This window comes from Selenomonas sp. FC4001, assembly GCF_000701565.1.
In the GTDB taxonomy this organism is placed as follows: domain Bacteria; phylum Bacillota; class Negativicutes; order Selenomonadales; family Selenomonadaceae; genus Selenomonas_A; species Selenomonas_A ruminantium_B.
Genome location: NZ_JNJF01000004.1, coordinates 170,155 through 227,825 on the forward strand (window position 1 = coordinate 170,155; position 57,671 = coordinate 227,825).

Below are 57,671 nucleotides of genomic sequence, written 5' to 3' on the forward strand. Positions count from 1 at the left end.
GGAAGCTGCTGCGCCGCTGCCCTTTGACGGCACGAGCCGTCCCTGGTACAAGCTGGCCAAAGAGCAGGGCAAGACCACATTCACCGATGTTTACGCCGACAGCTTCAATGGCAAGCTGCGCATTGCCTGCACGATGCCCTATAAGGTGCAGGGCAACTTTGCCGGTGTTGTGGCCATGTCCACCTATCTGAACAATATCAGCAATCTCGTCTTAAATGCCCAGGCACAGACCTGCTTTGTCATTGATGATGACGGGCGCATGATTTTTTACAAAGACGATACGGGGATGCTCCGGCAGATAAATCCGGAAACGGACCTGCGCCAATCGGCCGACAAGGAACTGGCAGCAGCGATAAGCGTCATGACGCAGGGGGACAAGGGCGTCCGCGCTGTAAACATCGCCGATAAAACCTATTATCTGGCCTTTGCGCCAGTACCGCAGACCGGCTGGAGCTTTGCCGCGGCTTTGGACAGTGCCGAAGTCCTCAAAACCGAAGAAGCGGCCCGGCAGGATGTACTGGCCATTGCTCAGAAAAACGTGGACAGCATGGACGCTTATATGACCAAGGTCATCTTAGCTATGGCAGCGGTGATTCTGCTGATTATCGCGGCTGTGACCTGGCAGGGACGGCGCATGGGTGACCGCTTTGTTCATCCCATTCTTGACTTGTCAGACGGTGTGCGCGAGATTGCCAGCGGCAACCTCGACAAGAAACTGGATATTAAAACCGGTGACGAAATCGAGCATCTGTCCATCTGCTTCAACGCCATGACCGATGAACTGCAGAGCTATATGAAGAATCTGACCAAGGTCACGGCGGAGAAGGAGCGCATTGCCACAGAGCTCAACGTAGCCACCAATATTCAGGAAAGCATGCTGCCAAATATCTTCCCGCCATTCCCGGAGCGGCTTGATTTTGACATTTACGCCACCATGCATGCCGCCAAAGAAGTCGGCGGCGATTTCTACGATTTCTACATGCTCGATGAAAACCATGTGGTCATCACCATTGCCGATGTTTCCGGCAAAGGTGTACCGGCCGCTCTCTTTATGGTGATTTCCAAGACCATCCTCAAGAACTTTGCCCTGACCATGACGGGGGAAAGCGATTTGGCCGCAGTGGTATCCTGTACCAATGACCAGCTTTGCCAGAACAACGACGCCATGATGTTTGTGACGGCCTTTGTCGGCATGCTTGATGTTGTCACAGGCAAATTTGTCTATGTGAATGCCGGACACAATCCGCCGCTTGTCTACCGTCATAAGGAGAAGAAATTTGCCTATATGGATGTAAAGCGGAACTTCGTGATGGGAGGCATGGAGGAATTGGATTATGTCGGTCAGGAACTGACCTTAGAGCCAGGAGATAAACTGTTCCTCTACACGGACGGGGTAACGGAAGCCCTGAGTGAAGACGAGGAACTCTACGGGGAAGAACGCCTGCTGAAGTGCCTGAACGAAATGCAGGCAGATGATATGCCCTTAAAAGAGATTCAACAACATGTGCAGCAAGATTTACAGAAACACGTAGGAGAGGCTGAACAGTCAGACGATATCACCATGCTGGCGCTCTCCTATAGCGGTCAACCGGAAAGGGGCGAAATAATGGAAGCAGATACAGCCAGGGAAATTATAGTGGGAGCCCAGGTGGAGAATCTTACACAGATCAATGAATTTGTCGAAGAACAGCTCGCTTCGCTGGAACCATCGCCGAAAGAACAGTTGCAGCTGGAACTGGCTGTGGAGGAAATCTTTGTCAACATCGCCAGCTATGCCTATGAAGGCAAGCACGGCCAGGCTGTTATTCAGGCCAAAGTGACAAATTCTCCCAAGAGCATTGAACTAATCTTTCAGGATGAAGGCATTCCCTATAATCCGCTGGACCGGGATGACCCGGACCCGGAGATGCTGCTGGAGGACAGAAAGATTGGCGGCTGGGGCATTTTCCTGGTGAAAAAGAATGTGGATGAAGTAACATATGCCTATGAGAACGGAAAAAACGTTCTAACAATACGAAAAAATATATCCTAGCAGGAAATAAGCATACATAACGCGAAATATTAAAAATAGTAACTGCTATAAGCAAGCGAAGGGAGACTTCTCTATGGAAATCAAAAAAGAACAAAATGGCCCGGTGCTGAAAATTTCCCTGTCCGGACGCCTGGATGCCGTTACGGCTCCGGATTTGGACAAGGTCGTACAAAATGAACTGGCTGGTGTTACGGAATTGACGCTGGACTTTACAGATTTGGTATATGTGGCTTCCGCCGGCCTCAGAGTATTGCTGCTGGCCCAGAAGCGCATGAAGAAACAGGGCTTCATGAAGCTCACCCATGTCAATAAGGACGTCAAGGATGTATTGGAAATGACCGGCTTCATCGATTTCCTTACGATTGAAGACTAAGGGGTGGTTCTATGAAAACCAGCAAAATAAAGGTGAACAGCCGCGGCTATGGCATGGAATACGCGCTGGATGAAGTGGAAGATTTCAGCCGCCTCATGGGCTTTGACGAGCGCAGCGCCCGGCGTGCCCGGCTGCTGGCTGAAGAAACCATGAGCATGGTGCGGGCCATCGTGGATGAGTTTTCCGCAAGTTTTTGGATGGAAAGTACGCCGGAATGCAACTGTGAACTGCATCTTCAGGCGGAAGCCCCCATGGATTACGACAAGAAACAGGAGCTCATCTCCGCTTCGACCCAGCAGCGCAATGAAGCCTCTGTCGGCATCATGGGAAAAATCAAGGACTTCATCGAGGACAGCATGTACAATATGCGGGATGGTGCCTCGGTAGCCGTTGGTGACTCTCAGGCCATGGGCATGGGTGGCGTGGTCATCGCCGATATTTACATGTGGTCCCTGCAGCAGTACCGTCAGGACGTACAGGAACAAAAAGAAAAAGGCGACGACGAAGCCATTGATGACCTGCTCGACGAATTGGAAAAATCCATCGTGGCCAATATTGCGGATGATGTAAAAGTTTCCGTAAAAGGCAACAGCATCGAAATGATTATCCGCAAGAATTTCCTGCTGAATCGCGACGGGCAGTAAGCGAAAAATGAATAATGTTCATATTTTCTATTGACATACCCAAATGAATGGGGTATGATTATTTCATCAATAAAGCTGAATATGAACTCATCCAGAGCAGTGGAGGGATAGGCCCAATGAAGCTGCGGCAACCATCGCAAAAGCGAAACGGTGCCAATTCCTTTAGGCAAAGCCTATAAGATGAGAGTGAAGATGAAAGGCTCTCATTTTTGAGAGTCTTTTCTTTTTGCCCAATGGAAAACGAGACAATTCAGTATGTTAGTTGTTAAGCAACAAGGAGGCAAAAACATGAGTAAAAAACGTATGCTGTTCACGTCGGAATCAGTGACCGAAGGTCATCCGGATAAGATGGCTGACCAGATTTCTGACAGCATTCTCGATGCAATTATCGCCCAGGACCCGCAGAGCCGTGTTGCCTGCGAAACGCTCGTAACCACGGGTCAGGTCCATGTGGTCGGTGAAATCTCCACCAACTGTTATGTGGATATCCCGAAAATTATCAGAAGCACTGTCGAAGAAATCGGCTATACCGATGCTTCTTATGGTTTTGACTGCAAGACCTGCGGCATTCTCGTATCTCTGGATGAACAGTCCCCGGATATCGCGCAGGGTGTAGATAAGGCTCTCGAAGCCCGTGATGGCAAGATGGATGATGCTGAGGCTGTAGGTGCCGGTGACCAGGGCATGATGTTTGGTTACGCCACCAACGAAACCCCGGAATTCATGCCGCTGCCCATCGCGCTGGCTCAGCGTCTGGCCCGCCGCCTGACGGAAGTGCGCAAGAACGGCACCCTGGGCTATCTGCGCCCGGACGGCAAGACGCAGGTAACCATCGTCTATGAAGATGGCAAACCGGTGGCTGTAGACACCATCGTTATCTCCACCCAGCATGATGAAGATGTGACGCTCGAACAGATTCGCAAGGACCTCATTGAGCATGTAATCAAGCCGGTCGTACCTGCTGACCTGCTGAAGGAAGAAACCCGCATCTTCGTGAACCCCACGGGCAAGTTCGTTATCGGCGGCCCGCAGGGTGACTCCGGTCTTACGGGCCGCAAGATTATCGTAGACACCTACGGCGGCTGGGCTCGTCATGGCGGCGGCGCTTTCTCCGGCAAAGACCCCACGAAGGTAGACCGCAGTGCCGCTTACGCTGCCCGTTATGTAGCCAAGAATATCGTAGCTGCAGGTCTTGCTGACCGCTGCGAAATCCAGCTGGCTTACGCTATCGGCGTAGCTTATCCGGTATCCGTCATGGTGGATACCTTCGGCACCAACAAGGTAGACGAAGAAAAGATTGAAGAGCTCGTTTCTAAGCACTTCGACCTGCGTCCGGCCGGCATCATCAAGATGCTCGACCTGCGCCGTCCCATTTACAAGCAGACGGCTGCTTACGGCCATTTCGGCCGCACCGATGTGGACCTGCCTTGGGAACACACGGACAAGGCAGACGTGCTCAAAAAAGAAGCCGGTCTGTAATTTTATAGTTTGCTCCATAAGCCTTTCCTGCGGGAAGGGCTTATTTTTTCGTCCTTAAAGGAAGGATAAGTAGAAAAAATGTCTAATCATAATACAATGAGATAAAAATTTGCTCAAATTATGAGAGGAGCTGATTGCTATGCTGGTTTGGATTGAGCGCTTGGGACGTGTGGGAGAAGATGAGCTGTTTGGCTTTGGCTTGTCCCCGGAGTCCGTTCGTGGGGAAATCTTGCTCGACCCATTGGGGAATACCAGAATACGCAAGGAAAATCCTGCAATGTCAGAAAGCCAGACTCTGGTGGTTAAGAACGGACTCGACGAGTGGATTCGCGACCTGGGCTTATGCCAGTTGTCCTGCATTTCTGCCCCCCAGTTCCTGACCGGAGAAGAAGAGGAAAACGTGCGCAGATGGCGGCCCAGGGAACTGGATTTACGTCCGCTGAACCTGCCTTTGCATGATGAAGACCTGCCGGAAATCATCGAAGATGACTGGATGGGGGCTTTGGAATGGGGCTAAGTCTTGATTGACAATAATGCTATAATTATCTTGAGATAATTAAAACAAATGGTTGGAGGTTTTTGCATGATATATCCCTTGTTACTCGAAGCACCTTTGAAGGACTATCTCTGGGGCGGCACCCGCCTGAAAGAAGAATATGGCAAGAATACGGACTTAGATAAAGTCGCGGAAAGCTGGGAACTTTCCTGCCATGAAGCAGGTCTCAGTGTCATTGCCAGTGGCCCGGACAAAGGCAAGACTCTAAAAGAATGGCTGGAGGAACAGGGAGACGCCGTGCTGGGCAAACGAGCGGCAGCCTTTGATTACTTTCCCTTATTGATTAAACTCATCGATGCCAAAGGAGATTTGTCGGTACAGGTTCACCCGGACAACGAATACGCTTTGCGGGTGGAAGGGGAGTACGGCAAGACGGAAATGTGGTACATCGTGGACTGCGAGCCCGGTGCCAGCCTGCTTTATGGCTTCAAGGAGAAAATCAGTCAGGAAGAATTTCAGCGGCGCATTGAGGATAACACGCTGCTCGAAGTCTGCAACAAAGTGCCGGTGCATAAGGGAGATGTGTTCTTTATCGATTCCGGTACCCTGCATGCCATCGGCGCAGGCATTTTAATCTGCGAGATTCAGCAAAACTCCAACACCACCTACCGCATTTATGATTATGGCCGGGTAGGCGCTGACGGCAAGCCCCGGGAGCTTCATGTGGAGAAGGCTTTGGCCGTAACCAAATTGGAGCCTCCGACGCGGGGAACCAAGCCACTGGCAGACATAGACATCTTCCCCCATATGGAAGTAAAACTGCTGGCAGACTGCGAATACTTCAAGGTCTATCACGCCAATCTGCATGGCGAAAGCTTCCTGCATGCCGGGGATGATTCCTTCCAGAGCTTAACGGTGCTCGAAGGCGCATTAAAATTATCCTGCGGGAAGGAAACCCTGACGCTGGCCAAGGGCAATACGGTATTCGTACCGGCAGGCACGGGCAGTTATCAGGTGACTGGTCAGGCAGAATTCATATTAAGCAAGCTGTAAAAATAAGCTGACCGGTCAAATGTCAAATTTGACTTGTCAGCTTTTATGCATTGTAAACTTGTAAACTAAGGCCGGATATTGTAAAATAGGGGAGTAATTTGTAAATTTTTGATGAGGATATGAGCTATATGAGTACAACTACTTATACCAAGAGGATTATCCCCTGTCTGGACGTTAAGGACGGCCGTGTGGTAAAGGGGACCAACTTCGTTGGCCTGCGTGATGCCGGCGACCCGGTAGAACTGGCAGCCCGTTACGATAAGGAGCGGGCCGACGAGCTGGTGTTTTTGGACATCACCGCCTCAAGTGACAAGCGGGATACCATCGTACACGTTGCCCAGGACTGTGCCAGTCAGGTTTTTATCCCCTTTACAGTCGGTGGCGGCATCCGCACCATTGAGGACATGCGCCGGATGCTCAAAGCCGGAGCCGACAAGGTTTCCGTAAACACAGCCGCCATCAAGAATCCGGAGCTTATCCGGGAGGGGGCGGAAAAATTCGGCCGGCAGTGCATTGTGCTGGCCGTGGATGCCCGCCGCAGCGGCGAGGACAAATGGGAAGTCTACGTCAATGGCGGCCGCACGCCGACAGGCCTTGACTGTCTGGAATGGATAACGAAAGCTGTTGACCTTGGGGCCGGTGAGATTCTGCTCACCAGTATGGATGCTGACGGCACCAAAGACGGCTACGATATAGCCCTGACCCGCGCTGTGTCCGAAGCGGTAAATGTCCCGGTTATCGCTTCCGGCGGTGCAGGGAAACTCGAGCACTTTTATGACGTGCTGACGGAAGGGAAGGCCGATGCGGTACTGGCCGCTTCCGTCTTCCATTACGGTGAATTCACCGTGCGGCAGGTCAAAGAATATCTAAAATCACGGGGCGTGGAGGTAAGATTCTGATGAATGAAGTTGACATTTCCATGATTAAATTTGACGACAATGGCCTTGTACCGGCAGTGGTGCAGGAAGAAAACGGCCAAGTGCTGATGCTGGCCTATATGAATGCAGAGTCCCTGCAGAAGACCATTGAGACGGGCTATACCTGGTTCTACAGCCGCAGCCGCAAACGTCTTTGGAATAAGGGCGAAGAATCCGGCAACAAGCAGAAGGTGCGGGAAATCTCCTATGACTGCGACGGAGACACCCTGCTGATTAAGGTGCATCAGACGGGCGTTGCCTGCCATACGGGAACCTATACCTGCTTCAGCGGCCGCAAACTGGTGGAGGAGAAGGAAAAGAGTCTGGCGCTTGTTGAACCGGAACCGGAGACCTCACTGGCTACGGTTTTGAATGACCTTTACAATGTCATTCAGGAACGCCAGCTGAACCCTGTGGAAGGTTCCTATACCAACTATCTCTTTGAGAAGGGCCAGGACAAGATTCTCAAAAAGGTGGGCGAGGAAGCTGTGGAAACGGTTATTGCCTCCAAGAACAACAAGAGCGAGGAAGTGCTCTACGAAATGGGCGACCTCTGGTATCACTGTCTGGTGCTGCTGGCCTATCACAAACTGACGCCGGACCAGCTGCTCGATGAACTCATGAGCCGCCGCAAGGGAGGCAATTATCATAAATTTACTGGCAAAACCGGCGTAAGACCGGATTTATAAGCTCAATTTTGCCTTTATTAAGGACATTTTTCTGCTTTAGGACAGGGAAATGTCCTTTTTTCGTTGCATTATAGCCTTTTGAATGATAAAATAGTAAGGAATGAATTGTTCGGACTTTGATTGCGCAGACGCAATGAAATATAAGAATTAATGTTTTAATGCAAGAAGACAACTGAATTATGGAGGTGTAATTTTTGGCAAAAGCACAAAAACTACAGATTATTCCCTTGGGCGGACTGGGGGAAATCGGCAAGAACATGACGGTGGTTCGTGTAGAGGACGAGATTCTGGTAATCGATTCCGGCCTCATGTTCCCCGAAGAAGATATGCTGGGGGTTGACCTGGTTATTCCCGATATCAGCTATCTTTTGGAGAATCGCGATATGATTAAGGCGATTGTCCTGACCCATGGCCACGAGGACCATATTGGTGCTCTGCCCTATGTGCTCAAGCAGCTCAACGTGCCGGTCTATGGCACCCGTCTGACGCTGGGTATCTTAGAGGGCCGTCTCAAGGAAAACGGGGTGGATTCCAGCAATCTGCATTCGGTAATGCAAGGGGACATTATCAATGTGGGCTGCTTTAGCGTTGGCTTTATCCGTGTAAACCATTCCATTCCCGATGCGGTGGGTCTTTCCATCAAGACGCCGGTGGGCATGATTGTTCACACCGGTGACTTCAAGCTGGACTACACGCCCATCGATGGGAAAATGACGGATTTCCGCCGGTTCTCGGAACTGGGGAACAAGGGTGTTCTCCTGATGATGGCGGACTCCACCAATGCAGAACGGGCTGGCCATACCCCCAGCGAAAGCACCGTAGGGGCATCTTTTGACAAGGCCTTCCACGGCGCACGCAGCCGCATTATCGTGGCAACCTTTTCTTCCAATGTTCACCGCATCCAGCAGGTCATCGATACTGCAGTGCGCTATAAGCGCCGAGTAGCTATCCTGGGACGCAGCATGGTGAATGTTGTGACCATCTCTCTGGAGCTTGGCTATATCACCGCTCCGGAAGGAACTATAATCGATATTGATGAAATCAATAACTATCGTCCCGAACAAATCGTTATCGTCACCACGGGCAGCCAGGGTGAGCCCATGTCGGCTCTGACCCGCATGGCTATGTCTGACCATCGCAAGGTCACCATCGTTCCCGATGACACTGTTATCATTTCGGCAACGCCGATACCGGGCAATGAAAAACTCGTTTCCAAGACCATTGACAATCTTATGCGCCTGGGGGCAAATGTCGTATATGGCCGGGATAAGGAAGTTCATGTATCCGGTCACGCCAGCCGCGAAGAATTGAAGCTCATGCATAATCTCGTGCGTCCGAAGTTCTTCATCCCGGTTCATGGCGAATATCATCATTTGGTACAGCATGCCAAACTGGCGCAGGAACTCGGTATGGCCAAAGACCATATCTTCCTGGGCGAGAACGGCTATGTATTTGAATTTACCAAGGACAAAGGTCAGGTAGCCGGCAAGGTTACCGCCGGCATGGTTATGGTTGATGGCCTTGGCGTAGGCGACGTGGGCAATATCGTGCTCCGTGACCGTCGCCAGCTGTCTCAGGACGGCATCCTGATTATCGTCGTGGCCATGGATAGAGCCTCCAACACCGTAGTAGGGGGCCCGGATATCGTATCCCGCGGTTTCGTCTATGTACGGGAGTCTGAGGCACTGATGGACGAAGCCAGAGCCCGCGTTGAGCAGGCATTGGAACGCTGCGAAGAAGAAGGCGTTAAGGAATGGGCAGCCATCAAGGCGAACGTCCGTGACGCTCTGGGCCGTTATCTCTTTGAAAAGACCCGCCGCCGTCCGATGATTCTGCCAATCATTCAGGAAGTATAATAGCGAACCCAAAAGCAGCCTGAAAAGGCTGCTTTTTTTTGTGACAAATGCAATATATTTACGACAAAACAAGAGAAATTTCTGTTATTTAGTTGACGAGCCTTTATTTATCGGCTATAATACGACTTGTTACTGCGAATTCTTTGCGAGGCAAGCCCATGGGCGCAGAGTCGCTTAGAGTTCGTGTAAGGGCTGATGAAAAATCGGGAGATTTTTCATTTTGCTTAGCACATCGAAAGGGGATTACTACTATGGCAAAAGAAGTTATTAGCAAGACCATCCTGGTTGACAAAGTTGCAGAGGCTGCTGGCGTATCCAAGAAAGATACGAAAGCTGTTATCGACGCACTGCTGGAAACGGTGAAGGACAGCGTTAAGGCTGATGCGGAAATCCGCCTGATTGGCTTCGGTACCTTCAAGAAGGCTCATCGCAATGCACGTTCCGGCCGCAACCCGCAGACGGGCGAAACGATTGAAATCAAGGCTAGCGACAGCCTCGCTTTCAAATCCAGCGTTAAATACTAATTTGACGGTTAGAGAGGACAGCTCTTTTCGGGAGTTGTCCTCTCTTTTTATTTTCTTTTGCAGGATTTATATTACTTTCAGAGAATATAGAAAATAGCAAATGAAATGGAGGGACTGTCGATGAAGAACTACAAGAGTACCAATATCCGCAATATTGCTGTAACTGGACATGGTAAAACAGGCAAGACCAGTCTTTTGGATGCATGTTTGTTCAACACGGGTGTAGTGAAGCGTCTGGGCAGTGTGGAAGACGGCACCAGCGCACTGGACTACGACCCGGAGGAAAGCAAACGCAAGATGACCATTGGTGCAAAACTCGTGGCTTGCGAGTGGCGTGATTTCAAACTGAACTTCATCGACACGCCGGGATATCCCGACTTCGTGGGTGATGTGAAGGGGGCCATGGCAGCTGCAGACAGTGCGCTGATTGTAATTTCCGCTTCTTCGGGTATCAAGTCCGGCACGGAAAATGCCTTTATCTATGCAGAAGAATACGAACTGCCCCGCGCCTTCCTGATCAACAAGATGGACCGGGAACACGCAGACTTTGACGGCGTGGTGGAGGAACTGCGGGTGCGCTTCGGCGACGGCGTAGTGCCCGTACAGATTCCCATCGGTAAGGAAGCCGCCTTCCAGGGCGTGGTTGACCTCCTGTCCCTGCACATGAAGATTGTGACCCACGACAATGAAGTGGTGAAGGATGAGGTTCCCGAATACATCCAAGGGGAAGTAGAAGCCGCCCGCCAGAAACTCATTGAAGCAGTAGCAGAGTTCAACAATGAACTGCTCGAAAAATACATCGAAGGCGAAGAAATCACGGAAGTGGAAGTAGCCGCCGCCATGATTGAAGGCATTCAGGCCGGCAAGATTTATCCCGTGTTCTGTGCCTCGGCCAAACAGAATATCGGCATCCGCCAGCTCATGAACGATATGGTGGAATACATGCCCACACCGTATTTCAAGGTTTCCATTGGCACCGACCCCGCCACGGGCGAAATCAAGGAGCGCCGCACGGAAGATGCCTTCTCGGCACAGGTATTCAAGACTACCGTGGACCCCTTTGTAGGCCGCCAGAGCTTTATCCGGGTGCTGTCCGGAGAGATGAAAGGCGATGCCAATTACTTCCATGTGAACAAGAACGGCGAAGAACGCATTGGCACATTGTTCACCATGCAGGGCAAGCAGCAGGCGAATCTGAATCAGGTCGCGGCCGGCGATATCGTGATAACCACGAAACTCCAGCAGGTGCGCACCGGCGATACTCTCTGTGACAAGAGCAATCCCATCCAGTATGAAGGCATCGCCTATCCCGAACCCATGCTGGAAATGGCTGTTACCTCCAAGAAAAAGGGCGAGGAGGACAAAGTCTTTGGCGCTCTGGCCAAACAGCAGGATGAAGACCCGACCCTTGTAGTACAGAAGAAACCGGAGACACGCGAAACGGTGGTCAAAGGCATTGGCGAAGTCCATTTGGAAATTCTGGCTGAACAGCTGCAGCGCAAGTTCGGTGCGGAAATGATGCTCTCCGAGCCCAAAGTAGCTTACCGTGAAACCATCCGCAAGAGTGTACAGGTGCAGGGCCGTCATAAGAAACAAAGCGGCGGCCATGGCCAGTTCGGTGATGTCTGGCTGGAAATCAGCCCGCAGCCAGCTGGTGAGGGCAATGTCTTCACCGAAACCATCTTCGGCGGCAGCGTGCCCCGCCAGTATATCCCTGCCGTAGAAAAGGGCACAGAAGAAGCTCTGGCTGCCGGTGTAATGGCAGGCTACCCGGTGGTGGATGTAAAGGTCAACCTCTACGATGGTTCCTATCACTCCGTAGACTCCTCGGAAGCGGCATTCAAGACCGCGGCAGGCATTGCCATCCGCAAGGGTGTAATGGATGCTTCGCCGATTCTGCTCGAACCCATTGATACCATCCGCGTGATTACGCCGGAATACTACATGGGTGATGTCATGGGCAAGCTCAACAGCAAGCGGGCTCATATCTTGGGCGTTGACAGCAAAGGCAAGGATATGAGCGAGATATCCGCCCTTATTCCTGAAGCAGAGCTTTACCGCTTTGCCACGGATTTGCGCAGCCTGACCCAGGGCCGGGGTTCCTACTCCTTGGAATTTACCCGCTATGAGCCGGTACCGGAGAGGGAAGCCGTAAAGATTGTCGAAGCACGCAGCAAGAAGGCTGAATAAGTTTAGCGGCCCCCTGCAGATTCTTTGCCTGAATTTGCAGGGGGCTTGACGATTATGGTGAAAGGATGAGATTATGGATAAGCAGGAAAAATCTTTTGCACTTCCCATTTCCCGCCGGGATTTTATGAAGATGACAGGGATGGCGGCAGCAGGCCTTGTTATGGGCAGCAGCATTCCCGCTGAAGCCAAAGGAGCAGCAACGATGAATTTGGGCCAGGAAAAACTGCCGGTGCTCTATGAGGCAGATGTCTGTGTGGCAGGCGGCGGCCCTGCCGGTACCGCTGCGGCCATTAACGCGGCCCGCAATGGTGCCAAGACCGTGCTCATCGAGCGGGGGACTGCCTTAGGGGGGCTTGCCGTACTGGGCTGTGTCTATCCCTTCATGGATACCCATGCGCCGGACAGCGATACCCCCTATGTGGCAGAAATCAAAAAACGCCTGCGCCAGCATGGCATTGAACCTTTCGACGGTGTCACCCAGCAGACCTGGCATAATCCTGAAACATTGGCGCTTATCTATGATGAGATGTGTGCGGAAGCCGGGGTGAATATTCTCTATCAGACGGTGTTGGTGGATACGGTGAAAGAGGGAGCGAAGATAACGGCCCTGATTGTCCAGACCATAGCCGGCCTGGCAGCCATCAAGGCCAAGGTCTTTGTGGATGCTACAGGCGATGCCTATCTGGCGCGCTCGGCAGGTGTGCCCTACGAGCGCGGCTATGAAAAGACAGGGAACAACCAGCCCTTGTCCTTCCGCTTTGAGATGGGCGGCATTGATGTAAAGCGCCTCTATCAGCATGTGGCCATTGAGCTCAAGGAGGACTGGTGCAAATCCAAGCCCCCGTACTTTGAGATTGCCGAGGCCATGCACCGCAAACAGCGCTATAAGCTGGAAGAGCTGATGGCCAAGGGTGTTGAAAGCGGTGAGCTCACCCAGGAAGAAGCGGAATACATGCAGGCCCATACCATTATCGGCAAGAACGGCGTCATGAGCATGAACTGCCCGGAAATTCCCGTGCGTTTTTCTGCAACCGACCCCATATCCTACAGCAAGGCCGTTACCTTTGGCCGCCGGATGATGCACAATATTGCCAGCTATCTGATTCGCCACCTGCCGGGCTTTGAAAACGCCTTTATCAGCCGTGAGGCTGCCATGCTTGGAGCCAGAGAATCCTGGCGCATCCGGGGCAAGCATTATCTGGTTGAGGATGACTACCACAACCAGAGCCGCTTCCCCGATGCAGTATGCCGCACAGCCTGGTTTATCGATGCCCACGGGGAGAAGGTTTCGGAAAAACTGCCCAAGGGGGGATTCTATGAGATTCCCTACCGCTCACTGGTGACCAATGAGATTCCCAATCTTCTGGTGGCGGGCCGCTGCATCAGTGCCAGCTTCATCCTGCAGGCCTCCATGCGCATCCAGCCCACCTGTATGAGTATCGGCGAAGCCGCAGGCATTGCTGCTGCCTGGGGCGTGAAGCATAAGACCAATGTAAACGAAGTGCGCTGGGAGGATATCCCGGCGGAAAAACGCAGCTATGTAAGCAAGAAAAAAGACTAGGAGGAAAAAAGTTGAAGTTAAAAATGCAAGGCATGGTTCTCGTGATGTTTGCTGTGCTGTTTGCCTTGTCCAATCGTGTTAGTTTTGCCGCCGGGAAGATTTTATTCATTCCCCATGATGACCGGCCGATTTCTTACCATCAGACGGTGGATGTACTGCGGCAGGCAGGTTATGAAATGCTGCTGCCACCCAAGGAGCTCTTGAGCAATGCCACCAATATGGGGCATCCTGATGAGCTCTGGCAGTGGCTGCAGAATAACGCCGCGGCCGCCGATTCTGCCGTCATTGCCTCGGACTCCATGCTTTATGGGGGATTGATTCCCTCCCGCAAGCATGAGGTGCCGGAGGAAAACCTCATGCAGCGCGTCGAAAAATTTGCCGAGCTACGCCAAAACAATCCCCAGCTGCATATCTATGTGTTCGATTCCCTGATGCGGACGCCGATAATGGGCAACGAAGGCAATATTGAAGAACCGGCTTATTACGGAACGTACGGCTGGGATTTCTTCCATTTTTCCCGCCTGACGGACAAGCAGGAGACGCAAGGGCTCTCCAAGGCCGAGGAAAAACAGCTGGCTGCTTTCCGCGATGCCATTCCCGCAGAATACATGCAGGACTGGAAACAGCGGCGGGCCAAAAATCTGACCGCCACCAAAAGACTGATGGATTACACCAAAAACGGTGTTATCGACTATCTGATTCTGGGACGGGATGACAATGCCCCCTTGAGCCAAACCCATCGGGAGAATCGGGAAATCCTAGCCTATGCCAAGGCAAACAATCTGCCTAAGACAAAGTTCCTGTCCATGCCGGGCATTGATGAATTTAATGTGCTGCTCCTGTCCCGGGCAGTCAACGATATGCGTTTTGAAATGCCCTTCGTTTATGTGGACTACAACCAGGGCAAGGGTGGCGATACGGTGCCGTCCTTCTCCGACGAAAAGATTTCCGCCTCCGTGGATGCAGCCATTGCCATTGCCGGAGGACTGAAAGTCCCCAATCCGGCCCGGGCAGATTTTGTGCTGCTGGTAAATACCGACCAAAAGGGCAAAACCATGGATACCCATAACCGCTACCCGGATGGCGGTAAATTTCAGCCCCAGCTGAAGCCTGACGAAAGTACCAAAGACTTTGTCAGACTTGTCAGCGATTACGTGGCCAAGGGCTATCCTGTAGGTGTAGCGGATATCCGATATGCCAACGGGGCCGATAATGCCCTGATGGAACAGCTGCGAAAAAAGAACCTGCTCTATAAGCTGCAGGCTTATTCCGGCTGGAATACCGCCACCAATTCCACGGGCTTTGCGCTGGGCACAGGCATGCTGGCACCCAAAATGACGAAGCAGGGGAAGGCGCAGCTGCTCACCACCCGCTATCTGGATGACTGGGCCTATCAGGCCAATGTCCGCACCATTGTGGGCAGTGAGCTGGTTCAAAAATTCGGCAACGCCATGTACTACCTAAGCCTGCAGGATAAATTAGGCTACGCCGAGCAGCGGAACACGGAACTCATGCAGGACTTTGCCGCCAAGAATCTGCCGCAGAATTATCTTGCCCCGGGATTTACCATAAAAAATCCCTGGCTGCGGATGTTTGAATGTGATATTGTGTGGAATAAGACATTGCAGAAATAAATACCTGCCACTTCAAAATCATGGATGATTTGCCCAAAATAAGGATTGTTTCCTCTTACTATTAAGCCTATAATCAGAGATGTCGAATGAAACAAGTAAAACTTTTTGTAGGGGGATTCAAGATGAAATTAAAGAAGATGGCAGCTGCGATTTGCTTATCCATGCTGACTTTGTCCAGTGTCGTACAGGCAGAACGGCCCGCTAGTTTTCAGGACAACTATCAATTAAAAGAAATGGTGGTACTCAGCCGCCATAATATCCGCTCGCCGCTGTCCGGCAACGGTTCGGCGTTGGGAAATCTGACACCCCATGCGTGGTTCAAATGGACCTCCGGCCCCAGCGAGTTATCCCTGCGGGGCGGTCAGCTTGAAACCATGATGGGGCAGTATTTCCGCCAGCGTCTCGTAAAGGATGGCCTCATGACGGAAAACTATCTGCCCAAAGATGGGGAAATGCGTTTCTATGCCAACTCCATGCAGCGCACCATTGCGACGGCGCAGTATTTTTCCAGCGGCATGCTGCCGGTAGCTAACGTAACGATTGAACATAAGTTCGCGCCCAGCAAGATGGACCCGGTGTTCAATCCCCAGCTGACCTTCGTCAGCGATGCGTTCCGCAGCCAGGCCATGAAAGAAATCAGCGCCATGGGCGGGGCCAAGGGACTGCAGGGCATTAACGATAAGCTCAGCAGCCAGTACCGCACGTTGGAAAAGACTTTGGACTTGAAAGATTCGCCCATGGCCAAGAAAAATGGCTTCACCAAATTCCGCAATGATGATTTGCAGATTATGCTCGAAGTCAACAAGGAGCCGGCCATGAAGGGCTCTTTGAAACTGGCCAACTCTGCCAGCGATGCCTTTATCCTGCAGTATTATGAAGAAGCTGACACCACCAAGGCTGGCTTTGGCCATAAACTCAGCCAAAAGGAGTGGGAACACGTTGCCAGCGTAAAGGATGTTTATGGGGATGTACTGTTTACGGCTCCGAGCGTAGCCGTAAATGTGGCACATCCGCTGCTCCAGGAAATGAACAAGGAACTGGCACAGCCGGGCCGCAAATTCACGTTCCTCTGCGGCCACGATTCCAATATTGCCAGCGTACTGGCAGCACTGGATGTGGAAGAGTACAGCCTGCCCAACAGCATTGAGAAAAAGACGCCCATTGGCTCCAAGCTCGTTATCGAAAAATTTGCCGGTAAAGACGGCAAGGAATATGCAGCCATGAGCCTCGTATACCAGAATACGAAACAGCTGCGTGACAGAACGGAACTGACGCTTGCTAACCCGCCGGAAGTTTTCCCCTTGCAGCTGAAAGGGCTCAAAGCCAATGGCGATGGCCTGTACTTATTGAAGGATGTTCAGCAGCGTTTCCAGCAGGCTATTGCTGCGTATGACAAATTGCCTCAGGATAAAGCCGTACAGAAGGCAGCTTGATTTGCTTTTTTGTCCTATTTATGCTATCATAATGGACAGAGATTTGTCTTTGAGGCGGGGGGCAGTTCCCCACCGGCGGTATAGCCCGCAAGCCCTTATTTCTTCTAGGGCACGATTCGGTGAAATTCCGAAGCCGACCGTATAGTCGGGATGAGAAAAGGCATGTTATTTGCATGCATTGACAGCCACCGCGAAGGAAATCTTCGCGGTGGTTTTTGGTTTTCTTATCATCTAAGTCTCATTCACAAACCTTAGTTTTTAGTAATTGAGGTGAGGAATTTGCAAGATGAAGATTTTATGCGGGTGGCGCTAAATCTCGCCCGCAATGCCACGGGCCGCACTTCACCCAACCCCTTAGTCGGGGCCGTGATTGTGCGGGAAGGGCGCATCGTCGGTGCCGGCTGGCACCGCAAGGCAGGCACTCCCCACGCGGAAATCCACGCCCTGAATATGGCAGGGGATTTAGCTAGTGGCGCAACACTCTATGTGACCTTGGAGCCCTGTTCACATCATGGACGCACCGGCCCTTGTGCCGAGGCGGTGGTCAAGGCGGGCATCAAGCGCTGTGTCATCGCCATGGAGGACCCGAACCCCAAGGTGGCAGGCAAGGGCATTGCCATTTTGGAGCAGGCGGGCATCGAAGTGCGCTGCGGCGTGCTGGAAGACGAAGCCCGCGAGCTCAACGAGGTATTCCTGAAATGGATTACCGCGAAACGGCCCTTTGTGGTGCTGAAAACAGCCATGAGTCTGGATGGCAAGATTGCTACAGCCACAGGGAAGTCCCAGTGGATTACAGGCGAAGCTGCCCGCAGGCGCGGCCATGAATTCCGGGATATCTACGACAGTATTCTGGTGGGAATCGGCACGGTACTGGCAGATGACCCAAGTCTTACTACCCGCCTGCCGGATGGCGTCGGAAAAAATCCAGTGCGGGTTGTAGTAGACAGTCAGGCCAGAACACCGCTGACGGCCAAGGTCATTACCGATGGCCAGGCGCGGACGATTATCGCTGTATCCGGCCTGGCACCCGTGCATCGGATTGTTGCCCTGCGGGAAGCCGGTGCTGAGGTTATCGAAGCATTTGACAAGTCAAAATCTGACCTGTCAAAAGTTGACTTGTCAATCCTCATGGAAAAGCTCGGCGCCATGGAAATATCCTCCGTCTATGTGGAAGGCGGCGGCACCGTGAACTTCTCCCTGCTGAAGGCCGGGCTGGTGGATAAGGTATATGCCTTTATCGCCCCCAAGCTGATTGGCGGGCGCGAGGCGTTAACACCGGTGGAAGGCGAAGGCTTTGCCGAACTTACGGATGCGGTAGAGCTTGAACACACCACGGTAGAAACTATCGGCCAGGATATTTTATTGACCGGTTATGTAAAAGGGCGGTGAGGGATTGTTTACAGGCATAATTGAAGAAGTCGGCCATGTGAACCGCATTGGCGGCGGCAGTCTCGTCATTGACTGCCACAAGGTACTTGAAGATGTGCAGCTCGGAGACAGTATTGCCGTTAATGGCGTCTGCCTCACGGTCACGCATTTTGACAAGTCAGGTTTCACAGCAGATGTGATGCCGGAAACAGTGCGCCGCACATCACTGGCCGAACTCAAAAAAGGCAGTCCTGTGAATCTGGAACGGGCACTGACACTGGCCAGCCGTTTGGGCGGTCATATTGTCAGCGGCCATATTGACGGTACCGGTGAGATAGTCCAATTTGCTGATGAGGGCAATGCGATACTCATGACCATCAGCGCGGGGCCGGAACTTCTGCGGTATATCGTCGAAAAGGGCTCGGTGGCACTTGATGGCATCAGCTTGACGGTGGCCAAGGTGACGGACAGCGATTTTACCGTCAGCCTGATTCCCCATACGCGGGAGGTCACGAATCTCGGCAGTAAAAAGACAGGCAGCCCCATCAATATCGAAACGGATGTGCTGGGCAAGTATGTGGAAAAAATGCTGCAAGGCCAGCGTGAACCGCAGCAGTCCCAGAGCACGTTAACCCTGGATTTTCTCAGGGAAAATGGTTTTTAATTAAGGAGATTTTAATATGTCAGATTTTGCAACGGTTGAACAGGCAATCGAAGATATAAAGAACGGCAAGATGGTTGTGGTGGTCGATGATGAAGACCGCGAAAATGAGGGCGATTTGATTGTCGCTGCGGCTACGGTTACGCCGGAAGATGTCAATTTCATGGCTACTTATGCCAAAGGGCTTATCTGCACGCCGATTGACGGCAAGCGCCTTGACGAGCTCAATATCGGGCAGATGGTGGTTAACAATACGGATAACCATGAGACGGCATTCACGGTATCCATTGACGCTTTTGATACGGAAACGGGTATTTCCGCTTATGAGCGCTGCCAGACCATCAAAAAACTTTTGGACCCCAAGGCCAAGGCATCGAGTTTCCGCCGTCCGGGCCATGTATTCCCGCTGCGTTCGGTAGAGGGCGGCGTGCTGCGCCGTGCTGGTCATACGGAAACCACCACGGATTTGGCACGCCTGGCCGGTTTCTATCCCGCAGGTCTTTGCTGCGAAATCATGGATGATGACGGTCACATGATGCGCACGCCGAAACTCATTGAGTTCGCCAAGGAACACAATCTCCATATGATTACGGTTAAGGCTCTGATTGAATACCGCAAGCGTACGGAATCCTTCGTACAGAAGGTCGCAGATGTGGATTTCCCGAGCAAGTTCGGCCATTTCCGCATTAAGTCCTACGAAAGCAAGCTCGATGGCAAGTGTCATCTGGCTATCGTCAAGGGTGATGTGGAAGGCAAGAAGGATGTGCTCGTGCGCGTGCATTCCGAATGTCTGACGGGCGATGCACTTGGCTCCCTGCGCTGTGACTGCGGTGACCAGCTGCAGGCGGCACTCAAGAAAATCGAAGCAGCTGGCGAAGGTGTCGTGCTCTATATGCGTCAGGAAGGCCGCGGCATTGGCCTGGCCAACAAAATGCGCGCCTATGCCCTGCAGGACAATGGCCGCGATACGGTGGAGGCCAATGTGGAACTGGGCTTTGCCCCGGATTTGCGCGACTATGGTATCGGCGCACAGATTCTTGCGGATTTGGGCCTGACGAGCATTCGCTTGATGACCAACAATCCGGCTAAGCGTGCAGGCCTTGAAGGTTATGGCCTGACCATTACGGAGCGCGTGCCGCTGATGATTCATGCCAACAAGTTTGACAAGAAGTATCTGACTATCAAAAAGACGAAGATGGGCCATCTCTTAAATGATGACACCTTAAAATAATTTATGATTTTAGGAGGAAATGACAATGGCTAATGTTATTGAAGGATTTATTACCGCAAAAGATATGAAGGTGGGTATTGTAGTAGCCCGCTTTAACGAATTCATCACGAGCAAGCTCTTAGGCGGCGCGTTGGATGCCCTGCATCGCCATGAAGCTAAGGACGAAGATATTGATGTGGCCTGGGTTCCGGGCGCATTTGAGATTCCCGTTGTGGCCAAGAAGATGGCCGAATCCGGCAAGTATGATGCCGTTATCGCGCTGGGCGCTGTCATCCGTGGTTCGACGACCCACTATGACTATGTCTGCAACGAGGTTTCCAAGGGTGTTGCCCAGGTTGGCATGCAGACGGGAGTACCGACTATCTTTGGCGTGGTGACCACGGAAAACATCGAGCAGGCTGTGGAACGCGCAGGCACGAAGGCCGGCAACAAGGGTACGGATGCTGCTATGGCTGCTATGGAAATGGCAAACCTGCTGAAGAAAATCGGCTAAGTATTTAGGAGGCTGGAAGCAAATGAAAATTGGCATTATCAGCGATACGCATGGCCATGAGGGCGCATGGCAGACCGCTTTTGACAAGCAGTTCCATGATGCGGATATGATTCTTCATGCCGGCGATGTGCTCTATCATGGACCGCGCAATCCGATGAAGGCGGACTATAATCCGGCCGGACTTGTGGAAAAAATCAACAACTGCCCGGTGCCGGTCATCATTGCCAAGGGTAACTGTGATTCTTCTGTGGATGCCAGTTGTCTGGAACTGCCCATTGAAGCGCCTTATGCCTATGTGGTAGCTGAAGGACTGCGCATTATCGTGACTCACGGCGATGCCGTGATGACGGATGCCGAAAAGGATAAACTGGCGGCACACTTGAAAGCTGACCTCTTTATCAGCGGGCATATCCATACCACGGTGCTCGAAAAGCGGGGCAATACCGTCTTTTTGAATCCGGGTTCGGCGGCTCTTTCCAAGCGGGAAGACAAGCGCAATACCTTTGCGGTGCTGGACAAAAAGACGATTTCGATTTATGATATTGATACGGACGAAGTTCTGGCAACTTATACGTTTGATTGACAAGCAGGCCTTCCCGCAGGGGAGGGCCTTTATTATTGAGAGGAAAGATGTAATGAAAGACCATTTAGTAAAAGCCACGGCCGATGGTGTACGCATTTATGCGGCAGTGACTACGGATTTAGTAAATGAGGCAATTCGCCGCCATGACTGCTATCCGGTGGCGGCAGCAGCCCTGGGGCGCACGATGACCGGGGCACTTTTGCTTGCCGCCAACCTCAAGAACAAGGAAGCTCTGACGGTGAAGTTTAACGGCGGCGGCCCCTTGGGCATTGTGACTGCCGATGCTACGCCGGAAGGTTATGTGCGCGGTTATGTGGGCAATCCCCATGTGAACCTGCCCCTTAATGAAAAGGGCAAGATTGATGTGGGCGGCGGTGTCGGCACGAATGGTACCGTGTCTGTGACCCGTTTTACGGGCCTTAGAAATCCGATTACGGGCAGCTGTGAAATCACCGATGGCGAAATCGCCGACGACCTGACGAAATATCTCTATGTTTCCGAGCAGACGCCGTCGAGTATCGGTCTGGGCGTTCTGGTGAACCCGGAGTTTAAGTGCATTGGTGCGGGCGGTTTCTTTATTCAGCCGCTGCCGGATGCTACGGAAGAATGTATCTCGAAGCTCGAAGCCAACCTGCAGAAGGTCAATTCCGTTTCGCATATGGTGGAGAAGGGCTATTCGGCCAAGGACATCATTGCCGAAATGCTGCAGGGCTTTGACATCAACTATATGTCAGAAACAGATTTGGCCTTCAAGTGTCATTGCTCCAAGGAAATGCTCTTTAACGTGCTCATCAGCCTGGGCAAGGAGGATTTGGACAGCCTGGTTGCCGATGGCAAGGCGGAAGTTTCCTGTCACTTCTGCAATGAGAAGTATGAATTTACCGGCGAGGAGCTGCAGGAACTGGCAGCAGCTGCCGATAAAGTTCGCTAAGACTACTACTATGGTAGTAGCTGCTTGCAAAGTTTCTACCTTTGGAGCATTGTAGTCACCACTCGCCCAGCGTATAATAATTTTTGTCACTTGGGGAAGTGATGACACACAAATGCCTTCAAGAGTGGGGAAGCTTTGCAGGTAAAGGAATTATATTTAGAAAAAGCAGGTCTTGTATGGCCTGCTTTTTTAGTGTATAATGAGGCAGATGTGTGTTATGGTATTTGTGTGTTAATAACGAATCCCCAAGAAAGGCAGGAATGTATGCTGCAACTGAATGAACAGGAATGCTGGCAGATGTCAACGGGACTGACCCGTATTATGACTGCTTCCGTTGAAGATTTCCGGCATATTGTGTTCGAAGTTTTAAGTGAGATTGCTCCGTTTGACTGTGGTGTTTCCTACGTAGTGAAGAATAACCCCAACCACAAGGACTGTCTCGAACCCTTAGCCCATCCCCAGGCTAAGTTTGTCCCCACGGTTACCGAAATTTTCCGAGCGGCAGAACTGGCTCACAAATCCAGCGCTTATACATCCATGGAGTGGCAGAATAAATCCTTTATTTTTCGCGACTCCGATATGTTTAGCGAAGAATTTTTATCCAATACTGAAATCGGTCGCATGATTCATGACGAATGGGGCATGAGTTATGCCTGCAAGATTTTCTTGGTGCATAACGACCTGCTCTTAGGCAAGTTCTGGCTGCTGCGTCAGGAAGAAAGCGGTAATTTCCAGGAGAAGGAACTCTTTCGCCTGCGCTTGTTGGAACCGCTGGTTACCCGGAAGATGTATGAATTCCATCCCCAGAACGATAAGGGGCGTTATGCCAAGAAAGTGCTGACGGAACGCTTCGGCCTCACCGACCGGGAGCGTCAGATTACCGGTCTTATCTGCCGGGGCATGACCAATCAGCAGATAGCCGACAAACTGTTCTGCGCGGAAACCACGGTAAAGAAGCATATCTCGTCCATCGCCAAAAAGATGAACGTGTCCAACCGCACGGAAATCTTTCATTGCTGTTTGATGGAGAATGCGGTGCAGAGTTTTATCTAAGTTAAATTTTAGAAAAAAAATTAAAAAAGTCCTTGACGCAAGGGAATGTTGGTGTTATTATAGTACATGTCCTTGAGAACAGGGCGCATGACTCACTAGCTCAACTGGCAGAGCAACTGACTCTTAATCAGTAGGTTCACGGTTCGATTCCGTGGTGGGTCACCATTTGATTTTACAAGCTCTTAGGCGCTGCCTGGGAGCTTTTCTTGTATTATAGGCAATGAGGGACGAAGATGAAAGAAGATACCATTGCTAAGATAAAAGAGGAAACCGACGGCTGGGAATATATGGCCAATCTGCCGGAGGAATGGCATGGCTTCAAGCTGCGGCGGGAGCCGGTCATCGGCAAGGATAAATATGATTTGTATGCCTATGTCAACGAGGATTGGCATAAGAGTGCCATCGTCTACTTCCATGAGGAAACCCATGAGTACAAGGTGCGGCTGAAAATCGGCCTGATTGAGTTCGCCCGCATTGAGTTTATCACGGCGAAGCTTTCTGTGTTCGAGGAGCTTTTGGTTGCACAGTTTGAACAGGTGCTCCAGGATATGGCGCAGTTTAATTCGGCCACCCTCAGCAGTATTGTCAAGGGGCTCAATCTGCCGGAGTGGCAGTATGGCCTTGACCTGCCGGCAGAGAATGAAGGCTTTGAACTCTTTATCCGTCCGGCGGAACCTGTCAAAATCAACAATGGTTCCTATATCGTCATCGATTATGTGGATTTTACCTTGGCCAGCAGTTTTACGGTTTACTACAATATCTACCGGGATGAATTCTTCTCCGAGGCGCGGATTTGGAATATCCCCGATGTAAATTACGACTTTGACTCCAGTGACCTGCGGGAACTGGAAGAAAAACTGAGCAGCCGCATGCCCGCCCGCCTGCAGCAGGTGCGAAAATGGGCAGAGGAACAGAAGGAGCAGATACATTATGGTAATAATTGATAAAGCGATTTTACATATACTCGATTTCAACTCCGGCATGACGGTGTATTCGGATGAGGAACTCACGGTACAGGACAGCATTGAAACCTTCCTGCTCAAGCATATCGAAAAATCCTGGGGCAGTCAGGATGCCAAGCCGGGTGCTTTTTATGATGACAGCCATTGCGCCCAGCTCATTAAGGAATATTTGAGCGGCGAAATGAGCTTTGTGCCGTTCTCGAAAGAGCTCACCAAGAAACTCGAAGATGCTTTCGTCCATGCCGAGGAAATGGCTTCGAGTGATGTGATTGTGGCTGATGTACGCATTGACGACCGGCGGCAGATTGTGATTTTTAAGTCCAATAGCCATATCGGCTACACCCATCAGGTCAATCAGACGGAAGCTGGCATCAAGAACGAAATCATCAATCATTATTCGATTATGCCGAACCTCTCACAGAAGATGGAGGAATTTGCCTTTATCGACACGGAGAGCAAGGAAATCTCGGTGACGGCGAAAAAATACACCATTGACGGCAACAGCATTCTGGTCTTTCCCGAAATCCTCTTGGAATGCAGCCTGACCCCATCGCCCAAGGAGGCCATCAAGAACCTCAGCAAGACGGCAGCGAAGGTCGCTGAGGCTTATGGGCAGGACAAAGTGGCCACGGAAGCAGCGGTCAAGAGTTATGTAACGGAAAACATGCAGAATACCGACGAGCTGGATTTGGTGGAGGCCGGCAAGGAAATCTTCAAGGAAAATCCTTCCATGCAGGCAGATTTTGACAATGCCATCAAGGAGGCAGGCTTTACCGAACCCGTGAAGATGGACCAGGAAGCGACCATCAAAAAGATGTGCAAGCATAAGCTCAAGACCGATACAGGCATTGAGCTCACGATTCCCTCGGAGTATTTTGACAACACGGAGTTCATGGAGTTCCATAACAATGAGGATGGGACTCTGTCGATTATGCTCAAGCATATCGGCAATATTGTAAACCGTGGCTGATAGGAGATGGCTATGCAAGTAAATGGCGATTTAGCCAATATCAAAACCTATATCCTCGAAAAACTCAAGGCACTCTATGATATGCGGGTGCCCATCGGGCAGATTTCCACGCGGGAACTCAATGAGGAAATGCTCGCCATCACCGAGGATACAGACAGGGAAGTGGCGGTATACTTAAACCGTCAGGGCAAGGTGATGCAGGTATCCTTGGGCGATACGGCGACGGTGGATTTACCGGAGTTCAAGCAAAAGACCCGCTCGGATTTGCGACTGTCGGGAATTCGCTGCATTCATACCCATCCGAGCGGGGATGTGCGCCTGAGTGCGCCGGATTTATCCTCACTGCGCCGCCTGCGCTTTGACTGCATGGCGGCCATTGGGCGCAAGGATAAAAAGATTATCGGTTGCCTGGCGTTCTTTGCGGGCGAAATGAGCGAGGACGGTACGCAGCTGCTGACGCAGTATGGCCCCGCAGAGGATAAGATACTCGCACAGATTAACTTGAATCTTTTGGTGACTGTCGTCAATAAGAAATTGGCGGCCCAGAGCACCAAGAGCACCGATGATGAAGTGGAACGCGCCATCCTTGCGGGTGTGGAACGTCCTGGCAGCAGCTGGCCTATTGAAGAATCCATGGCCGAACTCGAACGCCTGGCCGATACGGCTGGTGCCAAAGTAGTAGCGACCTTTACCCAGCGCAAGGAAAAGCCGGATGCGGCGTTTTTCTTAGGCCGCGGGAAGGTCAATGAGCTGGCGATGGAGATTCAGAACTTAGAAGCAACGCTTCTGATTCTCGATGATGAACTGACGCCTTCCCAGCAGCATAATCTGGAGCGGATGCTAGGCGTCAAGGTCATTGACCGCACGGCGCTGATTCTCGATATCTTTGCCCAGCGGGCGCGCTCCCGTGAAGGCAAATTGCAGGTAGAACTTGCCCAGCTCCGCTACAATCTGCCCCGCCTTAGCGGGCAGGGGTTAGCACTATCCCGTCTTGGCGGTGGCATCGGTACCCGCGGCCCCGGTGAAACGAAGCTCGAAGTGGACAGGCGGCGCATCTACAGCAAGATTCACGATATCGAAGAACAGATTGACGGCATGAAGAAAAGCCGCAGCCTGCACCGCAAGCGCCGCAAGGAGTCGCAGATTCCGCTCGTGGCTCTGGTGGGCTATACCAATGCGGGCAAGTCCACACTCTTAAACAAGCTTACAGGGTCCGAGGTCTTTGCCGAGGATAAGCTCTTTGCGACCCTTGACCCGACAACCCGCCATCTGCAGCTGCCGGAAAAGCAGGAGATGCTCCTGACCGATACGGTAGGCTTTATCCAAAAACTGCCCCATACTCTGGTCAAGGCCTTCCGGGCAACTTTGGAGGAAGTGCAGGAGGCTGATTTGCTGCTCCATGTGGTGGACTGCAGCAATGAAAACCTCGAAGCCCAGATTGAAGCGGTGGTGGCGGTGCTCAAGGAGCTGGAGGCGGACGATAAGCCCGTGCTCTTTGTGTTCAACAAGGCCGACCAGCTAGACAATCCCCATATCCGGGAGCAGCTGCTCCACGGCCGGGATGGGGTCTTTATCTCCGCCATGACGGGAGAAAATCTCGATGGTTTGCAGCGCCGTATCGAAGGCTTTTTCCAGGAAAGCCAGGTGCGCATGACGCTCTTGATTCCTTATGATGAAGGGGCGGCGGTCACGAAACTGCATAAGTTAAATGCCGTGGTGGAAACGGCGTATGAGGAGACAGGCACAAAGGTGGAAGTGCGCCTGCCCTTATCGGAAAAAGATAATTTCACAAAGTATGAATTAAAGGAGTAAGTTTACATTGGCTTTTTCACAAAAAATCGTTGACTTAAAGAAGGAAGTATTGGCAGAGTCGCAGGAGCTTTTTGCACATGTAGATGCGATTGCCGAGGAAAATACGCTGAAAGTGCTCGATGCCATGCGCGAATGCAAGGTGTCCGACGCGCATTTCAACACGACTTCCGGCTATGCCTATGACGATATCGGCCGCAGCAAGCTTGAAGAACTCTATGCGAACATCTTTGGTGCAGAACGCGCTTTGGTGCGCACGCAGTTTGTGTCCGGCACCCATGCACTCGCTACGGTGCTCTTTGGCATCCTGCGCCCCGGTGATGAGCTCGTATCGCTGACAGGTAAGCCCTATGACACCATGCAGACGGTTATCGGCTACGATAATCCCAGCCCCGGTTCCCTCAAGGAATTCGGCGTGCTCTATAACGAACTGCCCATGATTGATGGCAAAGTTGATATGGACGGCATTAAAAACGTCATCACCGACAAGACCAAGATGGTGGAGATTCAGCGTTCTCGTGGCTACAGCATGCGTAATCCCCTGTCTATTGAGGACATTAAGGCCATCTGCGCCGAAGTGCACCGCCTTAAGCCGGACTGCATCTGCTTCGTGGATAACTGCTATGGTGAGTTCGTGGATACGCTGGAACCGACGCAGGTAGGCGCAGATATTATGGCGGGTTCGCTGATTAAAAACCCTGGCGGCGGCATTGCCCCGACGGGCGGCTATATTGTCGGCAAGGATAAATTGGTGGAACTGGCTTCCTATCGTCTGACGGCACCGGGCATGGGCGATGAACTGGGCGCAAGCCTCGCCAACAACCGCCTGCTGTTCCAGGGACTGTTCTTAGCCCCCCATGTAGTGGCGCAGTCCATCAAGGGCGCCATCTTTGCCGCTGGCATGTTTGCCCGCTTAGGCTATAAGACGCTGCCGCTGCCCACGGATGTGCGCGGCGATATCATTCAGGCCATCGAGCTCGGTACAGCCGAAAAGATGGTAGCTTTCTGCGGCGGCATTCAAAAGTATTCCCCTGTGGATTCCTATGCGGCACCGGAGCCTTGGGATATGCCGGGCTATGCCGACCAGATTATCATGGCGGCAGGTACCTTCGTGCAGGGCGCGTCCATTGAATTCAGTGCCGACGGCCCGATGCGCGCACCTTACAACGTCTATTTGCAGGGCGGTCTGACCTTTGAACATGCCGTTATCGGCATTATGGGCGCAGCGCAGGCCATTGAGGATTTGGACAAGTAAAACTAAATATTGCTTCCCTTTACAAAAAGTATAATTATAGGGTATGATATAAAAGCAAGGATGGCACAAGCCATCCTGTTTTACTATGAACACTTAGCGAGCACAAGCCAAAGGCGCAGTGGGAGCTTAGTGTTCGTGTAAGGGCGTGTGGACACTGAAAGTGTCCATTAAGCTTGCTATGAAATAGATGTAGATAATACTTTTTAGAATAGAGGCAGTTATGTTAATCGAATTAAAAAATAAGCGGCGGCTGCCCGCAATAGACATCTTCCGGGGATTGGCTATTGCCGTTATGCTGCTGGTCAATTCCCTGCCGAACTTTGAACAGGCTTATCCGCTTTTGCTGCATGCTCCCTGGGCGGGGCTGACGCTGGCGGATTTGGCTTTTCCGGGGTTTGTCTTTATCATGGGCACAGCGGGGGCTTTGTGGTTTCCCAAGCATGAGTGGGACAATTCGTGGGATAAGTTCAATACGATTTTCCGGCGCTCTGCGCTGCTGATTTTATTGGGCATCGTGTTGAATCAGCTGCCAATACTATTGCAGCATATTTTTTATCCAACTGCGGATGTTTCCTTATGGACGGATATTGTCGAACATGGCCGGTTGATGGGGGTTCTTCAGCGGCTGGGGCTGGTGTATTTCTTTGGTATGATTATCACCTGGTGGCTGCGCAGTGAAAAGCTGATTGCCATTATGGCATTGCTGCTGTTGGTGCTGTCTTCCACCTGTTTCCATCTTTACGACACCACCAATCCGTTCAGCCCGGACAACAACATCAGCATGCTGATTGATGGCTTGTTCCCCGGTGTAGCGCACTGTTATCAAGGAAAAGCCTTTGACCCAGAGGGGCTTTATGGAACCATCGCGGCTACGGCATCTTTTTTGTGGGGGATGTTGGCTGGAAAACAGTTGACGCTGAAGAGCGCCCCTGTGTTTGAACGCGTGCTGTTGCTATTGGTTAGCGGTACGGTTTTGCTGATTATGGGCGGCGCCTGGAGCTATTTGGATATCATCAGCAAACAGCTGTGGACGGCGCCTTATGTGCTCTTGACCAGCGGCGGTTTTATGTGGTTGTTGGGACTCTTGCAGGTGTCGTGCAGTCTGTTTCCTGGCTTTACGGAGTGGCTGTTTACGCCGTTCCGCTTATTGGGGCATAATCCGCTGTTTATGTTTGTCGTTCCGGACAGGATTTTATTATTCCTTTGGTATCTGCCGGTTCATGGCGTGCCGGTTTATGTCTGGCTTTGGCAAAATACGCTGTTAGGGCTATTGGGCGCACCGCTCAGTATACTATTTTATGCCGCGCTTTGGGTAGTGCTTTGGCTGCCGGTAGCCAATTTCCTCTATAAACGGCAGATTATCTTCAAGCTGTAAAGGTGGTTATGATGATGAAATTCTTGACAATCAAATGGAAATGGGTGTTGGGGCTGACAGCGATGCTGGCTGTGGCAGTCTATGGCAGTATGCCTGCGTTCAGTGCTCCGGCTGTTCCATTGCGGGGTGTGGTGGAAGGTTTTTATGGTACGCCTTGGTCGCAGGCCGACCGGCTCTCCATGCTGCAATTCTGCCATGAACATAAGCTGAATGCCTATATCTATGCACCCAAGGACGATGCCTATCATCGCGCAAAATGGCGGGAGATGTATCCGGCCGATAAGATGGCTGAGCTGCAAGCCTTGATTGACGAGTCAAAAAAACAGCAGGTCAAATTTATCTTTGCGATTTCCCCGGGGCTGGATATTCACTTTAGCGGGCAGGAAGCTGAGCAGGACAAGCAGGCTATGCTGAAAAAACTTACCGCCATGTACGATATGGGCGTAAGGGATTTTGCGATTTTCTTTGACGACATCAAAAATAAGGACGGCAAGGGTCAGGCAGAATTTCTCAACTGGGTCAACGCCAACTTTATCGCGAAGCATACGGACATTTCCCCGCTGATTACCGTGCCAACGGAATACTATCGTCTGGACATGGAAAGCGAAGGCACAATAAAGGAATACACCCAGAATTTTTCCACCACACTTGATAAGAATATCCTCGTGCTCTACACCGGTGATAAGGTGGTGCCCGATGGGCTGACGGATGAAGAATATGCCAAAGCCAATGCGCTTTATGGCCGTCAGCTGGGCGTATGGTGGAACTATCCTGTCAGCGATTATCTGGAAGCTAAGCTGGCCTTGGGACCTGTGGAAAAACTGCCCGTAAAGGCAAATATGCCGGCCATCTTCTTCAATCCCATGAAGCATGCGGAGCTCTCCAAGATTTCACTGGCCACAGGTGCAGATTATGCCTTAAATCCCGGCAAATACGATGCACAGCAGGCCTGGCACAAAGCCCTTAAAGCACAGTATGGCAATTTGGCTGCGGATATGGAAGCCTTTGCTGACCAAAGTCAGCATATGGTGGTGAGCTGGGCAATTATCGGCCCCGAAGACGGTGCCGCCCTGCGGAAGCTTATGGATGCGTATTGGCAGAATCCCAATGACAGCAACCGCGAAAAACTGCTCGCTGACCTGTCAAAAATTGACAAGTCAATTTTGACCTTACAAAAGGAACTGTCCCCCAATGTGTTAAAGGAATGTCAGCCCCAGCTCGAACAGTTCCGCCGCATCTTGCAGGCCGACAAACTTGGTCTGGAAGTGCTGGCTGGCGACCAGAGCAAGCAGGCAGCATTCCAGCAGGCCGTAAAAGAAGTGAAGGCACACGAACCCCAGGTTTTGATTTCAGAAAAAACAGCCCGGGCCTTTATGGATGAATTACAACAACATATGGAAAAATAACGGATAAGCGGTCGAAAGGCCGCTTATTTTTTTAGGCAATAATTGCCTGACATTCAGCAGGATAAAGACAGTATGCTATCGAAGTAGACATATATCTTAAAACGAAGGACAGGGATGGCTATGGATAACGAAGAAAACTTTTGGCGTATCTTAATCAGCCAATGCCGTCAGGAGGCCAGACAAAAGGACGCAGGTGGCACCGAAAACTCTGCCATTGTGCGGCTCGCAAATTTTCTGCTATTGCAGGCCATTGAGCAGCAGGCCAGCGATTTACATATGGAACCCTATGGCGAGGAATTGCGGTTCCGTTTGCGGGTGGATGGCTTACTGACGGAACTGCCCTTTCGCCTGCCGGCAAGTTTAGCACCGATGCTGATTTCCCGCTTCAAGGTGCAGGGGAATATGGATATTGCCAAACACCAGCAGCCCCAGGATGGTTCCTTTATCTTTGCCGAGCAGGGACATAAAGTGGATGTACGGGCGGCCGTTATGCCTGTGGCAGGCGGCGAAATGCTGACCCTGCGCCTGCTGGATTTGCAGGAAGATTTGCTGCGTCTCGGGGAGTTGGGCTTTACACCAGACAAAGAAACGCAGTTCCGTAAGCTTCTCAACCGTCCCGCAGGCCTGATTATCGTCTGCGGTCCTATGAATTCCGGGAAGAGCACGACCCTATACGCCGCCCTGCGGGAACTCAATACCGCGGCCAGAAAATGGATTACCCTCGAAGACCCCATCGAACGCCATATTCAGGGAATCAATCAGGTGCAGATAAATACCAAGGCCGGGCTGACCTATGCCAGCGGCTTGCGGGCGATTTTACGGCAGGATGCGCAGGGGATTCTGCTTGGCGAAATCCGTGACGAGGAAACCGCCATGATGGCCGTGCGCATGGCGCTGACCGGTCACTTGCTGCTGACAACTCTCCATACGGAAAATGCCGTAGCGGCCGTGTTCCGCATGCTGGAAATGGGCGTACCGCCGTATCTTCTGGCCGCCACCCTGTCCGGCGTACTAGCCCAGCGCCTGGTACGCCGCTGTGTGGATGCGGAGCAGGAAATTTATCGTGGCAGGCTGGCCTTGCAGGAACTGCTCGTAATTGACCCGTCAATCCGTGAGGCCATTCTGACCGGTCAAAGCCGGGAAAAACTTGAAGGAATCGCCATAAAGCAGGGCATGGAATCCCTATGGAAGGACGGCGAAGCCAAAGCTGCTGCCGGACTTACAACACTTGCCGAAGTGGGGCGCGTACTCTATGGCAGCTGAATTTGATAAACACAGCTTAGCAGGTTTTGCGCGATAAAGCGCGAATCTATACAATATGCTTTTCAGCATGGAACAGGGGGATATAAACATGCAATATGCGTGCGTAGATATTGGTGGCACAGCCATCAAATACGCCATGATGACAGAAGATGGAAAAATTTTGACCAAAGGTCAGGTTTTGACCAATGTAGAAAAAGATGGCAGCCAGGACATTCCGCGAAAAATCGCAGCCATTGTGCAAACTCTGCAAAAGGAATGTGGTCAGGCAGAAGGCGTAGCGGTCTGTTCGCCGGGACTTATTGATGCCGAAAAAGGCGAAGTCATTTTCGCCGGCCCCAACTTTCCCGGCTATACAGGCATGAAGCTGCGAGCAGAAATCGAAGCACTGACCCATCTGCCCTGCACCGTGGAAAATGATGTAAATGCAGCGGGTCTCGGCGAAAGCTGGCTTGGCGCAGGCAAGGGGGCCAAGAGTGCCTTTTGTATCTTCGTTGGCACAGGCATAGGGGGCGCTTTGGTGCTGGACGGTCATCTCATCCATGGGGCATCAGCGGCGGCAGGTGAAATTGGCTTTCTGCCTTTTGCAGGCGGATCACTGGAACAGCTGGCCAGCATGACGGCCCTGCTGCAAAATACCGGCGCCGCCACAGGTGAGGAAGTTTTTCAGCGGGTCGCAGCCGGTGATGAGAACGCCCTGGCAGCACTTGAGGACATGACGCAAAAGATTGCCTATGGCCTTGCCGAAATCTGCTGTATCGTCAATCCTGAGGTTTTGATTATGGGTGGTGCGGTGATGGCCCAGCGGGAATTTTTTGAGCCGCGCCTCAAACGCCATCTGGAAAAACTGCTGCCGGAAGCCCTGCTGAAAAACACGCGCCTTGCCTTTGCAGAGCTTGGAACATCTGCCGGTTTTACCGGTGCTTTGTGCCATTTTCTGCAACGGCAGTAAAAATGGATGAACATGGGAGAGGAGAATGGGATATGTTAGTGAACACTGTGATGAAAGACCGTATTGCCTATGTCGAGATGTGCAACGGCAAGCATTTCAACTGTTTAAGCGAGGACATGTGCCATGAGCTGATTGAAGCCATTCAGGATGCTTATGCCAAGGAATGTGTGGGCATCGTGCTCGAAGCTGAGGTGAATCGCAATGTCTGGAGTGCCGGCCATGATATTCACGAACTGCCGCAGGATGGCAGTGACCCGCTGGCCTTTTATGTGCCCATGGAAAAGCTGCTACGGGAAGTGCAGGACACGCCGATTCCCGTGATTGCCTGCGTGGACGGCACCGTATGGGGCGGAGCCTGTGACCTCTGCCTGTCCTGCGATATGATTGTCAGCTCCAAGGATGCCACCTTTGCCATCACGCCGGCAAAAATCGGCATTCCCTACAACGCTTCGGGTATCATGCACTTTATCAACCAGCTGGGCATCAACAAGGCCCGTGAGATGTTCTTCCTGGCCACGCCCATCACGGCCGAAGATGCACTGAACGTAGGCCTTATCAACCGTGTGGCAGAAGACTCGAAAGCCTTGAAAGAGATGCTGGAGGAGCAGTTCCTGACTCCTTTGCGCCACAACAGCATTCTTTCCATCAGCGCCATCAAGCGGCAGTTCCGCATTCTTTCCCGTGCCTCGACGGTAATCAGTGCCGAGAGCTTCGAGCGCATCAATGCGTATCGCAACATCGTGTACTGCGGAGACGATTATAAGGAGGGCATCAATTCCTTCCTCGAAAAACGGAAGCCTGCGTACAAGGGCAAAGCCATGGACTTGGATTAAGCCGTTGTCTGTCAAGATAATAGAGGTAAAACAGAAGGGACGAATACAGATGAAAAAGACACTCGCAGTCACTATGCTGGCAGCAATCGTTTGTGCCGGTTCGGCTTTTGCTGCACCAACGGCAAAGGACGGAGTTATACCATACCCGCAGGGACAGCTTCCCAATCATGAGGGTGCGTGGTCTGCCCCAGCAGAAATCAATCACGCGGATTCACCGTACTTCAAGCATGTAAATGTCTATGAGCTCGAGAGCATCAACGGGCGCCGGGTGATTATGCCGCATTATCCCAGCTACCAGCAAACAACGGAGTATACCTGCGGTCCTGCGGCAGCTTTGACCATGCTTTATTGGTACGGCAGGCAAAACTATGACGAACTGACGCTGGCCAAGGAAATGAAAACCCGGCCGTATCCCTATGGTACAAGCGTCAAGGATATGGTCAAATTCTTTGAAAAAATTGGCTGGCAGGTGGAAAGCAGCTTGCATGGAGATAAGATCAGCCGCTATGAGGATTTCCGTGATTTCGTATGGTATTATCTGGAAAAGGGCAGACCGATTTTGGTGGAAAATGTGGAATGGGGCGGCCACTGGCGCGTGATTATCGGCTATGATACCATGGGAACCGAATCTACGCTGGATGATATGCTGATTTTGGCTGACCCTTACGATACTTGCGACCACAATCAGGACGGCTATACAACCCAGAATGCACAGAGTTTCTTTTCCATGTGGTTTGATCACTTTATCCTGCCCAAGAGCGAACAATATCAGCCGTGGATTGTTGCCTATCCGAAGGATTAAGTGCCCGCATAAAAAGATAGACATTTCGAGGTGATAACCTATGCTTGAGGATGTCGATGGGCTGGAACTTATCCGCACAGCTATCGAAAAGGACGCGTCCGATATCCATATGACTGTCGGCCAACGCCCCTATATGCGCTGTTTTGGGAAGCTGCAGGCAATGCGCAGCACATCGCTGACGGAATCTTTTATCGCCGGATTTGTTGCCCGGCTTTTCAATGACAGCCAGCAGGAAAAACTGGCCGCGGACCGGGAGCTGGATGCGTCTTGGACATATGCGGGACGCAGGTTCCGCGTTCATGCCTACTATCAGCAAGGATTTCCGGCTATGGCGCTGCGCCTGCTGCCGGAGCGGATTCCCGCTCTTACCGAACTGGAACTGCCCGCAGCCTGGCAGAAGATGAAGGAACTCGACAAGGGGCTGCTTTTCGTGACGGGGCGCACAGGCTCCGGCAAGAGTACCACCTTGGCTTCGTTTATTCAGGAGCTCAATCGGGAAAGGGCCTGCCATATTGTGACCTTGGATGCGCCCATCGAATACATCTTTAAGCCCGATAAGTGTTTTATCAGCCAGCGGGAGCTCGGAAAGGACTTTATAAGTTTTCCTGCGGCGCTGCGCGGCGCATTGCGGGAGATGCCTGACGTACTATTGGTGGGGGAGATTCGCGATGCCATCACCCTGCAGACCGCATTGACTGCAGCTTCGACAGGAATGCTAGTATTGGCAACACTCCATAGCGGCAGTGCCGTGGATACTGTACTGCGCATAGAAGGCATGTTTCCCACGGAGCAGCGGGATTCTATCCGCGCTCTGTTATCTGAGGTGCTGACGGGAATCTTTGCCCAGCAGCTTGTGCCTGACCTAACAGGCGGGCGGCTCGCGGTGTCTGAAGTCCTGCTGGCCGTGCCTGCGGTGCGCAGTCTTATCCGTCAGGGCAAATACGGTCAGCTTTATTCGCAAATGCTGAGCCATCAAGACAGGGGCATGCAGACCATGGGCACAGCGGCCAAACATTTGCTGCAAACAGGGCGCATCAGTTCCGAAACATATGCCCGCCTGACAGCAGCGGAACATGCAGGAGGCCTAATATGAACTATGCGTATGAAGCCTGCAACCGGCAGGGTGAGCATTTCCAAGGGCAGATTGAAGCGGGCAGCCGTCAGGAAGCCGCCCATAAGATACGACGTCAGGGATTATGGATTACCTCTTTGCAGGAAGTGATGGCAAAAAGCCCTCACGCAGGCCCCGTCTTTCACTTACGCCGCTTATTTATCGGCAGGGAAATCAGTCCTGCGCAGACCGCTTGCTTTTGCCGTCAAATGGCCGTGCTGCTGACAGCTGGTATGCCCGTTCACGAAGCGTTAAAATCATTGCTGACGAGCAGAGGACAGGGAAGCTATGGCCAACTGCTCGCAAGGCTGTATCAAAAGGTCTTAAAGGGAAGGGCCCTGTCCGCAGCCATGGAAGAAGAAAGCGGCAGCTTTTCCCCGCAGGTTATCCGCTTGGTGGAAGCAGGGGAACAAGGCGGTTCACTGGAAGCAATCTTTAACCGTCTGGCAGACTTTCTTGAGCAGAGTGTAAAAGCTAAAGAAAAAATGAAATCCATTCTGCTCTATCCGGCCATCATCGCTATTACAGCTCTGGTTGTGCTGATTTTTATGACACTCTTTATCCTGCCCACCTTTGCCAGTCTCTTGGCTAATTTGCAAAGTGAACTGCCGCTGGCAACAAAATTATTATTGCAACTTTCGGCTTTCCTGCAGGAGAGAGGACAGCTCTTATGCGTATTGAGCCTGCCATGCCTCGGGATTTTGTACATCATCAGCCAACTGCCCCAGGTTCGGTTTATCTGCGCGCGGCTGCTGCTATCCCTGCCCTTTATGGGCAGATTAGCCCAGCATACTGCCTGGTCACTCGTTCTAGGCACGCTGGCCCTGCTGATTGAACAGGGGATTGTGTTACACGAGGCCTTGAAAATGGCAGCCAAAACAGCGGGCAATCCCTATCTGGAACAGGAAATCCTGCAGGTGCAGGCGAAGGTGGAGCAAGGCAGTTCCCTGATGAAAGCCCTTTCTCCCTGTCCCTTCTTTCCGCCCATGCTTCAGGAAATGCTGGAAGCAGGCGAACAGTCAGGGCAGCTCGAAACCATGCTCAACAAAGCTGCGGCCTTCTGTCAGGTACTGGCGGAAAACGAATCTGCCCGCCTGCAGGCGCTGGCTGAACCGGCCGCCATCTTTGCCGTAGGCGGTCTGGTGTTCTTTATGGTCATGGCGGTGATTATGCCATTGTTGAATACCATGGATGCATTGACCATGTAAACAAAAAAATTGACTTGTCAAATTCGCCTTGACAAGTCAATTTTTCTTTAGGACAGCAGTTTTTCTTTAAGCTGCTGATATTTTAAGGTGTAATAGGGGCCGTTCTGCGCTTCGCGGTGGTCAAAGCCGTAGGCGCGGCGGCTGACAGCGAGGATAGGCGGTGCCTGAATGCGCTTGGCCACAGCCATGCCCGTAAAGAGATTCCACCAGCGTTCCAAATCCGCGATGAATTCCTGCGCCGTGGGGAAGTATTTGGCCACGAGACCCGGCTCACAGCCTAAGTTTTCTTCGAGGGTACCGGCGGCATACCATTCCAGAATATCCTCGGGCGCGGCCTTCTGCCAACGCTCGATAAAGGAACGGAAGAGAAAATCGTGGTACGGATACTTGATGGGGTCGCCCTTGCCTTCGTCCACGTTCTGCGCCGAGGAAAGTTCCGCACTCGGCACGATGTCGATAATGCCCTGCGGCACCACTTCCCGGCCATAGACTTCATCATTCATGTAATGGGCCAGCGCATAGACCTGATACTTCCAAAGGTCAGCCAGGGCCGCCAGGAAGCCGGACTGGTCACCGTAGAGAGTGGAGTAGCCAACCGTTGTCTCCGCTTTGTTGGCATTGCAGGTAAAACCGCCGCCAAAGGCTGCCGCCGCACCTGCCAGAATTCTTGCACTGCGGTCACGGGCCTGAATGTTTTCCGTGACGAAGGAAGACACGGTAAGATTCTGCTCGGAGCCGTCCGTCAGATAAGTGATGGGCGTAGTCGAAAGCTGTTCCACCGTATGGTCCACAGAATGCTGAATGGGAATCACCGTGTACTGGCAGCCCAGATTATCGGCCAATTCCTTGCTGAGCCCCTTGGTGGTAGCAGAGTTAAAGACACTGGGCATATTCACGAGCAGGAGATTTTCCGGGCCGACGATTTTGGCATAGAGAGCGGCGGCTACAGCCGAGTCGATACCGCCGGAGATACCGATAACGACCTTCTTCATGCGGATGTTTTCGAGGAAGCGGCGCACGCCATAGTTCAGCGCACGGTAGATATGCGCAATATCTGGTTCTTTATCGTCGGGCAGGTCCGGCATGGAGGAGAGTTCATCCATATCCACAATGGTCAGTTCTTCCTGATACTCCTCACTCATGGCGCAGACCTGACCCTTTTCATTATAGGCCGTGCTGGCCCCGTCAAAGGTATAAACGGTCTTGCCATTGTTCTGCAGGCCGATGGCGTTGACGTAGAAAAGGGGCTTGCCGGCTTCCTTGGCCTGCTGGCCAAAGACACGGTTGCGCTTGTTGTTCTTGCCCAGCGTATAGGGAGAAGCGGAGATATTGACGAAGAAATCAATCTGCCCCTTATCCTGCAGAATCTGCAATGGTTCCAGCGCGTAGTTATCGCTCCAACCGTCCTCACAAAGAAGGCAGCCTGCATTGTAGGTTTTGCCCTGCAGGGTAAGCGTGACCGGCGCAATGAGGTCCGCAGGATTTTTGCCCTGCTCGAGCGCCAGCTGCTGAAGGCTATAGAAATGACGGGTATCATCAAACTCCCGGTAGTTGGGCATCAGCGTCTTGATGACAAAGGGATAGTCCTGCCCGGCAGGGGCAATGAGTTTGCCATCCTGCGCCGTAAAGAAGGCGTTGTACTTGCGCACCCGGCCATCGTTGTTCATCTTTTCCCAGTCCATGGCGATATTGCCAAACATCACGGTGATACCCTTAGAGGCTTCGATAATCTCCTGACCGTAATGTTCGCAGTCGGCAAGGAAACTGGTCTGCTCCCAGGTGTCCCCGAGCAGATAGCCGGGAATGGCCATTTCAGGGAAGATGATGACATCCACATGTTCCGTCCGTGCCTCATCCATCATGCGCAGCATGGTGGCGGCGTTTTTATCGGGATGCCCAGGGATGACTTCCATCTGGGCCATAGCTATTTTCAACAAAGCATTCACTCCAATTATGTCAGTTTCCCTTCAATGATACGCTATATCCTTTGACAAGTCAAAATTTAATATTTTTTTAATGAGCAAGCAGGAACAAGATTGGGCTACAGAGAAATATACGAAATATGTGAAAACATATTATATTCAAGGAAAAGGGGTTAGCAACATGAAATGTAAGAAAAAGGTTCTCTCCGCACTGGTAGCATTAGGTCTGGCTTTCGGCGGCGCAACAGTCAGCCTGCCATCTGCTGAAGCGGCATCTGTGGATACCATTTCCAAGATTTCCGTGAAAGCAGACGGTTCCAATTTCAAGTATTGGAATCAGAATTCGGCTTCCTTTAAGGCTTTGAAGGCTTATGTGGAAGATGTTACCAATCCCAAGAGCCCGAACTTCATTCCTGTAAAAGACCGTGTCTGTGTATCCGATATGGATGGCACCTTCTACGGCGAACTGGCACCGACCTACTCCGAATGGTATATGTATTTCCATCGCATCTTTAACGACAAGTCCTATCATCCCACGGCTACAGAAAAAGCATATGCGGAAGAATGCCTGAAGGCAGCCAAGGCCAACAAGATTTCGGCAGATATGGATGCCGGTGAAGATATGGCCCAGGCACGCGCCTTTGAAGGTATGAGCCTGCAGGAATTCGATGCGTATGTAGCCAAATGGCTCAAAGAAACTCCCTGCGACGGCCTTTCCAACCTGACCATGGCGGAAGCATACTACCTGCCGATGATTGAAGTCATTACCTATCTGCAGGCCAACGGCTTCAACTTCTATGTGGTAACGGGTACGGACCGTCAGATGGTGCGCACGGCCCTTAAAGCGGTTCCTTCCATCCAGCCGGACCATGTAATCGGTACAGACAGCATCAGCATTGCTGCTCGTCAGGGTTTTGCTGGTTCCCAGTACTTCCGGTTTGAGAAGAAAGATAAAATGATGCGCGGCGCTTATCAGGCCACCAACAACAAGATGCAGAAGGTATCGAATATCTGCCGTGAAATCGGCATTCGTCCGGTACTTGCTCTGGGCAACAGCAGCTCCGATGCTTCCATGCTGAACTATGCCGTATTCAACGACAAGTATAAGAGCATGGCCATGGGCGTTAACTGTGATGATGGCGAACGCGATTGGGGCGGCCCGCAGAAATCCAAGAATTTCCATGACCTCTGCGTGAAATTCGGCTGGGTTCCCATCTCTATGCATGATGACTGGAAGACCATCTATGGCGATAACGTCAAGAAGACCACCCAGAACTTCCGCAAATAAATTTTAGACAGTTATTTACGAGGCAGGCCGCTTAGTGGTCTGCCTTTTTTATCATCATAGGCAAACATCGATTTACATTTTTTAGGGGATTCCAAAATTTAGTAGCATATTTTGTAAAACCGCTGTATAATAGATAGCGGACGTTCAAGAAAGAAATTAGGTGTAACAAGAAATGGCAAAAAAGAAAAAAGAAGCAAAGACCAACGCGGCAAGAATTTTGGACACGTTAGGCATCAGCTACGAACTCAAGACCTACGAGGTGGACGAAAATGACCTGTCCGCAGTCCATGTGGCAGAGTCGGTGGGCATGCCCATTGAGATGGTCTATAAGACTTTGGTGTGCCGGGGCGACAAGAATGGCGTTCTGATGGCTGTAATCCCCGGCGGGGGAGAGCTCGACTTAAAGGCGCTGGCCGCAGCCTCCGGCAACAAGCGGGTGGAAATGGTTCACTTGAAGGAAGTCTTTGGCTTGACGGGTTATATCCGCGGTGGCTGTTCGCCATTGGGTGCCAAGAAGGATTACCCTGTGTATCTCGATGCCAGTGCCGAAGCGCAAGAGGTCATTGCCATCAGCGCCGGCAAGCGTGGCGAGCAGATTATCTTGAAGCCTGCGGATTTGGTGCAGGCAGCCAAGGCCACGGTGGTCACAGTCAGTAGATAAAGCTGTATTGATATTTAATGGAGATTTATAGGAAAGAGGCGGTTTGATTGAAGTATAGTAGTACCCGGGGAAACAGCGCACAGGTAACTTCGGCAGAAGCCATCATCAAAGGACTCGCACTTGACAGCGGTCTTTTCGTGCCCGATGAGCTTCCCCAGATTGACATGTCATTTATCGAAAGTTTAGTGCCCCTTTCCTATGAAGAACGGGCGCAGAAAGTGCTCGGCCTGTTCCTGACGGATTACAGTGCCGAGGAAATCAAAACCTGCGTGGAAAATGCCTACGGTCATGGCAAGTTCGACTGCGAAGGCCGGGCTCCCGTAACCGATTTGGGCACGATGCAGGTGCTTGAACTTTGGCATGGTCCGACCAGCGCTTTCAAGGATATGGCTTTACAGCTGCTGCCCCAGCTCATGAGCACGGCGCTCAAGAAAACAGGGGAGCAGGACAAGGTGCTGATTCTCGTGGCCACTTCCGGCGATACGGGCAAAGCCGCCCTCGAAGGCTTTAAGGATGTAGACCAGATTTCCATTATGGTCTTCTATCCCGAAGGCGGTGTCAGCAAGATTCAGCAGCTGCAGATGCTGACCCAGGAAGGTGCTAATGTCAATGTCACGGCCGTCAAGGGCAACTTTGATGATGCCCAGAGCGGCGTCAAGGTGATTTTTGCTGACCAGGATTTTAACAGCCAGCTGAAAAGTAAGGGAGTAAAGCTGTCCTCGGCCAACTCCATCAACTGGGGCCGCCTCGTGCCGCAGATTGTCTATTATTTCAGCGCCTATGCAGATTTGTGCAAGACTGGCCACATCAAAGCAGGGGAGGAGATTAACTTCACCGTGCCGACCGGCAACTTCGGCAATATCCTGGCAGGCTTCTATGCCAAACAGATGGGCCTGCCGGTGCATAAACTCATCTGCGCCTCCAATGCCAACAACGTGTTGACGGATTTCCTGCAGACGGGCCGTTATGACCGGAACCGGGAGTTCTACAAGACCATCACGCCATCCATGGACATTCTGATTTCCAGCAATTTGGAGCGCCTCCTTTATCATGTGACAGGAGACAAGGCGCAGGTGGCCGATTGGATGGCACAGCTTTCCCAGAAGGGCAGCTACGAAGTGGATGTGAAAACCCGCGGCATCATCAAGGAAACCTTCTGGGCAGATTTCGTAGACGACGAAGCCACCAAGAAGTGCATCCGTCAGGTCTACGGGCAGCATAAGTATGTGCTGGATACCCATTCTGCAGTGGCTTATCAGGTTGCCGAAAACTACCGCCATGAAACCAAGGACAACCATGTGATGGTGGTCGTATCTACCGCCAGCCCCTATAAATTCAACGGCAGCGTGCTCGAAGCCCTGCAGGTGGAAACGGAAGGACTGGATGAATTCGGTCTGCTCGACAAGCTCCGTGAAATGAATGACCAGCCCATTCCGGCAGGACTTGCCGCCCTCAAGACGAAGGAAGTGCGTCACAAAGGCGTTTGCGGCAAAGAGGCCATGGCAGAGTCCGTGCTGAACTTCATCGAAACTTAACCATTCGATATCAGAACACGAATCATCAAGAACATGTTGATTCGTGTTCTGTTTTGCTTATATAATTTATATCTGACAATTTTGATAAATGTTAGTTTTTGAATTAGATAAGAAAATAGTTGACATTTATGGAAAAATAAGCTAATATAATATGCGTGGTGAGAAACGAAAGTGAAAAGCTTCTCAAACTGCAAAGTATCTTTTTACGAAAGAGGTTGACTGTAAAATGGCAAACATCGATCTTAGCCAATATGGCATCACTGGTACTACCGAAATTCTCCACAATCCGTCTTACAAGACGCTTTTTGAAGAAGAGACTAAAGAAGGTTTAACAGGCTACGAACAGGGTCAGGTTTCCGAACTGGGCGCTGTTAACGTAAAGACTGGTATTTTCACCGGCCGTTCTCCTAAAGATAAATTCATCGTGGATGATGAAACTTCCCATGACACTGTATGGTGGGATTCCGAAGATTATCACAACGATAACCACAGAGCTACGCCGGAAACCTGGAACGCTCTGAAAGAAATCGCTAAAAAGGAACTGTCCAACAAGAAACTCTACGTTGTAGATGCTTTCTGCGGTGCCAACAAAGACACCCGCATGGCTGTCCGCTTCATCGTAGAAGTTGCTTGGCAGGCACATTTCGTAACGAATATGTTCATCCAGCCGACGGAAGAAGAGCTGGCTAACTTCAAGCCGGACTTCGTTGTTTACAACGCTTCCAAGGCTAAAGTTGAAAACTACAAGGAACTCGGTCTCCATTCCGAAACGGCAGTAGTATTTAACCTCACGAGCCGCGAACAGGTTATCATCAACACCTGGTACGGCGGTGAAATGAAGAAGGGTATGTTCTCTATGATGAACTACTTCCTGCCGCTCAAGGGCATTGCTGCTATGCACTGCTCCGCTAACACGGACAAGCAGGGCCAGAACACGGCTATCTTCTTCGGCCTCTCCGGTACGGGTAAAACCACCCTGTCCACGGACCCGAAACGCCTCTTGATTGGTGATGACGAACACGGCTGGGATGATGAAGGCGTATTCAACTTCGAAGGCGGCTGCTATGCTAAGGTTATCAACCTCGACATGGAATCCGAACCGGATATCTATGGCGCCATCAAACGTAACGCTCTGCTCGAAAACGTTACCCTCGACGACAAGGGCAACATCGACTTTGCCGATAAGACCATCACGGAAAACACCCGTGTATCCTATCCTATCGACCACATCAAAGGCACCGTTAAGGGCTTTGTAAACGACAAGAGCGCAGCTCCCGCAGCTAAGAGCGTTATCTTCCTGTCCGCTGATGCTTTCGGCGTACTGCCCCCGGTTTCCATCCTGACTCCGGAACAGACGAAGTACTACTTCCTCTCCGGCTTCACGGCTAAACTGGCTGGTACGGAACGCGGCATCACCGAACCGACGCCGACCTTCTCCGCTTGCTTCGGTCAGGCATTCCTCGAATTGCATCCGACCAAGTACGCAGAAGAACTCGTTAAGAAGATGGAGGCTAACGGCACGAAGGCATACCTCGTGAACACTGGCTGGAATGGTTCCGGCAAGCGTATCTCCATCAAAGATACTCGCGGCATCATCGATGCTATCCATAGCGGCGCTATCAAGAAAGCTCCGACCAAGAAGATTCCGTTCTTCAACCTCGAAGTACCGACGGAACTTGAGGGCGTTGACACCAACATCCTCGACCCGAAGGATACTTACCAGAATCCGGCTGAATGGGAAGAAAAGGCTAAAGACCTTGCTCAGCGTTTCATCAAGAACTTCGACAAATACACGAAGAACAACGAAGCAGGCCAGGCTCTGGTTTCCGCAGGCCCGCAGCTCTAAGATTGCATGATAGAACGGCCATCGCATTTATAGTGCGATGGCCGTTTTTGACATTTGACATTTTCCTTAGAATTTGACATGTCAAATTCTAAGGAAAATCTAATGCTGGGATGCTATAATTTCCTGTGGAATTTTACGAAAGGCAGGGAACATTATGACCTTAAGTTTTGAGAAAATATTTCCCACAGAGGAAGAACGCTATGAAAAATATATCTGGCTGATAAAACTGACCATAATCGCAAATATTTGCGCCTATATCGCCATCATCTTAGCAGATGCAGATGCTATGAAACTCATGCGTGTAGTCAAATTTGTTTTATGGACAGTAATTTATATCGTACTCCTGCAAACAGCCTGGAAAAGCAGAGCCCTTCATTTTATGCTTCGCCTTTGGCTTTGTGCTGCCAGCAGTGCTGCCATATTGGCTGCGATGATACCATTTTTCGGATTTCTGCCCATGTTGTTAGGTGCCGTTATTACCATCTTTGCCAATCGGAAACATCTGAAAATATTTTTGCGGTACAAAGATTTCCTAAAGTATCTTGCCGCCTGTTTTGCAATAGGTTTCCTGATGAATATGGCCGGCGAGATAGGAGTGCCAGGAATAAATAATGCAACACTCTATCAGATAAAACAACTGTTGCTGTTTTATGTATTATGGCGCTTGCTTCGGCACGAATGTAAGCAGGGCAGACCCTTCCGGGAAACCATCCGCATACTCATGCTGATGCCGGCAATCGGTGTATTCCTGCTGCTAGGCTGGCTGACCATTATCCCCATGTTCAGAAAAGGGCTGTTCGGTGAGGAAGGCCACGACTTTTTGGCGCTAGAGAGATAAAAGAAAAAAGCTCTTAAGGTACGATGGTTTTGACTCGATATACTCAATAAGAAGGATTAAGTGCTTTTATCAGGGAGGATAAGGTTATGCGTGTCTTAAGGAATTTAACCAGGCAGGAGCTGGACTATTACACCAGCCAGCCTACGGCAAAAAAGCTCAATGAGCGCATTAGGCTGGATGGGGTGACTGTTCCTGCTCAGAATGCAGAAACGCCGGCTAAGTATTCAACGACTGAGGACGAGGTGGATATTTCCGCAACTGGTTATGAACTGCAGCAGGCCAATAAGGAAAAGGCATCCCATGAAAAAACGGAGAAATCTCGGATTGATTTTTCCGTATTCCGCCAGGGGGACAGCAATAAATTTGTCATCAGCTTTGGCAATGCGGCTATGGTCAGCCGGGCGGTGAAGCAGGGGTATATCGAGGTCGAAGGTCAGCGGATTGACCTTTCCGATGAGGTGAAGAAGCAGCTACTGACCACGAGCAAACAAATTCAGGACATGAAGAAGGGCGTTTCCCTACATAACTTCCTGCTCCACGAAGCGGCCAATGCCCGCCAGAACAGTGACGCCATGAAAGAAGCCAACGACAAGATGAGCCGCGCCATGCAAACCGCATCCCGCATCATGCACGGCCGCAAGGTTTCTCCTGCCGATGAAAAGGAACTGATGGAGTTTAACAAAGACCTCTACGCCATGGCTAAAAGTGCCGCGGCTTTGGAACAGCACCGCCGTAAGCGGGACGACAAGGAAGATGAAAAGCTTTCCGCCGACAACGAGGAAGCCCGGGCACGGGAAGCCGAGCCGAAGGATTACAGCGTGGAAGAAATGCCCATGCCTGACGTCGAAACTCAGATGACGGTTTCTCTGGATGGCGAAGTGGGGGAGGTAACACCGTCATTCACACCGCAAACCGTGCCGTTCACTCCCTAGCCGTTGAAACTTCCGTCTAATAGTCGCTATAACCTTCGATGTAATATTTCACGCAGTAGCATTAGAAACGAATGAGCGCATACGCCTGGTTATCAACATTGAAGCGCAGAAGAACAGATTATGCGTGTGGTAAACAACAATAAATAATGACTAATGACGCAAGGTGCTAAGCCTGGCGTCATTTTTAGGTAACAGGTAAAGAGAGACTAGCCTATGTATATTTTAGGTTATACCATAGGGGCAGCTATTCCTCCCGGTAAGAAGGAGATTGGCCATAGATACGGAATTATATACACATTAAAGGAGGTCAGCTTAATGCTTCAGGTCTATACAGGAAATGGCAAAGGAAAAACTACGGCGGCCATTGGTCTTGCCATTAGAGCCTTAGGGGCAGGCAGGAAAGTCTATATCATGCAGTTCATGAAAAGTCTGGCCTACAGTGAGCAGAAGATACTGCAGGGATTTTCACCTGAGCTTACCTTAAGAACCAGTGGAAAGCCGTTTTTCATTGCAGAAGAAGGAACATTAAGCAATGAGTTACAAGATAAATTTGGAGATGCTGTCGTGATATTTCCGAAAGGAAAGCCTCCGCAGGATTATATTGAACTTATAAACGCGGGCTTTGATGAAGTTAAAAGAGCCATATCTTCAAAAAAATATGGTTTGGTAATCCTGGATGAACTAAATGTGGCACTGCATTTTGGTTTGATAGGCAGAACCGCTGTTGAGGAACTGCTGAAAATGGTGCCGAAGAATACGGAACTGGTGCTGACCGGACGAGGCGCTCCAGATTGGCTGATTGAGCGTGCGGATCTTGTGACGGACATGAAGGAAGTTAAGCACTACTATACAAAGGGCGTTGAGGCCCGTAAGGGGATTGAGTGTTAACACACGAGCAGGAGGATATAATGAGTAGGTTAAAAGAACTTAGAAAAGTAGTTGGTGACAAATTACGGGAAAGCATAACGGATGCAGAAAAGCTAGAAAGCGCCTTTGCACATCTCTATGGTGTTTCCCTTTCAGCCACGGTAATTGCAGAAAAAAGAGGCGAGGATTCAGAGCTTGCCAGCATGGCAGCTATGTTGCATGACATCGCGGCTTATGTCAGTGGAACTTATGATGACCATGCACATAGAGGAGCAGATATGGCAAGAGAAATACTGCTGAGAAATGCCTTGGGCACGCCAAAGGAAATCGATCGCATTTGCTCTGCTATATACCATCATGATGATAAGCTGCTAAAAGATGAGCCATTGGATGAAGTGCTGAAGGATGCAGATGTCATGCACCATACCTTCAACGATTTAGCAAAGCCGATCAAGGAAAAGGAACTGGCACGCTATCTGGCACTAAGACAGGAATTTGGACTGCCCGTACAGGAGTAACAAATCATGAACGTATCAAAGTTAAAGCTGGAGATTTTCATACCGGAAACACATCTTGCTAAGTTACGGCAGGCTTTGCAGGCAGTCGGTGCTGGAAAAATTGGAAACTATGACAGCTCTTTGGCGTACAGCCATGTGACGGGAACCTGGCGGCCATTGCAGGGAAGCCAGCCATATATTGGTACATGTGATGAAATCAGCGAAGCTCCGGAAATAAAAGTAGAGGTCAACATCCAGGCGGAGGCTCTGCAGGAGACATTAAAAGCAATTCGTGAGGTTCATCCTTACGAGGAACCGGTAATCAATGTAATCCCACTGTATTCGGATAAGGGGATGGGAAATTCATGAGGCTTTTTATTAGCATTCAGTTTACGGACCCTATGATAGATGCTTTGGAGGCTTTTCAGTCACGATTAAAAGCTTCCGGCGTGGAAGGATATTATGCTGCCCGGGAAAATCTACATTTAACGCTGGCTTTTATTGGAGATTACGGGGCGCCAGATGCGGTCATGGACGTTATTGAATCGGTCCCATTCGAGCCTATGACCATGAAACTTTATGGTATGGGAAATTTTGGAGATTTATATTGGGCCGGGATAGAACAAAACACCGAACTTAACCATTATGTCAAGAGACTGCGCAGGGCTCTAGCTGAACACCAAATTCCCTATGACCGCAAGCGGTTTTATCCACATATTACAGTGCTTCGCAAGGCAACTTATCACGGCAAGACGATTTTACCTGAGGTCGAGCCGCCACAGGGAGAAATGGCCATAGAACATATCTCCCTAATGCGGTCAGAACGTGGCAAACATGGCATGATATATACGGAGATTGGCGCAACCAGCGAACGATAAGGATGTTAATAATTAACATCTGTAATGGTATGTGATGTCCCAGCCCCTCGCATGAACGCATGTTCATATCATAACAAGTAAGCCCTGACTGGTGTGGATGAACATCCAGTCAGGGCTTGACTATTGCGGGTAGCTAGTGTGTAATCGCGGGCATGAAAAAAGAAGGTGAACAACTGCTACAGAGTGTCTCACCTTCTTTTCACCATCTTAATTACTTTTTCTTTTCATTTTTTGGGGACTTCTTTCCTGAAGGAAAGGAAATATCGATTTTGTCTATGTCCAAAGGTGGAACAGGAACGATATTAAGTGGTGGAACGGGAACAGGAACTTTTTCAATCTTAGGCTGCTTTTTCTTTGGGGCTTTTTCTTCGGGCTTATTCCCCCCAACTACATTGCCTAAGTCGGTATCATTCATTTTATTACGAATCAGCTCTTTCATGGTAATCACCTCTCTAAATAATTTTCTTCTGTTCTTTATATCCCTAATCGCTCAAAAGTGTTAATTTTTTTTAGGGATTTTTTTTATTCCCATTTTACACTCTCCGGCAGCTAGGGTTCGGTATCCATCTCCGGGAATCTGGCTTTAAATTTAGCCCTAAGAGACTGCGTGGTATGACCGACGCCGCCAACTATCATCAAGTGGCGGGCTACACCTCGTTTCCAGGCGGCAGCAGCAACATCACAGCCAAAGGGAATAGTGCCACCGAAAAGTATAAGCACATCTGCCTGTTCAATGCCATATCTGCGTTGTAAGGTTTTGTGGCTTAGTTTTGGCAGGTCGCGTACACCGAGAAAACGGGTAAGTGTGTTGGCAGCATCAGCAAGCTGCTGAAGGGGGAGATTTGTTTTCGTATGATTCTGCATGGCATTTCATCCTCCGCAAAAAGCTTTATGTATTGAAAAGGATTAGAATGTGGATATTAATTCACCTTGCATTTACCGCGAAAATTAGGCAGCCACATGGGAACACTGTTCCTATATGCGATGTAATCCTGACCAAAGCATTTGATTAGCATCTTTTCTTCCACTGTCTTAAAGTATATGCAATTAATAAGGAAAAAGATAAGCGTATATATAAAAATACAGCAGCTACTAAAAAGAAGCGCCTCTGATAACAGGATAAAAAGGATTCCTAATAGCATCGGATTACGGACTATTTTATATGGTCCCTGAATAATGAGCCGCTTAGGCGGCGCTAATGGCGAAAGGGTTCCCTGGCCCACCTTATGAAAAAGTAGTGTAGTTTTGATAAATAAGCCCAATCCACCACAGAATAATATAACGCCTAAAATGATTTGTGACTTTGCTGGAATGCACCACTGATAATCTGAATACCATAACAGCAGGATGGGGATTATGACTGTAACGTTAAAGGGCAATAATAGAATTGCCTTTAGCCAAGCTCCTTTCATACAGCATTATCCTTTCTGGAAACAAGCGAAGCAAGTTAATCTTTTATCAGTTAAGCATGAATAGTAATGATGCAGGTGTTAATAATTAACATCTATATTCATCTTTGTACAGGAACTGAGAAACCTTTTTGAATGAATAAATTTTCCAAAGCTGAATTGATATTGGTCAACGTTAAGTTTCTGCCCAGTGCTTTTTGTATGATAAGAAATACACGAATTCCGGCAGAGGTGATGTATTCCAGTTTTGCGCAGTCAATTTCTGCTCCAATAGGCATACTGGTAGTTTTTATTTTTTCCCAAGCCGTTAAAAGTTGCGGCGCTGTAAGGCTGTCAAGTCTGCCGACTATGGATACTTTGAACATATTGTTTTCCAGAGTGTAGTTCATCTCGAAGGGAGTGGATTGTTGGTCGGTGTCGTCAGCCTGCTGTCTTTGCTCATCGAGGGTTATAACCCAATAATGGCAATTCAAGTTCTAAGCAACGGACGATTGTGGAAGCATCAGGAATATTAGCGGCAGCCATAAGGCAGATGGCAGTTTTTGCCGTCATGAATACAGGGTTAGCTTGTGCCTGTGAATTTCGTTCCGTTTCAATGGTCATAAGGCAGACCTCCCTAATCATATAGTTATATCTGTGTGAAATTAAGTCTTTATTCGTCATCAGAACGTTTTTTTCCTGTTTTCAGACAGGCGGGGAAGGTCGTGCCGCTTTTTTTATGGTAAAATAGTTGTAGCTTGAGGTCGGAGGTGCTGGCATGGAACAGAAACTTTTTACCGAAATCATTCCCCTTTATCGTTCACGTAAGGATAATCCATATACAATTAGAATCCGTATACGGCTGCAAGATGCTGTTGACCCTGTGGTACTACGTAGGGCAGTGGATACCACAATGGAGCGGTATCCGTATTTCTGTGTGAAATTGCAGACTCGTGGTGCTGGCTTTATCTTTACAGAGAATCGGGAGCCGGTAGTTATTTCCAATTCAAAGCAGGGCGTAACATTAAATTCGGCAGACTCGAATGATCATTTGCTTTCGTTTTCGTACCATGATGATTGGCTGTTCATGGATATTTTTCATGGCTTGACCGATGGTGCAGGGGCTTATGAAGTGATACGTACTTTGTTGTATTATTATTGCTGTCAGCGCTACAATGTGACGCTATCGACAGCAGGCATACATATTGTGGGCGATAAAATCTCTCCGGAAGAATGGGAATGTCCGGCGTGGCGCATATGGCCGGCTTGACCAAAATGCTTTTGGCAAAGGGAACGCATAAGGAAAGACTGGAGATGATGGCAAAGGTTGATGAGGCGGCCAATCGCTTTGCTGCGGCCAACGTGAGCTATGTGGGAAAAGCGAATTTCGGAGAAGCGGAAAAATATATAAAAGAGTTCCACGCTTTGAGTGCCACTGTTATGGACATCACCATTCAAATCTCAGCGGTAAATGGCAGATTTACACTGGATTTCATGCAGAAGTTTGAAAGCCCTGTTTATCTAAATGCATTTTTGCGAGAACTGGCAGATAACGGCATAGTTTATGAATTGCAGGATAAACAGATAAGAACACTGCCTGCGTTCAGAGCGCCGTGGCAGGGGGGGATAGCTTCATTTAGTTGATAGGACAAATGGAAGGTATCATAAGTATGGATGATAAGGATGTTAATAATTAACATCTGCATTGACTAGATAGCTGCTAAAGATGTTTTTATGGATGAACATGAAAATGATATAAAAAGTGCCCTGACTGGTTTTGGGGAAAGACCAGTCAGGGCTTATTATTTATGCGAACTGGGGAAGCTCACAAATGGCGCTGTCCAATGGGGATTGGGGAGAGGACAGTGCCTGTAAATGCTATGTGACTTATTATATGGCATATTACCGCCTGCGGTACTGTATATTTTTACATAAATAAAGCTGGTTGACTGTGGTGTTGCACACTCGATTAAGAATCGCGAATGCATCTTTGCTTGAATCTGTGGTGATAGTATGGTGACTTATAGTATAACAAGTCAGCGTAGTCATTTGATATATGCACTTTGGAATGTAAGTTTATCAAGGATTAAGTTGGTTTTCCGGTTTACAAGTTTACAAAAACATATTGACAAAAGATATCAATTAAGCTAATATATAAAAATAGCATAGAACATATATAGATAATGTATAGTAAATGTACAAAGGGGTACATCGCATTGAGGAACACAAATTCCTGAGTGAGGTGTGCCTTTTTTGCGTGAAAGGATGGATGTAAATGAGAAAAAAGATAGGTTTGCCGTTAGGATTATTTACGCTGTTGGTGATACTTTTGTTGCCTACACCACCAGATTTGTCAACAGCAGGACATAGAATGCTGGCGATATTGGTGTTCTCTGTCGTAATTTGGATGTTTGAAACGGTTTCTTATCCGGTATCTGCTGCAATAATCATCTCGCTTATGGCATTCCTGCTTGGCACGGCACCGAATATGATGAATCCTGATAAGGTTTTAGGAACTTCCGGAGCGCTAAAAATGGCAATGTCGGGATTTTCTAGTCCTGCTCTTGCCTTGGTAGGAGCAGCGTTATTTATCTCAGCCGCGATGATGAAGACTGGTCTTGATAAACGCTTGGCCTTGTTTATTCTGTCTAAGATTGGTGCCAAGACTAAAAATGTTCTAGCCGGAGTAATTCTGGTAGGTTTTATCCTAAGTTTTTTTGTCCCCAGCACTACAGCCAGAGTGTCGTGTATGGTGCCGATTGTTATGGGCATCATTGCCGCTTTTGGTGTGCCACTTAAAAGTCGGTTTTCAGCGGTGATGATGATTGCCATCGCTCAGGCTGACAGCATTTGGAATGTTGGGATAAAGACGGCAGCGGCACAGAACATGATTGCGTTGGAATTTATCGAGAAACAGTTGGGGACAACTGTTAGCTGGCTGGATTGGTTTATAACAGCGGCTCCCTTTGCTGCAATTATGAGCGTGATTTTGTATTTCTTGTTGTTGAAACTTGTACCTCCTGAAATGGATGAGATAGAAGGTGGGCAGGAAACCGTGGCACGGGAATTGAAAGCGTTAGGCCCGATGACGCTGAGTGAAAAGAAATTGCTGGGAATATCCCTGTTGCTGTTATTTCTATGGTCTACGGAAAAGATATTGCATAACTTTGATACATCTTCCACGACAATGGCGGCGATAACGGCCATGATGCTTCCAGGGATAGGGATTATGACGTGGAAAGAAGCACAGGCCAAAATTGGTTGGGGAACACTTGTGCTGTTTGGTGTAGGAATAAGTCTTGGTTCTGCAGTTCTATCTACCAAGGCTGCAACTTGGATAGCGCATATGATTGTGAATGTATTTGGTCTGTATCATACGTCTGCTTTTATGATTATAGCTATTCTGGCTATGTTCCTGATTGTGATTCATCTGGGATTTGCTAGTGCAACTGCATTAGCGGCAGCGATGATTCCGATTATTATTTCGGTGCTTCAAGGAGCAGCCGAATATTCACATCTTAACGTTGTAGGGATGACACTGATTTTGCAATATGTCATTTGCTTTGGATTTATCCTGCCGGTAAATGCTCCACAGAATATGGTGGCTTTCGGTACGGAAACATTTGAGGCAAAGACATTTATAAAGACAGGTATTCCGCTGACCGTAATAGCTTATAGCCTCATTATGCTGATGGCGGCAACATATTGGAAGTGGCTTGGAATTATCATTTAGGTCTCATAGCTGACTGCGACTGAAGATATCATCCAAATGGCTATCAAAATTGTGGGATGATAAGTTTTAATGGCTTGGCACATAGTTTATTGGACAATGTGCCAAGCTTTTTGTGTTGTTGCAGAGCTCCGGTGGTGTGTGGATTAAAATAAGTCGCATAATTTTTTCGAGTAGAAGAAATTATGCTTCATGGAATAGTATTCAACCCATAGAGGCCTTGTTTTACAAATATCTTTTCTAGGACACTCCGGATTTCCATCTGCCAGACAAGCAACAGGAGCCAAAGTTCCTTCCATAAGTTCGATAATTTCTCCGACCGTATAGTCCTCTGGTGGACGAGACAGTTTATAGCCGCCGCCTTTACCGCTTGTGCCAATAATCAGATGGCTGCGAACTAAATCTTTCACAATTATTTCCAGGTATTTCTTGGAAAGCTCCTGACGGGCAGCGATATCCTTAAGTGGGATATACTGCCCCTTTTCATGTTCAGCTAAGTCAATCATAACGCGAAGTGCATAACGCCCGCGAGTGGAAATCATATAATCAACTCCTTGGTATGGAAAAATTTTATCACCTATTATACTACAAGGTAATTGGATGCGCAATAACAAAATACCTATTGACACCATGGGTAAGAAGGTATACAATCTAAACATGATTTTTTTAAATGTAAATATAAAATGTTAAGTTTTGGATGTTAAAAAAGAGTATTGTTGTTGTGTAATGTATTTGTATTGGAGAGTAGGAGAAAATTATGCCGACAGAAAATCACCATCACGAATATGACCATGTTCATGAACATGCGGATTGGCATTTCCATGAACATGATGCCAATCATCCGCATGAGCATGGCTGTGTAAATGACTATATGCAGGCTGTAGCAGAATATCGTAAAACCTTTGCTACAAAGAAGGACGTTCTGGAGGAAACGCCAGACCCTGCCGTGAAGGAACTTTTGCATAGGATGGATGAGTTAGGACATGAGACAATCTTTGACCGCTTCGATGCACAGAAACCACAATGTTCTTTCGGCCTTGCTGGTGTATGTTGTAAGTTCTGCAATATGGGGCCATGTAAGATAACCAAGAAAAGCCCCAAAGGTGTGTGTGGTGCAGATGCGGATTTAATCGTGGCACGAAATCTTCTGCGCAGTGCAGCTGCTGGTGTAGCCCAGCATGGTGCCCATGCCAGAGAAATATTGCTTACCATGAAGTTTGTTGCCGAAGGCAAGCTGAATCTGCCGATTTTGGGAGAGAAGAAACTTCGTGCTGTATGTCAGGCTTTTGGCATTGAAACTAGAGGGCAGTCAGCAAAACGGTTAGTGGGGAAATTGGCCGATGTGCTGCTGGATGATTTATCTCGTCCACTGCCGGATGATTATAGAACTATCCGCTCTTTGGCACCTGCAGAGCGTCAAGCTGTATGGGATAAGCTGGGGATTATTCCCATAAGTGCTTATCAGGAAGTATTTGATGCGTATCACCGTACAGGTGTGGGAACGGACGGCGATTATAAAAGTATATTGAAGGCCTTCCTGCGCTGTGGTCTGGCATTCTGCTTTACTGGTGTAGTAGCGTCAAATATCGGTACAGATGTTCTGTTCGGCACCGGCCATCGGGCGACTTCCAAAGTCAATGTTGGTGCCCTAAAGAAAGGGTACGTCAATATTGCTGTACATGGGCATCTACCGACCCTGGTCAGTGAAATTGTTCGCATAGGCCATTTGCCGGAAATGGTGGAACTGGCCAGGGAAAAAGGTGCCAAGGGGATTCAGTTCTATGGGATTTGTTGTTCTTGCCTGGCGGCTATGTATCGCTATGAAGGGGTAATTCCCTTGTCTAATGCAGTAGGTGCAGAACTTATTCTGGGGACAGGAGCACTGGATTTATGGGTGGCTGACGTGCAGGATGTTTATCCGGCGATTATGGATGTTGCCCGCTGCTTTAAGACAACAGTGGTCACTACCAGTGATTCAGCGCGTTTGCCGGGAGCTGAGCATTATGCTTATGATTATCGGCACAGCAATATCGGTGACACGGAAAAATTGGCTCGTAAGATTGTGACCAGAGCCATTGAAAGCTTCGCTGACCGCCGTGATGTAGCTGTATCGATTCCACAGTATGAGGTTACGGCAAATATTGGTTTTACTGCAGAAAACGTAGGTGCGCAGTTTGATAATTTCCAAAAGCTTTATGAGGCATTAAAGGATGGGCGTATCTTAGGTATTGTCAATATGGTTGGCTGCAGCAATCCACGCGTGGTTTATGAAAAAGCAACACTTGATGTAGCGGATGTTCTACTGGAAAATAATGTGCTGATTTTAACCAATGGTTGTGCATCGTTCCCGCTGTTGAAACTCGGGTATTGCAGCAAGGAGGGGGCAGAACGGTGTGGTAAGTCCTTAAAGGAGTTTGTTCAGGAATATGATGTACCACCGGTTTGGCATGTGGGTGAGTGTATTGATAACACCCGCTCGTCTGGAATTTTTGGTGGGGTAGCGGCAAAAGCCGGACAAGCAATTAAGGATATGCCTTATGCTTTCGCCAGCCCGGAGTGGTCGAATGAAAAAGGCTTGGATGCTTCCCTGGCATTCCGGTTATTCGGTATTGACTCTTATCATTGCGTGGAACCGCCAGTTCAAGGCTCAACGGCAGTCGAAAAATTTCTAAAAGAAGATACGAAAGACCTTTTAGGAGCCGTAATGACGGTTAATGTCAATGGACGGGAGTTAGGTGAAAAAATTGTTGCGGATATGAAAGAAGCACGAAAAAAATTAGGCTGGGGGTAACGCTATGCGAAAACTATGGAGTGTAATACTTCTGCTCCTGCTTATAGGTGGTACAGGCTGGTTTTTATGGTCAGGAGATAGACAAAGTGCAGCGGAAGAAAAACATACGGTGCGCATTGCCTATCTGCCCATAACACATGCTTTGCCCCTATTTGCGGAAAAAGAACTGCTGACAGCAGATGATGATGTACAGGTAGAGCTGATTAAATATGGCTCATGGCCGGAACTTATGGATGCATTAAATACCGGTAAAGTGGATGGCGCGTCTGTGCTTATAGAACTTGCCGTAAAGGCCAGAGAACAAGGCATCGACGTACGGGCTGCGGCCTTGGGACATAAGGATGGCAATGTGATTATCGGTGGAAATGGCATTGAAAAAGTCGAGGATTTGCGTGGCAAAATCTTTGCCATACCGCACAAGCAGTCTACCCATAATTTACTTTTGCAGCAGATGCTTGCCGAGCATGGCATGAGTCTTCAGGATTTGACGGTTGTAGAATTGTCACCACCGGAAATGCCGGCAGGACTTGCTCAGGGTCAGATTGCCGGTTACTGTGTAGCCGAACCGTTTGGTGCCAAAGCGATTGCTCTGGGGAAAGGGCATATTTTGGCTAAAGCAGAAGATTTATGGCCGGATAGCTTATGCTGTGCTCTCGTATTTAATGGTGATTTTGTGAATAAACATCATGAACTGGCAAAGAAAGCAACAGCAAAATATTTAGCTGCTGGAAAGCATCTAACCGAACATGAAGAGGAGCAGCCCCAAATTGCTCAGCTATATTTGAAGGCTAAGGCAAAAGTCGTGGAAATGTCTTTGAAACTCATTCGTTATGATGACCTGCAGATTACGCCTGAGGCTTATGCCGAACTAGTAAAGCGTATGTCTGCGGCAAAATTGATTGAACGCATACCGGAATATGAGGATTTTGTAGACAGAACGCTCCTGCCGTAAATGTTGGGCAGGAGTGGAAAGGCGTGATTATATGCATAAGGTTAAATATATTGGTGGTTCGCTTATTATCTTGTTAGCGTTTTGGCAAATCGTAACCTGGCTGGGGGGCTGGAATGAAGCGTTGTTTCCTTCGCCATTAGGAACCGTGCGTGGTTTGGGAGAACTTCTGGCTAGTGGTGTGCTGGCTGCAGATATTCGTGCTAGTCTCAGCAGATTTGCTCTGGGTTATATCAGTGCAGTGGTTTTAGCCATGGCCTTAGGATTGGTATTAGGCTGGTATAAAAAAATCTGGAATTATCTTAATCCAGTAGCGCAGGTATTGCGCCCGGTATCACCTGTGGCCTGGCTGCCGTTTATCGTATTATTCTTCGGCATTGGTGAAATGCCCGCTCTTGTTATCAT

General features: G+C 49.9%; 56 protein-coding genes, 1 tRNA gene and 2 riboswitches (2 of these 59 only partly in view). Of the genes, 50 read left to right on the forward strand and 7 right to left on the reverse strand.

All coding sequences use genetic code 11. The annotated features are described in order from the left end of the window. The 34 genes from T320_RS13770 to T320_RS01005 form a co-directional block, all read left to right on the forward strand. Positions 1 to 2,032: the 3' portion of a SpoIIE family protein phosphatase gene (locus tag T320_RS13770; protein WP_051608518.1), read on the forward strand. It extends 560 nt beyond the left edge of the window; the window shows 2,032 of its 2,592 coding nt (coding positions 561-2,592); the start codon falls outside the window, past its left edge; the stop codon is at positions 2,030 to 2,032. 73 nt (positions 2,033 to 2,105) lie between these two features. After that, positions 2,106 to 2,405 carry an STAS domain-containing protein gene (locus T320_RS00845; RefSeq protein WP_026760770.1) on the forward strand — a complete coding sequence of 100 codons (300 nt, stop codon included), beginning with the start codon at positions 2,106 to 2,108 and terminating at the stop codon, positions 2,403 to 2,405. 11 nt (positions 2,406 to 2,416) lie between these two features. Continuing rightward, the gene (locus T320_RS14895) at positions 2,417 to 3,049 is read left to right on the forward strand and encodes a hypothetical protein (RefSeq protein ID WP_037352016.1); all 633 of its coding nucleotides are present in this window, start codon (positions 2,417 to 2,419) and stop codon (positions 3,047 to 3,049) included. Between the two features lie 84 nt (positions 3,050 to 3,133). Further along, positions 3,134 to 3,236: riboswitch (SAM riboswitch) on the forward strand. Between the two features lie 101 nt (positions 3,237 to 3,337). Next, positions 3,338 to 4,528 (forward strand): methionine adenosyltransferase, encoded by a 1,191-nt coding sequence (gene metK / locus T320_RS00855; protein WP_037352019.1) that lies wholly within the window; start codon positions 3,338 to 3,340, stop codon positions 4,526 to 4,528. Between the two features lie 139 nt (positions 4,529 to 4,667). Next, positions 4,668 to 5,045 (forward strand): hypothetical protein, encoded by a 378-nt coding sequence (locus tag T320_RS00860; RefSeq protein WP_026760767.1) that lies wholly within the window; start codon positions 4,668 to 4,670, stop codon positions 5,043 to 5,045. Between the two features lie 66 nt (positions 5,046 to 5,111). Then, complete coding sequence (locus tag T320_RS00865) at positions 5,112 to 6,077, forward strand: type I phosphomannose isomerase catalytic subunit (protein ID WP_037352022.1); 966 nt, start codon at positions 5,112 to 5,114, stop codon at positions 6,075 to 6,077. A 128-nt stretch (positions 6,078 to 6,205) separates the two neighbouring features. After that, positions 6,206 to 6,976 carry an imidazole glycerol phosphate synthase subunit HisF gene (gene hisF, locus T320_RS00870; protein WP_037352024.1) on the forward strand — a complete coding sequence of 257 codons (771 nt, stop codon included), beginning with the start codon at positions 6,206 to 6,208 and terminating at the stop codon, positions 6,974 to 6,976. Next, positions 6,976 to 7,683, forward strand: a complete 708-nt coding sequence (hisIE, locus tag T320_RS00875) for a bifunctional phosphoribosyl-AMP cyclohydrolase/phosphoribosyl-ATP diphosphatase HisIE (protein WP_037352026.1) — start codon at positions 6,976 to 6,978, stop codon at positions 7,681 to 7,683. Before hisF ends, hisIE begins: the two co-directional genes overlap by 1 nt. Before the next feature lie 257 nt (positions 7,684 to 7,940). Next, a complete protein-coding gene (locus T320_RS00880; RefSeq protein WP_230578502.1) occupies positions 7,941 to 9,539 on the forward strand; it encodes a ribonuclease J in 1,599 nt (532 codons plus the stop codon). Positions 9,540 to 9,790: 251 nt separating this feature from the next. Beyond that, positions 9,791 to 10,063, forward strand: a complete 273-nt coding sequence (locus T320_RS00885) for an HU family DNA-binding protein (protein ID WP_369691821.1) — start codon at positions 9,791 to 9,793, stop codon at positions 10,061 to 10,063. Between the two features lie 120 nt (positions 10,064 to 10,183). Next, positions 10,184 to 12,253 (forward strand): elongation factor G, encoded by a 2,070-nt coding sequence (fusA, locus tag T320_RS00890; protein ID WP_037352028.1) that lies wholly within the window; start codon positions 10,184 to 10,186, stop codon positions 12,251 to 12,253. 73 nt (positions 12,254 to 12,326) lie between these two features. Further along, a complete protein-coding gene (locus tag T320_RS00895) occupies positions 12,327 to 13,814 on the forward strand; it encodes an FAD-dependent oxidoreductase (RefSeq protein WP_051608519.1) in 1,488 nt (495 codons plus the stop codon). A gap of 11 nt (positions 13,815 to 13,825) precedes the next feature. Next, positions 13,826 to 15,448 carry a DUF4127 family protein gene (locus tag T320_RS00900; protein ID WP_231465812.1) on the forward strand — a complete coding sequence of 541 codons (1,623 nt, stop codon included), beginning with the start codon at positions 13,826 to 13,828 and terminating at the stop codon, positions 15,446 to 15,448. A gap of 122 nt (positions 15,449 to 15,570) precedes the next feature. Further along, complete coding sequence (locus T320_RS00905; protein WP_037352029.1) at positions 15,571 to 16,881, forward strand: histidine-type phosphatase; 1,311 nt, start codon at positions 15,571 to 15,573, stop codon at positions 16,879 to 16,881. 41 nt (positions 16,882 to 16,922) lie between these two features. Beyond that, positions 16,923 to 17,047: riboswitch (FMN riboswitch) on the forward strand. A 131-nt stretch (positions 17,048 to 17,178) separates the two neighbouring features. Then, the gene (gene ribD, locus T320_RS00910) at positions 17,179 to 18,270 is read left to right on the forward strand and encodes a bifunctional diaminohydroxyphosphoribosylaminopyrimidine deaminase/5-amino-6-(5-phosphoribosylamino)uracil reductase RibD (protein WP_037352490.1); all 1,092 of its coding nucleotides are present in this window, start codon (positions 17,179 to 17,181) and stop codon (positions 18,268 to 18,270) included. Positions 18,271 to 18,274: 4 nt separating this feature from the next. Then, on the forward strand, positions 18,275 to 18,913 hold the full coding sequence (locus T320_RS00915; protein WP_037352032.1) for a riboflavin synthase: 639 nt from the start codon (positions 18,275 to 18,277) through the stop codon (positions 18,911 to 18,913). A gap of 16 nt (positions 18,914 to 18,929) precedes the next feature. Next, on the forward strand, positions 18,930 to 20,141 hold the full coding sequence (locus tag T320_RS00920) for a bifunctional 3,4-dihydroxy-2-butanone-4-phosphate synthase/GTP cyclohydrolase II (RefSeq protein ID WP_037352036.1): 1,212 nt from the start codon (positions 18,930 to 18,932) through the stop codon (positions 20,139 to 20,141). A 25-nt stretch (positions 20,142 to 20,166) separates the two neighbouring features. Then, entirely contained in the window at positions 20,167 to 20,634 is a 468-nt protein-coding gene (gene ribE, locus T320_RS00925; RefSeq protein ID WP_014424133.1) for a 6,7-dimethyl-8-ribityllumazine synthase, read from the forward strand. Between the two features lie 22 nt (positions 20,635 to 20,656). Further along, positions 20,657 to 21,217 carry a phosphodiesterase gene (yfcE, locus tag T320_RS00930; RefSeq protein WP_026766006.1) on the forward strand — a complete coding sequence of 187 codons (561 nt, stop codon included), beginning with the start codon at positions 20,657 to 20,659 and terminating at the stop codon, positions 21,215 to 21,217. A gap of 52 nt (positions 21,218 to 21,269) precedes the next feature. Beyond that, positions 21,270 to 22,148, forward strand: a complete 879-nt coding sequence (gene hslO / locus T320_RS00935) for an Hsp33 family molecular chaperone HslO (RefSeq protein ID WP_037352041.1) — start codon at positions 21,270 to 21,272, stop codon at positions 22,146 to 22,148. Between the two features lie 264 nt (positions 22,149 to 22,412). Beyond that, entirely contained in the window at positions 22,413 to 23,201 is a 789-nt protein-coding gene (locus T320_RS14340; protein ID WP_074812673.1) for a helix-turn-helix domain-containing protein, read from the forward strand. A gap of 89 nt (positions 23,202 to 23,290) precedes the next feature. Next, a tRNA-Lys gene (locus tag T320_RS00945) sits at positions 23,291 to 23,366 on the forward strand. 68 nt (positions 23,367 to 23,434) lie between these two features. Beyond that, positions 23,435 to 24,145: a hypothetical protein gene (locus T320_RS00950; RefSeq protein ID WP_037352044.1), complete on the forward strand. Its 711-nt coding sequence runs from the start codon at positions 23,435 to 23,437 to the stop codon at positions 24,143 to 24,145. Next, a complete protein-coding gene (locus T320_RS00955; protein WP_037352047.1) occupies positions 24,132 to 25,133 on the forward strand; it encodes a nucleoid-associated protein in 1,002 nt (333 codons plus the stop codon). Before T320_RS00950 ends, T320_RS00955 begins: the two co-directional genes overlap by 14 nt. Positions 25,134 to 25,145: 12 nt before the next feature. Further along, on the forward strand, positions 25,146 to 26,945 hold the full coding sequence (gene hflX / locus T320_RS00960; protein ID WP_037352050.1) for a GTPase HflX: 1,800 nt from the start codon (positions 25,146 to 25,148) through the stop codon (positions 26,943 to 26,945). A gap of 7 nt (positions 26,946 to 26,952) precedes the next feature. Beyond that, positions 26,953 to 28,197, forward strand: coding sequence for a methionine gamma-lyase family protein (locus T320_RS00965; RefSeq protein WP_037352053.1), 1,245 nt, complete (start codon positions 26,953 to 26,955; stop codon positions 28,195 to 28,197). A gap of 220 nt (positions 28,198 to 28,417) precedes the next feature. Then, on the forward strand, positions 28,418 to 29,572 hold the full coding sequence (locus T320_RS00970; protein ID WP_037352056.1) for an acyltransferase family protein: 1,155 nt from the start codon (positions 28,418 to 28,420) through the stop codon (positions 29,570 to 29,572). Positions 29,573 to 29,580: 8 nt separating this feature from the next. Continuing rightward, positions 29,581 to 30,978, forward strand: coding sequence for a protein O-GlcNAcase (locus T320_RS00975; protein WP_231465813.1), 1,398 nt, complete (start codon positions 29,581 to 29,583; stop codon positions 30,976 to 30,978). 120 nt (positions 30,979 to 31,098) lie between these two features. Next, positions 31,099 to 32,241: a GspE/PulE family protein gene (locus tag T320_RS00980; RefSeq protein WP_037352493.1), complete on the forward strand. Its 1,143-nt coding sequence runs from the start codon at positions 31,099 to 31,101 to the stop codon at positions 32,239 to 32,241. An 88-nt stretch (positions 32,242 to 32,329) separates the two neighbouring features. Beyond that, complete coding sequence (locus T320_RS00985) at positions 32,330 to 33,190, forward strand: ROK family protein (RefSeq protein ID WP_037352496.1); 861 nt, start codon at positions 32,330 to 32,332, stop codon at positions 33,188 to 33,190. A gap of 32 nt (positions 33,191 to 33,222) precedes the next feature. Then, positions 33,223 to 34,023: a methylmalonyl-CoA decarboxylase gene (gene scpB, locus T320_RS00990; protein WP_037352062.1), complete on the forward strand. Its 801-nt coding sequence runs from the start codon at positions 33,223 to 33,225 to the stop codon at positions 34,021 to 34,023. Between the two features lie 49 nt (positions 34,024 to 34,072). Beyond that, positions 34,073 to 34,825, forward strand: a complete 753-nt coding sequence (locus tag T320_RS00995) for a C39 family peptidase (RefSeq protein WP_037352066.1) — start codon at positions 34,073 to 34,075, stop codon at positions 34,823 to 34,825. A 40-nt stretch (positions 34,826 to 34,865) separates the two neighbouring features. Next, positions 34,866 to 35,918: a type IV pilus twitching motility protein PilT gene (locus tag T320_RS01000; protein ID WP_072023975.1), complete on the forward strand. Its 1,053-nt coding sequence runs from the start codon at positions 34,866 to 34,868 to the stop codon at positions 35,916 to 35,918. Next, positions 35,915 to 37,144, forward strand: coding sequence for a type II secretion system F family protein (locus T320_RS01005; RefSeq protein WP_037352069.1), 1,230 nt, complete (start codon positions 35,915 to 35,917; stop codon positions 37,142 to 37,144). Before T320_RS01000 ends, T320_RS01005 begins: the two co-directional genes overlap by 4 nt. Positions 37,145 to 37,191: 47 nt before the next feature. On the opposite strand, the gene nadE is transcribed toward T320_RS01005, so the two are convergent. Continuing rightward, positions 37,192 to 39,081 (reverse strand): NAD(+) synthase, encoded by a 1,890-nt coding sequence (gene nadE / locus T320_RS01010; RefSeq protein WP_037352076.1) that lies wholly within the window; start codon positions 39,079 to 39,081, stop codon positions 37,192 to 37,194. A 166-nt stretch (positions 39,082 to 39,247) separates the two neighbouring features. On the opposite strand from nadE, the gene T320_RS01015 reads away from it, so the two are divergent. The 10 genes from T320_RS01015 to thpR all read left to right on the forward strand — a co-directional run bounded on the left by T320_RS01015 (position 39,248) and on the right by thpR (position 48,408). Then, entirely contained in the window at positions 39,248 to 40,354 is a 1,107-nt protein-coding gene (locus T320_RS01015) for a haloacid dehalogenase-like hydrolase (protein ID WP_051608520.1), read from the forward strand. Positions 40,355 to 40,526: 172 nt separating this feature from the next. Next, complete coding sequence (gene ybaK, locus T320_RS01020; protein ID WP_026760741.1) at positions 40,527 to 41,015, forward strand: Cys-tRNA(Pro) deacylase; 489 nt, start codon at positions 40,527 to 40,529, stop codon at positions 41,013 to 41,015. Between the two features lie 47 nt (positions 41,016 to 41,062). Beyond that, a complete protein-coding gene (gene thrC / locus T320_RS01025) occupies positions 41,063 to 42,550 on the forward strand; it encodes a threonine synthase (RefSeq protein WP_037352081.1) in 1,488 nt (495 codons plus the stop codon). A gap of 226 nt (positions 42,551 to 42,776) precedes the next feature. Further along, positions 42,777 to 44,396: a phosphoenolpyruvate carboxykinase (ATP) gene (gene pckA / locus T320_RS01030; RefSeq protein WP_037352084.1), complete on the forward strand. Its 1,620-nt coding sequence runs from the start codon at positions 42,777 to 42,779 to the stop codon at positions 44,394 to 44,396. A gap of 286 nt (positions 44,397 to 44,682) precedes the next feature. Continuing rightward, on the forward strand, positions 44,683 to 45,234 hold the full coding sequence (locus T320_RS01035) for a hypothetical protein (protein WP_197019339.1): 552 nt from the start codon (positions 44,683 to 44,685) through the stop codon (positions 45,232 to 45,234). An 86-nt stretch (positions 45,235 to 45,320) separates the two neighbouring features. Then, a complete protein-coding gene (locus T320_RS01040; protein ID WP_037352089.1) occupies positions 45,321 to 46,166 on the forward strand; it encodes a hypothetical protein in 846 nt (281 codons plus the stop codon). 315 nt (positions 46,167 to 46,481) lie between these two features. Beyond that, complete coding sequence (locus T320_RS01045) at positions 46,482 to 47,054, forward strand: cob(I)yrinic acid a,c-diamide adenosyltransferase (RefSeq protein WP_037352091.1); 573 nt, start codon at positions 46,482 to 46,484, stop codon at positions 47,052 to 47,054. Between the two features lie 20 nt (positions 47,055 to 47,074). Further along, positions 47,075 to 47,551 (forward strand): HD domain-containing protein, encoded by a 477-nt coding sequence (locus tag T320_RS01050; RefSeq protein ID WP_037352093.1) that lies wholly within the window; start codon positions 47,075 to 47,077, stop codon positions 47,549 to 47,551. A gap of 6 nt (positions 47,552 to 47,557) precedes the next feature. Beyond that, a complete protein-coding gene (locus T320_RS01055; protein ID WP_037352095.1) occupies positions 47,558 to 47,899 on the forward strand; it encodes a YqfO family protein in 342 nt (113 codons plus the stop codon). Positions 47,900 to 47,931: 32 nt separating this feature from the next. After that, complete coding sequence (gene thpR, locus T320_RS01060; RefSeq protein ID WP_231465814.1) at positions 47,932 to 48,408, forward strand: RNA 2',3'-cyclic phosphodiesterase; 477 nt, start codon at positions 47,932 to 47,934, stop codon at positions 48,406 to 48,408. 211 nt (positions 48,409 to 48,619) lie between these two features. On the opposite strand, the gene T320_RS01065 is transcribed toward thpR, so the two are convergent. The 5 genes from T320_RS01065 to T320_RS14480 all read right to left on the reverse strand — a co-directional run bounded on the left by T320_RS01065 (position 48,620) and on the right by T320_RS14480 (position 50,420). Then, positions 48,620 to 48,847, reverse strand: coding sequence for a DUF2589 domain-containing protein (locus T320_RS01065; RefSeq protein ID WP_037352103.1), 228 nt, complete (start codon positions 48,845 to 48,847; stop codon positions 48,620 to 48,622). A 110-nt stretch (positions 48,848 to 48,957) separates the two neighbouring features. Continuing rightward, complete coding sequence (locus tag T320_RS01070; protein WP_051608521.1) at positions 48,958 to 49,272, reverse strand: hypothetical protein; 315 nt, start codon at positions 49,270 to 49,272, stop codon at positions 48,958 to 48,960. Between the two features lie 56 nt (positions 49,273 to 49,328). Next, entirely contained in the window at positions 49,329 to 49,820 is a 492-nt protein-coding gene (locus tag T320_RS15095; RefSeq protein WP_037352108.1) for a methyltransferase family protein, read from the reverse strand. 98 nt (positions 49,821 to 49,918) lie between these two features. After that, positions 49,919 to 50,206, reverse strand: a complete 288-nt coding sequence (locus T320_RS01080; RefSeq protein ID WP_197019340.1) for an STAS domain-containing protein — start codon at positions 50,204 to 50,206, stop codon at positions 49,919 to 49,921. Between the two features lie 49 nt (positions 50,207 to 50,255). Beyond that, positions 50,256 to 50,420, reverse strand: coding sequence for a hypothetical protein (locus T320_RS14480; protein ID WP_156032682.1), 165 nt, complete (start codon positions 50,418 to 50,420; stop codon positions 50,256 to 50,258). Positions 50,421 to 50,574: 154 nt separating this feature from the next. On the opposite strand from T320_RS14480, the gene T320_RS01085 reads away from it, so the two are divergent. The 3 genes from T320_RS01085 (at position 50,575) to T320_RS01095 (ending at position 53,529) form a co-directional block, all read left to right on the forward strand. Beyond that, positions 50,575 to 51,066 carry a hypothetical protein gene (locus tag T320_RS01085; RefSeq protein WP_037352116.1) on the forward strand — a complete coding sequence of 164 codons (492 nt, stop codon included), beginning with the start codon at positions 50,575 to 50,577 and terminating at the stop codon, positions 51,064 to 51,066. After that, on the forward strand, positions 51,054 to 51,440 hold the full coding sequence (locus T320_RS01090; protein ID WP_197019341.1) for a hypothetical protein: 387 nt from the start codon (positions 51,054 to 51,056) through the stop codon (positions 51,438 to 51,440). The genes T320_RS01085 and T320_RS01090 overlap by 13 nt, the downstream gene beginning before the upstream one ends. A 631-nt stretch (positions 51,441 to 52,071) precedes the next feature. Beyond that, entirely contained in the window at positions 52,072 to 53,529 is a 1,458-nt protein-coding gene (locus tag T320_RS01095) for a DASS family sodium-coupled anion symporter (RefSeq protein ID WP_037352121.1), read from the forward strand. A gap of 143 nt (positions 53,530 to 53,672) precedes the next feature. On the opposite strand, the gene T320_RS01100 is transcribed toward T320_RS01095, so the two are convergent. Beyond that, a complete protein-coding gene (locus T320_RS01100) occupies positions 53,673 to 54,068 on the reverse strand; it encodes an RrF2 family transcriptional regulator (RefSeq protein ID WP_037352124.1) in 396 nt (131 codons plus the stop codon). Between the two features lie 215 nt (positions 54,069 to 54,283). Here T320_RS01100 and cooS point away from each other — a divergent pair, with 215 nt between their 5' ends. The 3 genes in view from cooS to T320_RS01115 are tightly spaced (at most 31 nt apart) and all read left to right on the forward strand, a layout consistent with a single transcriptional unit that may run on beyond the window. After that, the gene (gene cooS / locus T320_RS01105) at positions 54,284 to 56,317 is read left to right on the forward strand and encodes an anaerobic carbon-monoxide dehydrogenase catalytic subunit (protein ID WP_081824737.1); all 2,034 of its coding nucleotides are present in this window, start codon (positions 54,284 to 54,286) and stop codon (positions 56,315 to 56,317) included. 4 nt (positions 56,318 to 56,321) lie between these two features. Next, positions 56,322 to 57,269, forward strand: a complete 948-nt coding sequence (locus tag T320_RS01110) for an ABC transporter substrate-binding protein (RefSeq protein WP_037352126.1) — start codon at positions 56,322 to 56,324, stop codon at positions 57,267 to 57,269. Between the two features lie 31 nt (positions 57,270 to 57,300). Continuing rightward, on the forward strand, positions 57,301 to 57,671 hold the start of the coding sequence (locus T320_RS01115) for an ABC transporter permease (RefSeq protein ID WP_026760727.1). The gene runs 388 nt beyond the window's last position; only the first 371 of its 759 coding nucleotides appear in the window; its start codon is at positions 57,301 to 57,303; its stop codon lies off the right edge, out of view.

Bases quoted from the DNA above. Each gene is read 5' to 3' on its own strand.
- T320_RS15095 (WP_037352108.1), bottom strand. From the start codon at position 49,820: ATGAAAGGAGCTTGGCTAAAGGCAATTCTATTATTGCCCTTTAACGTT.
- T320_RS01090 (WP_197019341.1), top strand. From the start codon at position 51,054: ATGGCCGGCTTGACCAAAATGCTTTTGGCAAAGGGAACGCATAAGGAA.
- T320_RS01110 (WP_037352126.1), top strand. From the start codon at position 56,322: ATGCGAAAACTATGGAGTGTAATACTTCTGCTCCTGCTTATAGGTGGT.
- T320_RS01045 (WP_037352091.1), top strand. From the start codon at position 46,482: ATGCTTCAGGTCTATACAGGAAATGGCAAAGGAAAAACTACGGCGGCC.
- ribD (WP_037352490.1), top strand. From the start codon at position 17,179: ATGCGGGTGGCGCTAAATCTCGCCCGCAATGCCACGGGCCGCACTTCA.
- T320_RS01055 (WP_037352095.1), top strand. From the start codon at position 47,558: ATGAACGTATCAAAGTTAAAGCTGGAGATTTTCATACCGGAAACACAT.
- hisF (WP_037352024.1), top strand. From the start codon at position 6,206: ATGAGTACAACTACTTATACCAAGAGGATTATCCCCTGTCTGGACGTT.
- T320_RS00905 (WP_037352029.1), top strand. From the start codon at position 15,571: ATGAAATTAAAGAAGATGGCAGCTGCGATTTGCTTATCCATGCTGACT.
- ybaK (WP_026760741.1), top strand. From the start codon at position 40,527: ATGGCAAAAAAGAAAAAAGAAGCAAAGACCAACGCGGCAAGAATTTTG.
- T320_RS01080 (WP_197019340.1), bottom strand. From the start codon at position 50,206: ATGAACTACACTCTGGAAAACAATATGTTCAAAGTATCCATAGTCGGC.
- cooS (WP_081824737.1), top strand. From the start codon at position 54,284: ATGCCGACAGAAAATCACCATCACGAATATGACCATGTTCATGAACAT.
- T320_RS00920 (WP_037352036.1), top strand. From the start codon at position 18,930: ATGTCAGATTTTGCAACGGTTGAACAGGCAATCGAAGATATAAAGAAC.
- T320_RS01000 (WP_072023975.1), top strand. From the start codon at position 34,866: ATGCTTGAGGATGTCGATGGGCTGGAACTTATCCGCACAGCTATCGAA.
- T320_RS00880 (WP_230578502.1), top strand. From the start codon at position 7,941: ATGACGGTGGTTCGTGTAGAGGACGAGATTCTGGTAATCGATTCCGGC.
- ribE (WP_014424133.1), top strand. From the start codon at position 20,167: ATGGCTAATGTTATTGAAGGATTTATTACCGCAAAAGATATGAAGGTG.
- hflX (WP_037352050.1), top strand. From the start codon at position 25,146: ATGCAAGTAAATGGCGATTTAGCCAATATCAAAACCTATATCCTCGAA.
- T320_RS01035 (WP_197019339.1), top strand. From the start codon at position 44,683: ATGAAACTCATGCGTGTAGTCAAATTTGTTTTATGGACAGTAATTTAT.
- yfcE (WP_026766006.1), top strand. From the start codon at position 20,657: ATGAAAATTGGCATTATCAGCGATACGCATGGCCATGAGGGCGCATGG.
- hslO (WP_037352041.1), top strand. From the start codon at position 21,270: ATGAAAGACCATTTAGTAAAAGCCACGGCCGATGGTGTACGCATTTAT.
- T320_RS14340 (WP_074812673.1), top strand. From the start codon at position 22,413: ATGCTGCAACTGAATGAACAGGAATGCTGGCAGATGTCAACGGGACTG.
- T320_RS01100 (WP_037352124.1), bottom strand. From the start codon at position 54,068: ATGATTTCCACTCGCGGGCGTTATGCACTTCGCGTTATGATTGACTTA.
- metK (WP_037352019.1), top strand. From the start codon at position 3,338: ATGAGTAAAAAACGTATGCTGTTCACGTCGGAATCAGTGACCGAAGGT.
- T320_RS01070 (WP_051608521.1), bottom strand. From the start codon at position 49,272: ATGCAGAATCATACGAAAACAAATCTCCCCCTTCAGCAGCTTGCTGAT.
- T320_RS00970 (WP_037352056.1), top strand. From the start codon at position 28,418: ATGTTAATCGAATTAAAAAATAAGCGGCGGCTGCCCGCAATAGACATC.
- T320_RS00885 (WP_369691821.1), top strand. From the start codon at position 9,791: ATGGCAAAAGAAGTTATTAGCAAGACCATCCTGGTTGACAAAGTTGCA.
- T320_RS00985 (WP_037352496.1), top strand. From the start codon at position 32,330: ATGCAATATGCGTGCGTAGATATTGGTGGCACAGCCATCAAATACGCC.
- T320_RS00995 (WP_037352066.1), top strand. From the start codon at position 34,073: ATGAAAAAGACACTCGCAGTCACTATGCTGGCAGCAATCGTTTGTGCC.
- scpB (WP_037352062.1), top strand. From the start codon at position 33,223: ATGTTAGTGAACACTGTGATGAAAGACCGTATTGCCTATGTCGAGATG.
- fusA (WP_037352028.1), top strand. From the start codon at position 10,184: ATGAAGAACTACAAGAGTACCAATATCCGCAATATTGCTGTAACTGGA.
- T320_RS14480 (WP_156032682.1), bottom strand. From the start codon at position 50,420: ATGACCATTGAAACGGAACGAAATTCACAGGCACAAGCTAACCCTGTA.
- T320_RS01085 (WP_037352116.1), top strand. From the start codon at position 50,575: ATGGAACAGAAACTTTTTACCGAAATCATTCCCCTTTATCGTTCACGT.
- T320_RS00975 (WP_231465813.1), top strand. From the start codon at position 29,581: ATGATGATGAAATTCTTGACAATCAAATGGAAATGGGTGTTGGGGCTG.
- T320_RS01015 (WP_051608520.1), top strand. From the start codon at position 39,248: ATGAAATGTAAGAAAAAGGTTCTCTCCGCACTGGTAGCATTAGGTCTG.
- T320_RS00845 (WP_026760770.1), top strand. From the start codon at position 2,106: ATGGAAATCAAAAAAGAACAAAATGGCCCGGTGCTGAAAATTTCCCTG.
- pckA (WP_037352084.1), top strand. From the start codon at position 42,777: ATGGCAAACATCGATCTTAGCCAATATGGCATCACTGGTACTACCGAA.
- T320_RS01040 (WP_037352089.1), top strand. From the start codon at position 45,321: ATGCGTGTCTTAAGGAATTTAACCAGGCAGGAGCTGGACTATTACACC.
- T320_RS01050 (WP_037352093.1), top strand. From the start codon at position 47,075: ATGAGTAGGTTAAAAGAACTTAGAAAAGTAGTTGGTGACAAATTACGG.
- T320_RS00860 (WP_026760767.1), top strand. From the start codon at position 4,668: ATGCTGGTTTGGATTGAGCGCTTGGGACGTGTGGGAGAAGATGAGCTG.
- T320_RS01065 (WP_037352103.1), bottom strand. From the start codon at position 48,847: ATGAAAGAGCTGATTCGTAATAAAATGAATGATACCGACTTAGGCAAT.
- T320_RS00980 (WP_037352493.1), top strand. From the start codon at position 31,099: ATGGATAACGAAGAAAACTTTTGGCGTATCTTAATCAGCCAATGCCGT.
- thpR (WP_231465814.1), top strand. From the start codon at position 47,932: ATGATAGATGCTTTGGAGGCTTTTCAGTCACGATTAAAAGCTTCCGGC.
- T320_RS14895 (WP_037352016.1), top strand. From the start codon at position 2,417: ATGAAAACCAGCAAAATAAAGGTGAACAGCCGCGGCTATGGCATGGAA.
- hisIE (WP_037352026.1), top strand. From the start codon at position 6,976: ATGAATGAAGTTGACATTTCCATGATTAAATTTGACGACAATGGCCTT.
- T320_RS00865 (WP_037352022.1), top strand. From the start codon at position 5,112: ATGATATATCCCTTGTTACTCGAAGCACCTTTGAAGGACTATCTCTGG.
- T320_RS01095 (WP_037352121.1), top strand. From the start codon at position 52,072: ATGAGAAAAAAGATAGGTTTGCCGTTAGGATTATTTACGCTGTTGGTG.
- T320_RS00950 (WP_037352044.1), top strand. From the start codon at position 23,435: ATGAAAGAAGATACCATTGCTAAGATAAAAGAGGAAACCGACGGCTGG.
- T320_RS00895 (WP_051608519.1), top strand. From the start codon at position 12,327: ATGGATAAGCAGGAAAAATCTTTTGCACTTCCCATTTCCCGCCGGGAT.
- T320_RS01005 (WP_037352069.1), top strand. From the start codon at position 35,915: ATGAACTATGCGTATGAAGCCTGCAACCGGCAGGGTGAGCATTTCCAA.
- T320_RS00955 (WP_037352047.1), top strand. From the start codon at position 24,132: ATGGTAATAATTGATAAAGCGATTTTACATATACTCGATTTCAACTCC.